57 protein-coding genes and 1 riboswitch (1 of these 58 running past the window's edge) are annotated in these 57,671 nt (G+C 37.5%); of the genes, 5 read left to right on the plus strand and 52 right to left on the minus strand.

What is annotated here, in order from left to right; genetic code table 11:
* Positions 1 to 258: 258 nt before the first annotated feature.
* The 19 genes from SBH76_RS02325 to selD form a co-directional block, all read right to left on the minus strand.
* Positions 259 to 1,110 (minus strand): MurR/RpiR family transcriptional regulator, encoded by an 852-nt coding sequence (locus SBH76_RS02325; protein ID WP_007593408.1) that lies wholly within the window; start codon positions 1,108 to 1,110, stop codon positions 259 to 261.
* A 22-nt stretch (positions 1,111 to 1,132) separates the two neighbouring features.
* Complete coding sequence (locus tag SBH76_RS02330) at positions 1,133 to 2,017, minus strand: carbohydrate ABC transporter permease (RefSeq protein ID WP_007593410.1); 885 nt, start codon at positions 2,015 to 2,017, stop codon at positions 1,133 to 1,135.
* Position 2,018: 1 nt separating this feature from the next.
* Positions 2,019 to 2,927 carry a carbohydrate ABC transporter permease gene (locus tag SBH76_RS02335; protein ID WP_007593412.1) on the minus strand — a complete coding sequence of 303 codons (909 nt, stop codon included), beginning with the start codon at positions 2,925 to 2,927 and terminating at the stop codon, positions 2,019 to 2,021.
* Between the two features lie 105 nt (positions 2,928 to 3,032).
* On the minus strand, positions 3,033 to 4,394 hold the full coding sequence (locus tag SBH76_RS02340; protein WP_317976648.1) for an extracellular solute-binding protein: 1,362 nt from the start codon (positions 4,392 to 4,394) through the stop codon (positions 3,033 to 3,035).
* A gap of 39 nt (positions 4,395 to 4,433) precedes the next feature.
* Complete coding sequence (locus SBH76_RS02345) at positions 4,434 to 5,129, minus strand: N-acetylmannosamine-6-phosphate 2-epimerase (protein WP_317976649.1); 696 nt, start codon at positions 5,127 to 5,129, stop codon at positions 4,434 to 4,436.
* A 282-nt stretch (positions 5,130 to 5,411) separates the two neighbouring features.
* Entirely contained in the window at positions 5,412 to 6,797 is a 1,386-nt protein-coding gene (locus SBH76_RS02350) for an NCS2 family permease (RefSeq protein ID WP_317976650.1), read from the minus strand.
* Positions 6,798 to 6,925: 128 nt separating this feature from the next.
* Positions 6,926 to 8,659, minus strand: coding sequence for an adenine deaminase (ade, locus tag SBH76_RS02355; protein WP_317976651.1), 1,734 nt, complete (start codon positions 8,657 to 8,659; stop codon positions 6,926 to 6,928).
* Between the two features lie 29 nt (positions 8,660 to 8,688).
* Positions 8,689 to 9,180: a xanthine dehydrogenase subunit XdhC gene (gene xdhC / locus SBH76_RS02360; protein ID WP_317976652.1), complete on the minus strand. Its 492-nt coding sequence runs from the start codon at positions 9,178 to 9,180 to the stop codon at positions 8,689 to 8,691.
* Positions 9,161 to 10,060, minus strand: a complete 900-nt coding sequence (xdhB, locus tag SBH76_RS02365; RefSeq protein ID WP_317976653.1) for a xanthine dehydrogenase subunit XdhB — start codon at positions 10,058 to 10,060, stop codon at positions 9,161 to 9,163. Before xdhB ends, xdhC begins: the two co-directional genes overlap by 20 nt.
* Positions 10,061 to 10,069: 9 nt before the next feature.
* Positions 10,070 to 12,361, minus strand: coding sequence for a xanthine dehydrogenase subunit XdhA (xdhA, locus tag SBH76_RS02370; protein ID WP_317976654.1), 2,292 nt, complete (start codon positions 12,359 to 12,361; stop codon positions 10,070 to 10,072).
* 82 nt (positions 12,362 to 12,443) lie between these two features.
* Complete coding sequence (locus SBH76_RS02375) at positions 12,444 to 13,712, minus strand: amidohydrolase family protein (protein ID WP_317976655.1); 1,269 nt, start codon at positions 13,710 to 13,712, stop codon at positions 12,444 to 12,446.
* A 60-nt stretch (positions 13,713 to 13,772) separates the two neighbouring features.
* A riboswitch (purine riboswitch) is annotated at positions 13,773 to 13,869 on the minus strand.
* A 174-nt stretch (positions 13,870 to 14,043) separates the two neighbouring features.
* Positions 14,044 to 14,631 carry a nucleotidyltransferase family protein gene (locus SBH76_RS02380; protein WP_317976656.1) on the minus strand — a complete coding sequence of 196 codons (588 nt, stop codon included), beginning with the start codon at positions 14,629 to 14,631 and terminating at the stop codon, positions 14,044 to 14,046.
* Positions 14,631 to 15,431, minus strand: a complete 801-nt coding sequence (gene yqeB, locus SBH76_RS02385; protein WP_317976657.1) for a selenium-dependent molybdenum cofactor biosynthesis protein YqeB — start codon at positions 15,429 to 15,431, stop codon at positions 14,631 to 14,633. Before yqeB ends, SBH76_RS02380 begins: the two co-directional genes overlap by 1 nt.
* Before the next feature lie 14 nt (positions 15,432 to 15,445).
* The gene (gene yqeC / locus SBH76_RS02390; RefSeq protein ID WP_317976658.1) at positions 15,446 to 16,147 is read right to left on the minus strand and encodes a selenium cofactor biosynthesis protein YqeC; all 702 of its coding nucleotides are present in this window, start codon (positions 16,145 to 16,147) and stop codon (positions 15,446 to 15,448) included.
* On the minus strand, positions 16,148 to 17,527 hold the full coding sequence (locus tag SBH76_RS02395; protein WP_317976659.1) for a uracil-xanthine permease family protein: 1,380 nt from the start codon (positions 17,525 to 17,527) through the stop codon (positions 16,148 to 16,150).
* 349 nt (positions 17,528 to 17,876) lie between these two features.
* Positions 17,877 to 18,113 carry a putative Se/S carrier protein gene (locus SBH76_RS02400; RefSeq protein ID WP_007593434.1) on the minus strand — a complete coding sequence of 79 codons (237 nt, stop codon included), beginning with the start codon at positions 18,111 to 18,113 and terminating at the stop codon, positions 17,877 to 17,879.
* A complete protein-coding gene (locus SBH76_RS02405) occupies positions 18,113 to 19,273 on the minus strand; it encodes an aminotransferase class V-fold PLP-dependent enzyme (RefSeq protein WP_317976660.1) in 1,161 nt (386 codons plus the stop codon). Before SBH76_RS02405 ends, SBH76_RS02400 begins: the two co-directional genes overlap by 1 nt.
* Positions 19,273 to 19,890 (minus strand): sulfurtransferase-like selenium metabolism protein YedF, encoded by a 618-nt coding sequence (gene yedF, locus SBH76_RS02410; RefSeq protein ID WP_317976661.1) that lies wholly within the window; start codon positions 19,888 to 19,890, stop codon positions 19,273 to 19,275. Before yedF ends, SBH76_RS02405 begins: the two co-directional genes overlap by 1 nt.
* Before the next feature lie 9 nt (positions 19,891 to 19,899).
* The gene (selD, locus tag SBH76_RS02415; RefSeq protein ID WP_317976662.1) at positions 19,900 to 20,925 is read right to left on the minus strand and encodes a selenide, water dikinase SelD; all 1,026 of its coding nucleotides are present in this window, start codon (positions 20,923 to 20,925) and stop codon (positions 19,900 to 19,902) included.
* Positions 20,926 to 21,162: 237 nt separating this feature from the next.
* Here selD and SBH76_RS02420 point away from each other — a divergent pair, with 237 nt between their 5' ends.
* Positions 21,163 to 22,638 (plus strand): L,D-transpeptidase family protein, encoded by a 1,476-nt coding sequence (locus SBH76_RS02420; RefSeq protein ID WP_317976663.1) that lies wholly within the window; start codon positions 21,163 to 21,165, stop codon positions 22,636 to 22,638.
* A gap of 234 nt (positions 22,639 to 22,872) precedes the next feature.
* Positions 22,873 to 24,330: a sodium:solute symporter family protein gene (locus SBH76_RS02425; protein ID WP_317976664.1), complete on the plus strand. Its 1,458-nt coding sequence runs from the start codon at positions 22,873 to 22,875 to the stop codon at positions 24,328 to 24,330.
* 56 nt (positions 24,331 to 24,386) lie between these two features.
* Here SBH76_RS02425 and SBH76_RS02430 read toward each other — a convergent pair whose 3' ends face one another.
* The 4 genes from SBH76_RS02430 to SBH76_RS02445 are packed head-to-tail and all read right to left on the minus strand — an operon-like array spanning position 24,387 to position 28,081.
* Positions 24,387 to 25,487, minus strand: coding sequence for a polyamine ABC transporter substrate-binding protein (locus SBH76_RS02430; RefSeq protein ID WP_317976665.1), 1,101 nt, complete (start codon positions 25,485 to 25,487; stop codon positions 24,387 to 24,389).
* Between the two features lie 17 nt (positions 25,488 to 25,504).
* Positions 25,505 to 26,272: an ABC transporter permease gene (locus tag SBH76_RS02435; protein ID WP_317976666.1), complete on the minus strand. Its 768-nt coding sequence runs from the start codon at positions 26,270 to 26,272 to the stop codon at positions 25,505 to 25,507.
* Entirely contained in the window at positions 26,269 to 27,123 is an 855-nt protein-coding gene (locus SBH76_RS02440; protein ID WP_317976667.1) for an ABC transporter permease, read from the minus strand. The genes SBH76_RS02435 and SBH76_RS02440 overlap by 4 nt, the downstream gene beginning before the upstream one ends.
* The gene (locus tag SBH76_RS02445; RefSeq protein WP_317976668.1) at positions 27,113 to 28,081 is read right to left on the minus strand and encodes an ABC transporter ATP-binding protein; all 969 of its coding nucleotides are present in this window, start codon (positions 28,079 to 28,081) and stop codon (positions 27,113 to 27,115) included. Before SBH76_RS02445 ends, SBH76_RS02440 begins: the two co-directional genes overlap by 11 nt.
* Positions 28,082 to 28,233: 152 nt before the next feature.
* On the opposite strand from SBH76_RS02445, the gene SBH76_RS02450 reads away from it, so the two are divergent.
* A complete protein-coding gene (locus SBH76_RS02450; protein WP_007593458.1) occupies positions 28,234 to 28,542 on the plus strand; it encodes a YerC/YecD family TrpR-related protein in 309 nt (102 codons plus the stop codon).
* Between the two features lie 28 nt (positions 28,543 to 28,570).
* Here SBH76_RS02450 and SBH76_RS02455 read toward each other — a convergent pair whose 3' ends face one another.
* The 3 genes from SBH76_RS02455 to SBH76_RS02465 are packed head-to-tail and all read right to left on the minus strand — an operon-like array spanning position 28,571 to position 31,152.
* Complete coding sequence (locus SBH76_RS02455; protein ID WP_317976670.1) at positions 28,571 to 29,179, minus strand: ribonuclease H1 domain-containing protein; 609 nt, start codon at positions 29,177 to 29,179, stop codon at positions 28,571 to 28,573.
* Positions 29,180 to 29,181: 2 nt separating this feature from the next.
* A complete protein-coding gene (locus SBH76_RS02460; RefSeq protein ID WP_317976671.1) occupies positions 29,182 to 30,180 on the minus strand; it encodes an aromatic acid exporter family protein in 999 nt (332 codons plus the stop codon).
* A 9-nt stretch (positions 30,181 to 30,189) separates the two neighbouring features.
* Complete coding sequence (locus SBH76_RS02465) at positions 30,190 to 31,152, minus strand: glycosyltransferase (RefSeq protein WP_315084812.1); 963 nt, start codon at positions 31,150 to 31,152, stop codon at positions 30,190 to 30,192.
* 181 nt (positions 31,153 to 31,333) lie between these two features.
* Here SBH76_RS02465 and SBH76_RS02470 point away from each other — a divergent pair, with 181 nt between their 5' ends.
* Entirely contained in the window at positions 31,334 to 32,281 is a 948-nt protein-coding gene (locus SBH76_RS02470; protein WP_315084814.1) for a putative ABC transporter permease, read from the plus strand.
* A 49-nt stretch (positions 32,282 to 32,330) separates the two neighbouring features.
* Here the strand turns inward: SBH76_RS02470 and SBH76_RS02475 are convergent, their stop codons facing one another.
* From SBH76_RS02475 to pyrF, 26 genes are all read right to left on the minus strand, one after another.
* Positions 32,331 to 33,536 (minus strand): CCA tRNA nucleotidyltransferase, encoded by a 1,206-nt coding sequence (locus SBH76_RS02475; protein WP_315084894.1) that lies wholly within the window; start codon positions 33,534 to 33,536, stop codon positions 32,331 to 32,333.
* 103 nt (positions 33,537 to 33,639) lie between these two features.
* Positions 33,640 to 35,079, minus strand: coding sequence for a proline--tRNA ligase (gene proS / locus SBH76_RS02480; protein WP_314758437.1), 1,440 nt, complete (start codon positions 35,077 to 35,079; stop codon positions 33,640 to 33,642).
* A gap of 6 nt (positions 35,080 to 35,085) precedes the next feature.
* Entirely contained in the window at positions 35,086 to 35,241 is a 156-nt protein-coding gene (locus SBH76_RS02485; RefSeq protein ID WP_009662988.1) for a hypothetical protein, read from the minus strand.
* Positions 35,219 to 36,247: a hypothetical protein gene (locus SBH76_RS02490; protein ID WP_317976672.1), complete on the minus strand. Its 1,029-nt coding sequence runs from the start codon at positions 36,245 to 36,247 to the stop codon at positions 35,219 to 35,221. The genes SBH76_RS02485 and SBH76_RS02490 overlap by 23 nt, the downstream gene beginning before the upstream one ends.
* A gap of 4 nt (positions 36,248 to 36,251) precedes the next feature.
* On the minus strand, positions 36,252 to 36,965 hold the full coding sequence (locus tag SBH76_RS02495; RefSeq protein WP_315084819.1) for a LytR/AlgR family response regulator transcription factor: 714 nt from the start codon (positions 36,963 to 36,965) through the stop codon (positions 36,252 to 36,254).
* A gap of 17 nt (positions 36,966 to 36,982) precedes the next feature.
* Positions 36,983 to 38,158, minus strand: coding sequence for a ribose-phosphate pyrophosphokinase (locus SBH76_RS02500; RefSeq protein ID WP_009663059.1), 1,176 nt, complete (start codon positions 38,156 to 38,158; stop codon positions 36,983 to 36,985).
* A 10-nt stretch (positions 38,159 to 38,168) separates the two neighbouring features.
* On the minus strand, positions 38,169 to 39,191 hold the full coding sequence (locus SBH76_RS02505; RefSeq protein WP_315084821.1) for an ATP-binding protein: 1,023 nt from the start codon (positions 39,189 to 39,191) through the stop codon (positions 38,169 to 38,171).
* A gap of 19 nt (positions 39,192 to 39,210) precedes the next feature.
* Positions 39,211 to 40,458, minus strand: a complete 1,248-nt coding sequence (locus SBH76_RS02510; protein ID WP_315084823.1) for a DnaD domain protein — start codon at positions 40,456 to 40,458, stop codon at positions 39,211 to 39,213.
* 36 nt (positions 40,459 to 40,494) lie between these two features.
* Positions 40,495 to 41,871, minus strand: a complete 1,377-nt coding sequence (murC, locus tag SBH76_RS02515; protein ID WP_315084825.1) for a UDP-N-acetylmuramate--L-alanine ligase — start codon at positions 41,869 to 41,871, stop codon at positions 40,495 to 40,497.
* 21 nt (positions 41,872 to 41,892) lie between these two features.
* The gene (locus SBH76_RS02520; RefSeq protein WP_317976673.1) at positions 41,893 to 42,465 is read right to left on the minus strand and encodes a flavin reductase family protein; all 573 of its coding nucleotides are present in this window, start codon (positions 42,463 to 42,465) and stop codon (positions 41,893 to 41,895) included.
* Positions 42,455 to 43,249 carry a shikimate kinase gene (locus SBH76_RS02525; RefSeq protein WP_315084827.1) on the minus strand — a complete coding sequence of 265 codons (795 nt, stop codon included), beginning with the start codon at positions 43,247 to 43,249 and terminating at the stop codon, positions 42,455 to 42,457. The genes SBH76_RS02520 and SBH76_RS02525 overlap by 11 nt, the downstream gene beginning before the upstream one ends.
* A gap of 7 nt (positions 43,250 to 43,256) precedes the next feature.
* A complete protein-coding gene (locus SBH76_RS02530) occupies positions 43,257 to 44,918 on the minus strand; it encodes a putative manganese-dependent inorganic diphosphatase (protein WP_315084829.1) in 1,662 nt (553 codons plus the stop codon).
* 9 nt (positions 44,919 to 44,927) lie between these two features.
* Entirely contained in the window at positions 44,928 to 45,845 is a 918-nt protein-coding gene (locus SBH76_RS02535; protein WP_315084831.1) for a nucleotidyltransferase family protein, read from the minus strand.
* 25 nt (positions 45,846 to 45,870) lie between these two features.
* Positions 45,871 to 47,328, minus strand: a complete 1,458-nt coding sequence (gene guaB / locus SBH76_RS02540; protein ID WP_317976674.1) for an IMP dehydrogenase — start codon at positions 47,326 to 47,328, stop codon at positions 45,871 to 45,873.
* A gap of 102 nt (positions 47,329 to 47,430) precedes the next feature.
* The gene (gene purD / locus SBH76_RS02545; RefSeq protein ID WP_317976675.1) at positions 47,431 to 48,705 is read right to left on the minus strand and encodes a phosphoribosylamine--glycine ligase; all 1,275 of its coding nucleotides are present in this window, start codon (positions 48,703 to 48,705) and stop codon (positions 47,431 to 47,433) included.
* The gene (purN, locus tag SBH76_RS02550) at positions 48,702 to 49,298 is read right to left on the minus strand and encodes a phosphoribosylglycinamide formyltransferase (protein WP_317976676.1); all 597 of its coding nucleotides are present in this window, start codon (positions 49,296 to 49,298) and stop codon (positions 48,702 to 48,704) included. The genes purD and purN overlap by 4 nt, the downstream gene beginning before the upstream one ends.
* 10 nt (positions 49,299 to 49,308) lie before the next feature.
* On the minus strand, positions 49,309 to 50,334 hold the full coding sequence (gene purM / locus SBH76_RS02555) for a phosphoribosylformylglycinamidine cyclo-ligase (RefSeq protein WP_317976677.1): 1,026 nt from the start codon (positions 50,332 to 50,334) through the stop codon (positions 49,309 to 49,311).
* A 63-nt stretch (positions 50,335 to 50,397) separates the two neighbouring features.
* Entirely contained in the window at positions 50,398 to 50,907 is a 510-nt protein-coding gene (purE, locus tag SBH76_RS02560) for a 5-(carboxyamino)imidazole ribonucleotide mutase (RefSeq protein ID WP_317976678.1), read from the minus strand.
* Between the two features lie 93 nt (positions 50,908 to 51,000).
* Entirely contained in the window at positions 51,001 to 53,058 is a 2,058-nt protein-coding gene (locus tag SBH76_RS02565; protein WP_317976679.1) for an aminopeptidase, read from the minus strand.
* Entirely contained in the window at positions 53,022 to 53,447 is a 426-nt protein-coding gene (locus SBH76_RS02570) for a hypothetical protein (protein ID WP_317976680.1), read from the minus strand. The genes SBH76_RS02565 and SBH76_RS02570 overlap by 37 nt, the downstream gene beginning before the upstream one ends.
* The gene (locus SBH76_RS02575; RefSeq protein ID WP_034213243.1) at positions 53,444 to 53,896 is read right to left on the minus strand and encodes a VanZ family protein; all 453 of its coding nucleotides are present in this window, start codon (positions 53,894 to 53,896) and stop codon (positions 53,444 to 53,446) included. Before SBH76_RS02575 ends, SBH76_RS02570 begins: the two co-directional genes overlap by 4 nt.
* Position 53,897: 1 nt before the next feature.
* Positions 53,898 to 54,047, minus strand: coding sequence for a hypothetical protein (locus SBH76_RS02580; RefSeq protein ID WP_007593505.1), 150 nt, complete (start codon positions 54,045 to 54,047; stop codon positions 53,898 to 53,900).
* Positions 54,048 to 54,064: 17 nt separating this feature from the next.
* Complete coding sequence (gene pyrE / locus SBH76_RS02585) at positions 54,065 to 54,736, minus strand: orotate phosphoribosyltransferase (protein ID WP_317976681.1); 672 nt, start codon at positions 54,734 to 54,736, stop codon at positions 54,065 to 54,067.
* A gap of 19 nt (positions 54,737 to 54,755) precedes the next feature.
* Positions 54,756 to 55,661: a dihydroorotate dehydrogenase gene (locus tag SBH76_RS02590; protein WP_317976682.1), complete on the minus strand. Its 906-nt coding sequence runs from the start codon at positions 55,659 to 55,661 to the stop codon at positions 54,756 to 54,758.
* Positions 55,658 to 56,422 carry a dihydroorotate dehydrogenase electron transfer subunit gene (locus tag SBH76_RS02595; protein WP_317976683.1) on the minus strand — a complete coding sequence of 255 codons (765 nt, stop codon included), beginning with the start codon at positions 56,420 to 56,422 and terminating at the stop codon, positions 55,658 to 55,660. Before SBH76_RS02595 ends, SBH76_RS02590 begins: the two co-directional genes overlap by 4 nt.
* A gap of 11 nt (positions 56,423 to 56,433) precedes the next feature.
* Positions 56,434 to 57,342 (minus strand): orotidine-5'-phosphate decarboxylase, encoded by a 909-nt coding sequence (gene pyrF, locus SBH76_RS02600; protein ID WP_317976684.1) that lies wholly within the window; start codon positions 57,340 to 57,342, stop codon positions 56,434 to 56,436.
* A gap of 95 nt (positions 57,343 to 57,437) precedes the next feature.
* On the opposite strand from pyrF, the gene SBH76_RS02605 reads away from it, so the two are divergent.
* On the plus strand, positions 57,438 to 57,671 hold the beginning of the coding sequence (locus SBH76_RS02605) for a GNAT family N-acetyltransferase (protein WP_317976685.1). Its footprint extends 510 nt past the window's final position; only the first 234 of its 744 coding nucleotides appear in the window; its start codon is at positions 57,438 to 57,440; its stop codon lies off the right edge, out of view.

Consider the following 57,671-nt stretch of genomic DNA (forward strand, 5'->3'; position numbering starts at 1 on the left):
AAAAAACTGGTTGGTTTTAGTAACCTTGATGCCCTCTATTTAACCAAAGCTGAAGTCGACAATTTCTTTCAAAACTGCATGCTCTTGGATACCTAGAGTACTAGGTTTTGAGAGAAACGACGGAAGTCAGGTATAATGCTTTTAATATTTTTTTTCAAGCGGATATTTATACAGTAAAATTGAAAATAATATCAAAAGAGCCTGTAAATTACTTTGTCGAGTATAATACAAGCTCTTTACCGAATTTTCATATAATAATTATCTGGTCGGTCTTGACAGATAAAATCTTCTGTCATCTTCTTTCTTATTTAAAGTAGTAACGGTATCCTCCAAGATTGCACTCTTAAAAACAGGATCGATATTTATGTACTCACTGTATATAAGGTCAAGTACAAGTAACATCGGAAACTGTGGAGAAATAAGATTTCCGTTCTCCAAATATTCAAGTGAAGCCACCAATACAACCTCATCACAGAATTCATGTAAATGAGGGTTGTCCGCCGCTGTGAAAAATACGGTCTTCTTGCCTCTGTCATGTGCATGCTTTAAAAGGAAAATAATATCCTCAGTCTTACCGCTTATACTGAATGCGACCACTGTATCTCCGTCTTTTAAAAATACCGACTGCATTCTTATTCTGTCTGAATCCGTAAGAGAGTCTATATCAAGTCCCACTCTCACAAAACGGCTCTCCATTTCACTTGCCGCATATCCTGAACTTCCCTTGCCTACAGCTATGACCTTCTTTGAATTTACAAGCATCTTAACTATTCTTTGTACCTGATCGTTATCAAGCAGTGAATATGCCTTATTCAAAAGATCCTGATATGTATTAAATACATTTTGTGTAGTGCTGTTACCGTTCGGCTTTTTCACTCTTGCACTGTCCAGGTAGGCAAATATAAATTCTCTGAAACCTACAAAGCCGCACTTTTTTGCAAATCTTGAAATAGACGCCTGTGATACATAGAGCTGTTCGGCCACATTCTGGATATTTATATCCATATTTGCATCACATTGTAAAAAATAATCCGCTATCTTTTTTTCAGTATTTGTAAAAAGCGTATATTTTGATTCTATTATCGGAATCACTGATTTTTCGTATATCATTTTCCCCTCTTTCCGCTACTTACTAACCCTTTACAGCACCCAGAGTAATACCTTTTGTAAAGTATTTTTGAAGTGCAATAAACACTATCAGTATAGGTGCTGCGGCCAGTGTAGCTCCCGCCATTATAAGTCCGAAATCTGTCGAGTTTTCTGCTTGTAGTTTAGCAATTCCGAGAGAAATTGTCAAATTAGAAGTAGAACTTAGCATAATAAGTTGCATGAAATAATCATTCCAGCTGTTAATAAATGTGAATATTGCCAAAGCACCCACTCCCGGCTTTACCATCTGGAAAACTATATCAGTAAATGTTTTAAATTCACTTGCACCGTCAATTCTTGCAGCTTCAAGCATTTCTGTAGGTATACCCTCGGAGAACTGCTTCATAAGGAATACACCGAAAGGCCATCCTACGGTAGGAAGTATAACCGCCCATATAGTGTTATAAAGCTTAAGTGCGGACATCTCTCTGATAAGAGGTATAAGAATAACCTGCTTAGGCAATGCCATGGCACATACTATAAGTGTAAAAAGTATAATTCTTCCGTGAAATCTCTTTTTTGCAAGTGCATATCCCGCCATAGATGCTGTAAGGCATGTAAGTACCATGGCCATAACCGCCATAAATACCGTATTTATCATCCATCTTACTGCTGCAGGCGCCATAGGCCCCTTTATGAATCCCAATTCAAATATAGGTGCCGTCTGTCTTGAGAACAGCTTTTTAAAGTTATCAAGTACAAGCTCCTTAGGTATCCAATCAGGTACCGGTGAATTTATTGAAACAGGTGTTTTAAATGCACCTGTAACTATCCAATACAGTGGAAAAACAAAGCAAAACGCCAAAGCTATCAGTACAATTATCGATACAACAGTATACAGTTTTTTTAGTGTATTTGAAGTTTTCATATTATCTCTCCTTTGCCACTCTAAACTGAATTGCAGACAATACCGCTATAAATATTGCAAGTACCACGCCCATTGCATTTCCGTATCCGTATCTGAACATCTTAAATGCCATATAATAGATATAATACATTACAGTATCTGTTGAATGATTCGGTCCGCCTGATGTTAAAAGCTGTATAAGAGCGAAACACTGGAAACTGTTAATAGTTGTTATAACAAGAATATACAATGTTGTAGGCATAATCTGCGGCCATTTGATTTTCCAGAATAATTGCAACTCATTTGCTCCGTCCACCTGTGCGGCCTCAACCAATGAATTATCCACATTTCCAAGTGCGGATACATATAATACTATAGGCTGACCTACAGATGTGGTAAGCAGGATAAGTATGATACATGCCAGAGCAAATCTCTCGTCTCCAAGCCAGTTGATATTTGTTTTTAAAACGCCTGTACCTTTTCCGATATAATTGAAGATACCGTAATAATTATTGTACATCCACTTCCAAACCACTGTAACGGCTACAGAACCGGTAACTACAGGGAGATAAAAGATACATCTGAAAACTGAAAGCACTTTATCATTTAGATTGTATATTACAGATGAAACCCACAATGAAAATATACAAACCACAGGAACTGAAACGATAACAATAACAAAGGTATTTTTAAGTGCCTTTAGAAAAATTCCGTCTTGAAACAGTTCTATATAATTTCCAAATCCGATAAATACATCCTTAGCATCCTTGCCCATTGTAGAATCAAAGAAGCTGGTATATATACATATAATCATCGGTATTATTACAAAACCGATAAAGAATACAAGGCTTGGTAATAAAAACATATAAGCTGAAGCGGTTTCTCTTCTTACCAATTCCTTTGACCTGGTTGTATAAACACCCTTTGCCATGTTTCCCCTTTCTAAAAAATGTTGCTAAAGAAAATCCTTAGCAACATTTTATAACATGTTAGATCACCTAACTATTTTTTAAAGATCAGTATTTTACTACTGTTATTATTGAGCTGCTGCCGCGTTTGCGTTAGTTGTAAATGTTGCGACCTCTGTTGCCACATCGCCGCCTGCACCTATTCTCTGAAGCATGTTCCACCACTCTGTACGAGCTGTAGTCCATCCCTTTGTTACCTGATAGTAGTCACCCATTGAAGGCATGAACTTCTCTTCGAAAAGCTTCATTGCATCAGCTGTCTCTGTTCCCTCATATACACCTGTTACAGAAGGTCTTACAGGGAAGAATCCTGAAGCCTTAACGCTTTCCTTAACCTGTGCCTCATCATTACATACGAAGTCGATAAATGTCTTTGCAGCTTCAATCTTACCTGCATCTCCGTTGTCAAAGATTCCATATCCCCAGATACCGCCGCAAAGCTCTGTAACGCCGTCATCACTTGGGAATAACATAGGTATAATCTCATCACCTGCATTTGTCTTTCCTGCAGGACCGTTATCTGAATTTGTCTGCTGTGATGCATTCCAGCAAAGTGACATTGCCAAAGTACCGTTTCTGAAAAGTGTAATCTCATCACCACCTGCTATAGACGGATCGAAGTTTAAACCTGCCTGATCGACAATTGCCTGTAAAGCTTTCTTGTTCTCTTCAGAATCAACTGTATACTTTGTATGATCCTTATCTGTAAATGTACCTGAGTAAAGATTGTTTACCAAAGCTCTTGTTCCCTGATCTCCACCCTGTGAAACACAGTAGATAGCACCTACATTTTGCTGTCCTGAATCATATACCGCCTGAACAGCCTTAAGGAAGTTGTCTGTTGTCCATGTATGTGTATCCAAATCAAGATACTGTAATGCATCAGCCTTTTCAAACATTGTCTTGTTTACAGCCATACAATGTGCAACCATGAATGCAGGATACTCATAAAACTCACCTGTAGGACTCTTACATGCAGCCTTTACAGGATCATAGATATCTGATGCCGCATCCTTCTCAAACATATCCTTTAAATCAACCATGAGTCCCTTTGCACCCCAGTTTGCTACAAGTCTCTCAGGTCCTTCAAGTACGATATCCGGTGCCTGCTTTCCTTCTATAGCTGTGTTGATCTGGTCATCACCGTTTTGATAGTCAAGATACTCTACAGTTACCTTAATGTTTGGATACTTCTCATTGAACTTTTTGATAATTCCGTCAACTGTTGCAGAGTCTCCCCACTTTCCTACAGGATATGTCCAAAGTGATACCTCAGCAGCATCTCCTGCCGCTTCACTTGCTCCCTCCTGCTTTGTATCCGCCTTTGAATCTGCTGCTGCACTTGTTTGATCTGCCGCTTTTCCTCCTCCACATGCCGCGAGCATACCCGCCGCTGTAAGTGTCAAACCTGTTAACAATAATTTCTTCATATTTCCTCCTTAATGAGTCTTACACTCAAGATTATTCCTTTACACAACCTGTTCAAGCGCCTTTGAAAATTCTTTTGTTATAAGTTGCGGTCTGGTAATAATTGAACCTACAACCACACTGAACGCTCCAAGTTCTATTACTCTCCTACATTTCTCAGGTGTATTGATATTACCCTCAGCTATCACTTTATGCTTTACTTTAGCGAGGATATTTCTCAATATCTCAAAATCGTTCTCCTCAATCCTTAGCCCTTCACTCTCCTTTGTATATCCGACCATAGTAGTACCGATGAAGTCAAAACCTAATTCATCCGCAAAGATTGCTTCCTCTTCTGTAGAACAATCCGCCATAAACAGCTTATCAGGATACTTTGCTCTAACTTCTCCAAAGAACTCCTTTAAGCTTTTCTTATTCGGTCTGAGTCTGTTTGTCGCATCCAGTGCTATTATATCAACCCCCGCTTCTACCAAAGCATCTACCTCGTCCATTGTAGGTGTGATATAAATCTCACTGTCATCATAATCTTTTTTAATAATTCCGATTATCGGCAAATCCACCTGTTTTTGTATCTCCTTAATGTCTACAATAGTGTTTGCTCTGATGCCGCAAGCTCCGCCCATCTTTGCCGCGAGAGCCATTCTCCCCATAATGAAGTCTGAATGTAACGGTTCATTTTCCAGCGCCTGGCATGAAACGATCAGTTTCCCTTTTAGGTTTTTGATTCTGTCATTCATTTTTACTACCTCCATCTGAAAGTATCTTACCATTTCTGAAAATAAATTTCAATACTCCTGTCGTATTCTGTTTCTACTTTCCTGCACTTGCCAAGCTGTTATTAAAAGTAAACATTTTAAATTGTATTTATTTGTGCACAAAGTACTAATATACATATTTATCCCACACTTTCAGATGTTGAAAAATTAAACTTCAACTTTTTGCAAAAAAAGAGATACGAGTCTCCCCATATCTCTTCATTTATTAAAAACTATTCAAGGCAGTGAAAATATCGGTAAAACCTAGAGTAATATATACTTTAATATAAACAATAATGAAAGTATATACATAAGCGGTGTAACCTTCTTAGTTCTTCCTGTTAAGGCATTGATAATTACATATGATATAATTCCCATTGAAATACCCTCTGAAATACTGTAGAAGAGAGGCATTGCAACTATACAGATATAGCAAGGGATAGCCTCTGTCATATCTGAGAAATCAATATGTACAACATTTGAGAACATATAAAATCCTACAACTATAAGTGCCGGTGCAGTTGCAAAAGAAGGTATTGCAAGGAATATAGGTGATAATAACAATGAAGCCGCAAAAAGAACTGCTGTTGTCATTGCTGTAAGACCTGTTCTTCCACCTTCTGAAACGCCTGAAGCGGACTCAACGAATGTTGTAACTGTTGTTGTACCAAGCATTGCACCTGCTGTGGTAGCTACGGCATCCGCAAGTAATGCACCCCTGATATTTGGAAGCTTACCGTCTTTATCAAGCATTCCGGCCTTTGTAGATACACCTATCAATGTACCGATAGTATCAAACATATCTACAAATAAGAATGCGAACATAACTACAACAAACTCCAATGTTGCAATCTTGTGGAACTCAAGCTTGAATAAAACCGGTCCTATACTCGGTATACTGAGTCCGTTTGAAAAATCAGGTAATACACTGTAAAAACCCAGTGCAGGGTTTGGAACATACAAACCTGTAATCTGAGCGATTATACCTAGAACCCATGTTGCCAATATACCGAGTAAGATATTTCCCTTTACTTCTTTTACAACCAGGAATGCTGTAATAAGCACACCGATTATAGCAATAACAACTGTAATACCTGCATCATTTCCTGTAGCAATTACACCTTCAACGCCATGTACCTTGTTGTATCCTCCAAGTGAGAATAATTGTACAAGTGTTTTACCAGCGCCTATAACGATCTTAGCATTTTGAAGTCCGATAAATGCGATAAAAAGTCCGATACCCACACTTACAGCTGATTTTAAGTTTCTTGGAACCGCATTAAAGATAGCCTCACGCACATTTGTAACTGAGAGTGCTATAAATATAATACCTTCTACAAATACCGCTGTAAGAGCTGTCTGCCAGCTATATCCCTTACCTAAAACTACACTATAAGTAAAATATGCATTAAGTCCCATACCCGGTGCAAGTGCAAAAGGATAGTTTGCAAACAATGCCATAAGTGCAGTACCTAAAAATGAAGCTATTGCAGTTGCGGTAAACACGGCACCTCTGTCCATATCTGCATAACTTAAGATATCCGGATTAACTGCTAAAATATATGCCATTGTCATAAATGTTGTAATACCGGCAATAATCTCGGTTTTTACATCGGTTCCGTTTTCTTTCAGTTTAAAAAACTTTTCCATATATAGTCTCCTTTTTTTTATTATACTCCGGTGATACTCGGCCCGGAGTTTTTAGTTTTCTTGTAAGTCAAATTTAATTAAAGATATTTAAGTCTATATATCACTGCCATTCAATATATTTTAAAAATCTAATTTGCCTCAATGTCTATGAACTTATTTTCAAAAATATCAAACACCCCCCTGGCAGTGAGTTTCAACTCGGGAATAACCATAAGTGACATAAATGTGAGTGACATAACAGGTTCAAGACTTTCGTTAACCCCTAATTCAACTACAGCCTTTTTGTGAAGACTTAAAAGTTTCTTTGAAACCTCTTCACCGCTTAAATCACTCATAAGTCCGGCTACAGGTAAAGACAGGCTTTCAATCACCTTTCCATCCTTTACCAGTGCAAAACCTCCACCGTTTTGTTTTACATTTTCTATAGCAAGATACATTTCATCATCATTTACGCCTACGCAGATAATATTATGTGAATCATGTGCTACGGATGCCGCTATGGCACCGCTTTGTATGCCATAACCTTTTATTATTCCCAGTCCGATCTTACCTGTATTGTGATGCCTCTCTATGACCGCACATTTGCAGGCATCTGTGTTCTTATCAAAGACAAAAAGACCGTTTTCATCTCTTTTTATCTTTATCCTTGTTTTCTTTGAAAGCACTCCTCCCGCAATCATTTCAATTGCATAAACCTCATCTGATTTCAGCCACATTTGTAGCATTTCTTTTTTGAAGTTATCCAGATGTACTGTGTTTGATACATCCGTAATATCATGCTTCTTTAATTCTTTCAGATATTCTCCGTCCTCTGCCACCTTTTCACCAAGAATATATACCGACGATACTTTGAAATCTTTCAAATCATCAAATATAACAAGATCAGCTCTCTTTCCGGGAACTATCATTCCTCTATCCTTCAGCCCATAGCAATCACTTACGTTTACAGTAGCCATTGCTATTGCCATAACGGGTGAGATTCCTGCATTTACCAATGTTTTCAGATGGTATTCAAGATGTCCGTCCTCAAAAATAGTCTTCGGTTGTCTGTCATCCGAACATAATAAACATCTCCTGAAATTAAACTCGTTTATTCCCGGTATAAGTGCCTCAAGATTGTGACAGGCCGAGCCCTGTCTTAACTGTACATAAATGCCTCTGCTCAGTCTGTCTTCCATCTCTTCAAGTGTGGAACACTCATGATCTGTATCAATTCCGGCGCAGGCATATGCATTTAATGCTTTACCGAACAGATTCGGGCTGTGTCCGTCTACAATTTTCCCGTGATTCTTTGCTAAAATAAGTTTATCAAGGGCAATGTCGTCATTTTCAATAACGGCATTGTAGTCCATAAACTCACCGAGTCCAGGAACATCTTTTGATACTATATCGTCTGCCATATCTTCAGCCAATATCACACATCCCGCATCCTCCATCTTTGTTGCGGGAACACAGGACGGCATCATATATTTAACTGAAAGGCAGGTGTTTTTTGCGGCCTGCTGCATATAGTGAAAGCCCTTTATTCCGCATACATTCACTATCTCATGAGGATCCGCAATGACAGTGGTAGTACCGTGAGGTACCACCATCCTGCCGAATTCTTCAGGAGTACAGTATGATGATTCTATATGAATATGTGCATCCATCAGTCCCGGTGAAATATATTTCCCTTCTATATTCACCTCTATTTCACCATCATACTCTCCAAATCCTGCAATATATCCTTCAGCTATAGCAAGGTCCGCTTTAAATATTTTTCCGCTGCATACATCCACTATAGAGCCGTTTTTTAATACAAGATCAGCTTTTTTATTCCCATTTGCCACATCAATCAGTCGCTTTAAACTATCTTTGTTCATACTCCCTCCAAAAGCCAAGCTCCTATCGATCAGTCAACGCCAAGTCTCTTCTTCATTGTTTTTTCAACCGCTACAAGTATATTCTCATATCCTGTACATCTGCAAAGATGTCCTGAGAGCAACTTTCTAAGCTCTTCTTTTGAATAGAGTTTTCCGCTGTTAAGAATCTCTGTAGCCGACATTACAAATCCCGGTGTACAGAAACCGCACTGGATAGCAGTCTCATCTATAAATGCCTGCTGCAAATCCGATATCTCACCGTTTGGTCCCATAAGACCTTCAAGTGTAAGGATATCCTTGCCCTCGGCCCATACTGCCAGGTAAATACATGAGTTAAATGTTTCACCGTTTATAAGAACATTACATGCTCCGCACTCTCCTACCTCACAGCCTTTTTTTACGGAAGTAAGTCTATAGTCATTTCTAAGCATGTCTGTAAGTGAGCTTCTTACATCTACCATTTTTTCACATTTCTTGCCGTTGATGGTACAACTGACTAATTTATAACTCTGTCCTGTCATCGACCTTACCTCCTGCCTGCTTTACAGCCTTTTCACAAGCTTTTCTTGCCATAACAACACCGATATGACATCTGAAAGCTTTACTTGCTCTCCATGAATCACGAGGATTGATATCTTCCAAAACTTTTTCTGCAAAAGCCTCTATATTCTCCTCATTAACTTCTTTTCCTCTGATAAATTTTTCCGCTGAAGGAACTCTCATAGGAATAGGACCTGCTACACCGTAAGCTATTCTTACATCCTCAAAGCTCTTTTTATCTTCTGAGAGCTTTACATTTACCGAACAACCGGTAGTAGCAATATCCATTGCCTCTCTCATTGCATACTTTATATAATGACCTTTATAACCTTCATATGCCTTCTTTGGGATAATAATAGCTGTCTGTATCTCTCCCTCTTTTAAATCCACTGTTCCGGCCTTTATATAAAATTCATTTATAGGTACTAATCTTCTGTAGCCCTCTCCGGCTATCTCAACCTGTGCATCCCATGCAAAAAGTGTGGAAGCGGAGTCTGCCGATGTAACACCGTTACATGTATTTCCACCGATAGTTCCTATATTTCTGATCTGCGGTCCACCTATCTGATCCACGGCTTCACCAAGTACATTTATGTATTTTTGTATAATAGGATTCTTTGTAATATGTGAGAAGCTTGTTAAAGATCCTATTCTTATATTTTCATCGGCATCAAGGCAGATACCTCTAAGCTCATCAAGCATATAGATACTTACAAGCTCCTTACCCGCTCTCTTTCCTTCTCTTATCTGTACCAAAACATCACTTCCTCCGGCAATAACCTGTGAGCCCGGATGTTCTTTTAAAAGTCTGCAAGCATCATCTACGCTTGTCGCCTCATATAAAGCTTTTATATCGTACATTTCTTCCTCCTACTTAAGTAAACCTGCTTTGTCAAAATATTCATACAGTTTTTCCGGACGTAAAGGTAATTCATTAACACCTACACCTGTAGCATTCATAATAGCATTTCTTATAGCCGGTGCCACAGGACAAACCGGTGGCTCACCCAATGATTTTGTACCGAATGGTGATGTAGGCTCAGGATTTTCAATGAACGCCGTCTCAAGATGTGGATGATCCATACATGTAGAAAGCTTATAATCAAGCAGGTTATCATTTAAGACTTTTCCTGTCTTCTTATCTACAAGCTGTACCTCCGAAAGTGCATATCCTATACCCATACTCATACCGCCCTCAACCTGTGCCTTAGCAAGTGCAGGGTTTATAAGCTTACCGCAGTCATGTACATTTATTATCTTTGTGAGCTTTGCTTTACACATATCTATATCAACTTCAACCTCTGCAAAACAGCATCCGAATGAATATGCATTTGACTTAATCTGTGCTGTAGACTCCGCTGTAATATGTCTGCTGTCACTTAGAGAATAAAGTGCTTCTGTAGCCAGCTCTCTTAATGAAATAAGCTCTCTGTTATCTGTAGTTCTTATTATCATAGAATTCTTTATATCTGTAATTGCCGGTGGCATATTTGTCAAAATATAAGCATAGTCAAGAATCTTCTGCTTCAAAAGTCCTGCTGTCTTTGCAATAGAGAAACCACCTACATAGGTCTGTCTTGAAGCATATGAACCTGTACCGAAAGGTGTAATATCTGTATCCTGGTTTGAAACAACATGCACTTCATCCGTGCTGATTCCAAGAACTTCTGCAGCCATCTGTGAGAATGCCGTATCAGCTCCCTGTCCTATCTCAGTCTCACCAAGCTGTAATGTTACAGAACCGTCCTGATTGAGTACCATTCTTGATGATGACGACTCAAGTGATATAGGCCAAACCGCAGTATTATACCAGAATGCAGCCATTCCTATACCTGTTCTTACTCTGCCTGTCTGTTTTGAAAGCTCTTTGACTCTGTTATCATAGTCCATATAAGCTTTACCTTTTTCGATACATTGTCTGAATGTATCATAGTAGTTTTCATTCTTTGAAAAAGCGTCCTTATATCCCTGCGGCATAAGATTCTTAAGTCTGAAGTCGATAGGTGGAATACCCATTATCTTCGCTACATCTTCCGTATGAGACTCTACCGCAAACATAGCCTGTGGAATTCCGTATCCTCTCATAGCTCCCGCTACAGGTCTGTTTGTAAATACCGTATATGCATCACCTTCAACATTATCACATGGATAAAGCTGTGGGAAAGCTCCGAGTCCCTTTGCCGCGATAGAATGTCCGTGTGAAGCATATGCACCCTGATTTGAGAATGCTTCTATCTTTCTTGCGGCATACGTACCGTCTTTTCTTACATGTGAAATTATATGAAACTTTATACCATGTCTTGTTCTGTTTGCGAAGAAAGTTTCCTCTCTGCTGCAATCAAGCTTTACAAGATGTCCTCCCACCTGTAATGAAAGGAATGCACAAAGCGGCTCATACAGTATATCCTGCTTATTTCCGAATCCACCACCGATATAAGGCTTAATAACTCTTACATCTCCCCAAGGAATACCGAGAGCCTGACCTACAACTCTTCTTGCAATATGAGGAATCTGTGTAGAAGCTACTATCGTAATTCTTTTGCCTTCTGCATATGCGTAGCAGATAAAGTTCTCTATATGGCAATGCTGTACAGGTTCGGTATTATACCATCTGTCAACTACCGTAAGGCCCTCTTCTTTGATTGCCTCAGCATAATTGCCTCTGCTAAGACTTGTGTGCTTTAAAATATTGTTAGGGTAATCCTTATGAATCTGTGGTGCACCGTCCTTCATAGCTTCCAAAACATCTGTAACCACAGGGTACTCTTCATATTCCACCTTTATAGCTCTGAGCGCCTGATTTGCAGCCACCTCATTTTCAGCTATAACAGCCGCAACATCATCACCGTAAAACTTAACTTCATCAGTGAGAAGTAATCTGTCTGCAACGTCCTGATGGCTTACGTCTGTAGACCATGGATGTCCTGCTGTAGGGAAGTAATTTCTATACTGTCCGAGATCAAAACAAGTGACAATCTTAACAACTCCCTCAATCTTCTCCGCCTCACTTGTGTCAACAGAAAGAACTTTTCCGTGAGCTATTGTGGAATGCACTATTTTTGCCACATATGCTCCCGCATCACATAAATCGTCAGTATATTTTGTTCTACCTGTGACCTTGTCAAACGCATCCACTCTGTTGATGCTTTTTCCAACCTCCATATTATTTCCTCTCTAATTTAGTATTTTATATTATTTAATTTATATACCTTTCTCGTCCTTATAAGTTGATAAAAATATAAAATTAAAAAGTAACTGTTTTTTGTCCGGATACATATTTTGCTCTCAATGAGCATTCATCCGACAGATATAAGAATCTTTCAAATCTCTTTCTTATATCATCAATATCCTTATTCAATTCCTCATCATTTATTACAAGCATATCCGCTTCAAACCCTTCTTCAAAGGCTCCCACCTTTCCAAAGTAACTTCCGGGGATTCTTGTTGCCACAGCAAATGCCTCGGCAAGCTCCAAAGGTTTTGAATTTTTATCTATATATCTCCAATAAAGCTTTGAAAGCCCTATTGCTTCTACCGCCTGGTTTAATATATTCAGCGAGTATCCCGCCGCTATATCACTTCCAAGCCCTACTTTTATACCATTATCAAGAAATTTCCTTATAGGTGCTATTCCCGATGACAGACATATATTTGACTGTGGACAATGAGCTACATACACATTCTTCTCCTTTAAAAGTTCAATCTCCTTATCATCAGAGTATACACAATGTGCCATAACCGTGTCTACCTTACTTTTATTCAGATTACCTCTTTTATTGTAAGCATCAAGGTATCCGTCCGAGTCCGGACAAAGCTCCCTTACCCATTCGACTTCTTTCAGATTTTCCGATAGATGTGACTGTAAGCCGTAAGTATCTCCCCTAATCTTTCCAAGTTCTTTCATCAGTTCATCACTGCAACTGGGAATAAATCTTGGAGTAATTATCGGTTTTATATTCTTATATCTGTCTTTACAGATATCAAGCCATTTAACTGTGGAATCTATAGATGACTCTGTAGTTTCAATAAGTTCATCTGTAGAATTTCTGTCCATGTTTACCTTACCTACAAAACATTTCAATCCGCTCTCTTCCAGCATATCCATCAACAGTATTGTAGCATCCGTATGCAAGGTCGCAAATACTACCGCTCTTGTGGAATAACTTTTAGACAATGTATCCACGAATTTTTTATAGGCTTTTTTTGCATATTCTATATCCTTGTATTTGGCTTCTTCGGGAAATGTATATGTATTGAGCCAATCTAAAAGTTCCATATCCATTCCAAGCCCTCTGAAGGCAAATTGAGGTGCATGAAGATGCATATCTATAAGTCCCGGTAATATCAAAGAATCTCCGTAATCTTCTATCTCCTCATTCTTTAAAGCATCAGGAAGCTCGTCTTGCAAATATATTTTTGATATAACGCCGTTTTCAACTACTAAAAAACTATTTTCTCTTATCCTGATCGTACCTTTTTTTGTACAATCCACCAAATTTCCTTTAACTATCATATTCTCCCCTAATAAAAATATGAGGTGTCTTCCATTGTGCATGGAAACACCTCACTCCACCCACAATTTCTGTGGGCCTATAGTCAATTATTACGGTAATTGGTAGAGACGCTCAACCGATTATGAGCTTATATTAGGCCTCTAAATCAATATTTTTATGTATTTCTTCTAAAAGAACACATTCAAATATAACTCAAGTATCAATTTATATATAAAGGATATCACCTAATTAATTTTTAGTCAAACTTTTTTAGAGTTTTTTATATGAATTATGCCCTATATTTATTTGAATTATCAATATATATATAAGAATTGTACTATTCTATTTTTATCAATGTATTTTATCAAGTACATAATAATAAGTTTCTTTCGTATCAATATCCAAAAGTTCGTCTTCATTTTCTATATCTACAAATAAAACCTCACAAATATGCGCTTTTATAAGCTTTTTGCCGCCTTCTTCTTCTCCAAGTAAAAGCAGTTCATCAAAATACTCACTGGAAAATATACATGGGTTTCCAAGCCTGTTTTTACATCTTACACTACTTATAGTTTTATTCGATTGTTGAAATTCATCTATTATCTTTGTTATTGTCTGTGATCTTAATAAGGGCTGATCACAGACACCGAATAATACACTTCCTGAATTCTCAATATTTTTAAGTTTACTAACCGCAAGCTTAATTGACCTTGATTTTCCAAGCTCGGGCTTATCATTATATATGGTTATAAATCCGTTCTTTTTATAATAATCTAAAATCTCGGTATCCTTACTTACTATTATCTTATTATCAAAGTCATATGCTCTCTTATATATTTTTTCCATATATTTATAGAGCTTAACACCTTTGATATCTGCCAGAAGCTTGTCACCGCCGAATCTTTTACCTTCTCCGGCAGCCAGAATTACCAAATCCATCAAGCTCTCCTGCCGCTTATTTTACTAAGTATTGCTTCCAGTACCCCGCCTCCTATGGCACTTGCCTTATCAGATACGGTGAAGCAATATTCCTTTTCTGCTCTCGGATCCACATCACCGGATTTCATTCCTGTCTTTACTTTTACACCGTCTTGTAAAAGTCCTCTGACAATACCGTCAATGTTCGCATATACAGGTGTTTCATCACAGTATGCCAACAAGTCTCCTGCCTTTACATAGTCTCCGATATTTACCTTTGCCCTAAACACTCCGTCTGCAGTTGCTCTTATTATTCTTTCCACAGTGTATCCGCCTATATTTCCGGGAACTCCTGTATTCGGATAAGCACTTCCGCTCCAAAGTACTCTGCCGAGATTATGTCCTCTTTTGGTTTCAACTACGGCATGACAGTCAACTCCGGCCTCAAATCCCGGTCCTACACCTATTACAATATCCGCATCGGTTATTTTGGTACCTATATTTGTCTTTGCGATAATTGCATCCACTATAATATCGGGCTTATATTCCTTCATGATTTCACCGCTTGGATCCACTATCACAGGTATACATCCCGACTCAATTACAGTATCAATCATTGAGATATTTTCACAGAGCTTGCCTGTTATACCTTCAACACTTGTCTCACCTGTATAAACGGCAGGTGAGAATGCAACCGTTCTTCTTACCGTAGTAGGTACGGCAATATCAGACATTACTATATCAAACCCCGACCTGTACAATCTTAAAGCAATTCCTGTTGCCAGATCTCCGGCACCCCTTATCCAAATTTTTTTATCCATCATAAACCTTCTCTCTAGGCTAAAAATTCAAAATCACAAAACTCTCTGTTATTATTATATGATGTTATTGAAACCTTAAAATTTTTAAAACCGTTTGCTTCACAGAAAATCTTTATATATTTTTCAACTTCTAAAGCCTTCCTCACATCTTCTTCAGTGTCGGCCTTATTTATAATAAATAAAGTTTTTCTGTTGTTTACACCTTTAAACTCCGCCCTCTCATCTGTAAGAATCCTTGCGGCATCTTCCGTACTGAGAACATGATTCTCATCCCATCCGAAAAGCTTAACAGCTCTTTCATACCTGAAGCATTTTTCACTTATCTTTTTTCCGACAGCGTCAATACCCATACATACTATGCAAATATCGGTATTTTCAGGTATTACAGGTTCCCCTTCTCTTGGAATTTTTATCGGTAAACGCTTTGCTCCGTCAGCCTCAACCAATACTATATCGGCATATTTATTAAAATCCCTCACCTCTATTATATCAAGAGATGATAATTTTTCACCTACATCTTTTCCTATAACCACAGGTTCATCCTTAAACTCAACTTTTTCAAGCTCTTTTGCAGAATCTATTTCAATATATTCTTCCGGCTTTATTATATGAGTTGTTGTTGTTATAACCACTTTTTTGCCTCTTTTAGCAAAATATCTCCCTATATAAAACATGGTGGTGGTTTTTCCACCACCACCGACTAATGAAATTATCATTTATTGCATACCTACCAATTTCTTTACATCCATATCCTTAGGCAATACGAAATTTAATAACATTGAAAGTACAAACACGCCTGCCACCGAGTTACCTGCAAAAATATCTCCTATAACCTTTGGGAAATAATCAAATATACCCGGTGTCTGAGTAAAACCTATCCCTATACTTATAGCCAATGCTACAATTACAGTATTTCTTTGGTTAAATCCGCATTTTCCGATCATGTTCATACCGCTTACTACGATAGTACCGAACATCATTATCGTACATCCGCCAAGTACAGGTTGCGGCAATGTTGAGAAAAATGCTCCTATAGGTGGGAACAAACCTGCAAGAATAAGTGTAAGTGCACCGAACATGATAGTAAATCTGTTTACCACCTTTGTCATTGCTATAAGCCCTACATTCTGTGAGAATGATGTTATAGGAGTACAACCGAACAATCCCGATACGGCACTTAGAAATCCGTCACATGCAAGCGATCCCGATACTTCCTTCTCTGTAATATCTCTGTCAAGTCCTCCTGCAACTACTGCAGTTGTATCACCGATAGTCTCTGCCGCGGATACAAGGAAAACCACCACTATAGATAAAATTGCACTTATATTGAATATAGGCTTATATGGTAATATTCTCGGTAATGCTATGAAGCCTACTTCATTTATTGTTTCCGCAAAATGTGAAAAATCTACGATTCCAAATATAAAAGAAGCTATATATCCAACTATAAGACCGAACATTACGTTTAGCTGCTTCCAAAATCCCTTTGCAAGTGAACTGAATATTATACATGATATAAGTGTTATAAGTCCTACAAGCATATATTTCGGAGCACCGAAATCATCAACATATCCGCCTCCGAAACTTTTTGCTCCTACTCCAAGCAACGAAAATCCGATTGTAGTAACAACACTTGCCGAAACTATAGGTGAGATTATCTTCTTCCAATATTTGTAGGTCAAACCCAGAGTACCCTCTACACATCCTCCGACTATTACCGCACCTATCATCGTCTGGTAATTAAAGTTCGAGGCAATGTAGGTCAAAGTTGCAACAAATGTAAAGCTTACACCCATTACTACCGGCAGTCTTGCACCTATTCTCCATACCGGATACAGCTGAATCAATGTACCCAGACCTGCTATAAACATAGCACTTTGTAAAAGTCTTGCAAGGTCAACTCCGCTGATACCGGGTACATCGCTTCCAAGCAACTTTGCAACGCCGCATACCATAGCTATCGGAGCCAGGTTTGAAACGAACATGGCCATAACATGTTGCAGTCCGAAAGGTATAGCTTTTGCCACAGGAACTCTTCCGTCCAATTTGTAAATATTGTCAATACTTACATTTGAAACTTTTGTCTTTTCACTCATTTTAATCCTCCTTAAAAAAGACATTTATTTTTACATCTCTTAGAGATGAAATGTACTAAGGATCAATATTTAGATTCCTCATTGTTAAAAATATATCAAGAAAAAGGGTTTAAATACGCATCAGATATTCTCTGATGCGTCAAATATCTACATATTCATTGTTTAATTGTAAACTTTCCTTTGGTATATTTAATAAAAAATATCGTTACAGCTTTTATTTTTTATATACTATCATTTTTTCTTGCAAAAATCAATCTAAATATTATTTTTTATGAGCAAATCATACTATTTTTTAGACTAAACATGTTAATAATTTACATATTTGTTTAACACTGTTTATTATATAGTTTTAATGCCAAACCTTACTTGCCTTATCATACAGAGGATTTTCTTTCTTAATCAAGTTATCTATCAAATCCGCCGACTCAAAAGGAACACACCATGCCAAACCGCAACCTGAGGAAAGTTCTTTCGGAACGGGTATCAGCCTTCCCGGTACATTTTCTTTTGCACACAGACTTTCAAATGCCATTGCGGCTGTGGTGGTTTGAAAGGTCACTATATATTTCCAACTTTTTTCTCTCATTATTCTTCCACTATTTCTTTTATCGCTTTTATAACGGCATCTATTTCTTCCTCGGTATTAAAATATGAGAACGAAAATCTTGCTATTCCCTCGTCCACTGTTCCAAATGCCTTATGCATCAAGGGCGCACAGTGAGCACCTGCCCTTATCGCTATATCATAGTCCTCACCAAGATAATCGGCCAGATCTCCCGAATGGATTCCGTCTATGTTTAACGGCAAAATACTCCCATGCCTTATAAACTCCGGTTCTTTTTCAAATTCAGAACAGTCAGTGTAGAACTTTATTCCCTTTATATCCTTTATACCCTTATAAAGCCTTTTTAGCAGATACATCTCTTTTTTATGTATATTTGTTATTCCGACTTCATTTATAAAATCAATTCCGGCACCAAGTCCCGCAATACCCATAATATTTAATGTACCTGCTTCAAGCCTTGTAGGATACTCATCAGGCTGCTCCTTATTAAAGGATTGCACACCGCTTCCTCCTACCTTAAAGGTATCTATCAAAATATCGGAATTTATAACTATACCGCCTGTACCTCCCGGTCCGAACAGCCCCTTATGACCTGTAAAGCAGAGGATATCTATCCCCGTTTTATTCATATCTATCTTGATATTTCCGGCACTTTGAGATACATCCACTATAAAATACAGGTTATTTTTTTTTGCTATTTTTCCGATATACTCTATATCCGCTATTTCACCGGACACATTTGATACATGGTTTACAATTATAGCCTTTGTATTTTCTTTTATATGCTTTTCAAATTCATCATATTTTAATTTGCCGCTTTCATCTGTTCCGATAAAATCAATGCCTATATTCCCGGTTTTTTCAAGCTTATAGAGCGGTCTGAGCACGCTGTTATGCTCCGTTACCGTACTTATTACATGATCTCCACTGCCGAACAGTCCGAACAATACGATATTTAAACTCTCTGTAGCATTGGATGTAAAAATCACTTTTGAAGGGTCGCCGCTTCCGAAAAATCTTGAAATTTTTTCTCTTGTTTCATAGACCATTCTACCTGAATCAAGCGCGGCCCTGTATGCACCTCTTCCGCTGTTTCCATAGGATGTAAGCGCATGGTTTATAGCTTCTATTACATTTATCGGTTTTTTGAATGTAGTGGCGGCATTATCCAGATAAATCATTATGGTCTGATTACAAGATCGGCTTCCATGAGATAACTTACAATATCATACATATTTGTCACCTCACCTACTAAAAGCTTCTCACTAAGTCCGTAATTGTTAAGGCATGCACCACATGAATAGATTTTTGCACCTGCTTTCTCCAAAACCTTCAAATCTTCAATACTTGCAGAACCCTCTGTAGTAATTCTTACACCTGTATTGTAGAACAGGATTTTTGCAGGCGGTATATCCTGTGAACTGAGAGCATAGATAAAGCCCTTTAAAAGAGTCTTACTGAACTCTTCATCACCGTCACCCATCTTATCGGAATCTATTACAACAATTGTTTCTTTTAATTTTATTTCATCAGACTTTACTGCTGTCTTTGTAACAGGTTTAGCCTCGGAAGCTTCTCCACCGTTTACATTGACGGTAACGATATACTCCGTATTTGACTTTTTCTCAAAAGATGCCTCATACTCTTTTTGCTTTGCCATCTTTAAAAGATTCTGTACCGCAATCTCATTATCAACACTTACCTCTACCACTCCGCTTCCGCCAAGTTCTCTTATCGCATTCTTTGTCTTAACCACCGGTATCGGACATGCATCACCTATCGCATTTACTTTAATCATATTTTCCTCCTATTTATAAGCTACTTTTATAGCTGTATTTTCTTTTTCTTTTATTTCTCCTACTATTGCAGCAGGCATACCTGCTTCTTTTAATTCATTTAAAAGTGCATCTGCCTCCTCTTCTCCAACAGCAAGCAAAAGTCCGCCTGAAGTTTGAGGATCAAACAGTATCTCTTCCATAGCAAAAGGAACATCCTCAAAAATCACATTTTCACCGACATGATTTCTGTTTCTCTGTCCTCCGGCAGTGATGAGGAATTCATCCGCCAAAGCTTTTGCGGCTTCAAATACCGGAATCTGTTTTGCATAAATTTGACAGGACTTATCATCACCCATCATTTCCATAAGATGCCCCAAAAATCCGAAACCTGTTACATCGGTGCATGCATGAATATCATACTTTTTTGATATTTCACAGGCATATTTATTTAAAGTCCTCATAGAATCAACAGCTTCATTTAAGGTATTCTCATCCGCCTCACCTATTCTTGCGGCAGTACATATAATTCCCACTCCAAGTCTTTTTGTAAGTATCAGTCTGTCTCCGGGTTTTCCGGTATTATTTGAATAAATCTTCTTAGGATTTACTATCCCTGTAACACTGAGACCGTATTTTACATCTGTATCATCTATTGAATGTCCGCCTGCAAGTACACCGCCTGCTTCTTTTACCTTTTCAAGTCCGCCTCGCATTATCTCTCCAAGGATATTTAAATCACTGCTTTGCGGAAAACATACTATATTGAGTGCTGTCTTTACCTCACCGCCCATGGCATATATATCACTTAAGGCATTTGCTGCCGCTATCTGACCGAAAGTGTAAGGATCTTCCACCATCGGCGGAAAAAAATCAAGTGTTTGAACAAATGCAATGTCGTCAGTAAGCTTATAAACCGCCGCATCATCCTTTGCATCAAAACCCACCATTAAATTTTTGTCAAAATTTTGCTTTGGCAATCTCTCAAGTATATGGCTGAGTATTCCCGCTCCCAGTTTTGCGGTACAACCTCCGCCTTTGCAGTAAAGTTTTTCCATATTGCCTCCTAATATATAACTTATCTATATCGTCAATATATAAACTAATGACTATTATAACCCCTTTATATTGATTTTCGCAATCAAATCGGACAAACATTTTATATAATGTAACATTCGTTAACAAATGAAAGATTTATGTAATATTTAAATCAATTGAACAAAATTTATTTATATGTTATAATTTTAAACCATAGTGACTTTAGTTTACTAATGTATTCTTTTTTAGGAGGAAATATGCATTTAAAAAGAATTTCAGCTGTATTTGCGTCAGCATTGATGATTTCTTCAGTATTATCATCCAACGTATTTGCAGCAACAATAAGAAGAAATGTCACAGCCGGCTCGGTGGCTGTAGAAACATCAGCTCAGACTGAGACAGCTGAAAGCACAGAGGCTGCAACTTCTGCAGCTACAGGTGAGGTGGTATCTACAAATGATTATATACCTTCCACTATTAATAATGTAAATATGCCGGAAAACCTTGACCTTGACAGCGTAGTTGCCAATGCAGGTCTTGGTAATGTAGGTAACGGAAATACAAATCCCGAGCCTGTACTTGGTGAAACTCAGATGGTTCACTTCGGACTTTGGAATACTGCAGATCAGGAGATCTCAGGTGCCGAGACAAACACAAGTGCTTATGCTTATGCAAAAGACGGTTTTAACAAGCTTTACCTCAATCATTCAGGTATAGGAAGATATTACTACAGAACTTACAACATGAACTCAGGTTGGTCTACATGGATGAACTCTAAAGAGACTGCACCTATAACAGATCCTGCAAACAAGGTTCAGGCTGTTCAGATAAGAGTAAAGGGATATACAGGTGTAAGAAGCGACCTTTATTACAAGGCCGTTTTAAATGACGGAACTGTACTTGACTGGGCAAAGAACGGTCAGACTCTCGGTACTATCGGTACAGACAGATATATAGTAGCTCTTAAGCTTACACTTTGGGACAAGCAAACAGCGTTTACAGAGCCTACAAAGGTACTTATGGAAGCTCCTGTTTATGAGGGAACTTATGTAGATGCCAACGGTCAGGTTCAGTACTCATCAAAAGATGCCTATACCGGATGGGGATTTTATAATAATGATCAGTACTATTTTAAAGACGGTGCAACTCAAAAGGGATGGCAGTATATAGACGGATACAAGTATTATCTTGATGAGAATACAGGTGCCGTTGTAAGAGATCTTGAGCCTGTTATGGGATTACAGGATTCTTACGAGATTAAGTACAATAAAGCTACAATGACCATGTACATCATGGCTAAAGACGGTGCAAACGGATATATAATTCCTTACAAGACTTTCATGTCAACTGACGGACCTGCTACACCTGTGGGTACATTCAAGACATATGTTAAGTACAGATGGAAAATAATGCATGACAATATCTATTGTCAGTTCCTTTCAAGATTTAAGGACGGATATATCATTCACTCTCTTATCTACTATGATAAGGCTGATTCAAACAGACTTGATGCATCTACATACAACTATATTGATGATGCAAGATCTGACGGATGTTTAAGACTCCGTGCAGGTGATGCGGCTTGGGTATATTACAACACCAAGATGAACACACCTGTTATAATTTACAACGATCCTACAAATAAGGGTCCTGTTGAGAAGGATGCTATAGAGCAGCCAATTCCTGCAAACCAAACATACGATCCTACAGATCCTATAATGCAGGGAAGATAATTTAATATATTAATTTTAGCGGTGTGAAAGTATTTTTCACATCGCTTTTTTATTTATCTGTTTTTTGGACAATTTTTACTTGTTTAACATTATTTTTTCTATTAAAATAATAAGTACAGAAGGTTTTATTCAACTTTGACGGATGGATTTTCGGCAGAATAAAACTATGTTCGTGAATACTTTGTCGAAAATTCTTTCCAAGGCATCTATGTTTTGTACAGAAAGGAGTTTTTTATGGGTGCAAATTGGATCGTAACAGCTGTCGTAATAGTTTATTTGATTGCCATGCTTTTTATAGGCTGGTACTCCTCAACTAAAATCAACAGTAACACCGACTTTATGGTTGCCGGAAGGCGACTTGGTCCGTTTTTAATGGCAGGTACTTTAGCCGCAACGGAGATAGGAGGCGGAAGTTCTCTGGGAGTTGTTCAAAACGGTATGTCTGGATACGGCTTAAGTGCCGCCTGGTATATTATTACAATGGGAATTGCCTTTGCCATTCTTTCTTTTATAGCACCTAAGTTTCGTGCCGCTACAGTAAAAACCGTTCCGGAATATTTCCGCAGACGATATAGCAAGGAATCCGGATTCGTTACGGCAATTATTATGCTGCTTCCTCTTATAGGACTTACAGCAGGACAATTTATAGCTTCTTCCGTAATCTTATCAACTATGCTTGGAATCAGCTATAAAGTTTCGGTTATTATAGTAGCCGTTGTTGTGACAATTTATTCCATTATGGGTGGACTTTGGAGTGTAACATTAACCGATTTCGTTCAGGTATTTTTAATTATTTTAGGTATGCTTGCCGCAGTTCCTTTTGCACTGAACTATGCGGGTGGATGGAGTGCCGTTGTTACCAATGTTCCGCCTAAAACAATGAATCTTTTCTCAGGATATGATTTATTCGGTATTATTTCACTTGTAATCATGTATGTAGGAACATTCTCCGTAGGACAGGAAGCGGTTTCCCGTTTCTACGCCGCAAAGAACGAGACCGCGGCTAAACAGGGAGCATGGCTTGCAGCATTGCTTAATTTCATTTATGCTTTTGTTCCTACAATACTTGGAATTATTGTTTTAGCTTTAATTAATATGGGAAAATTCTCGGATAAGGACTTCGCATCGGTTGGCGCAAGATATGCTCTGCCTATTCTTGCTATCCGTACCATGCCTGCCATAGTCTGCGGACTGCTCTTCTCAGGAGTAATTTCAGCTACAATGTCAAGTTCGGACTCCGACCTTTTGGGAGCAGGTTCTATATTTGCCAATGATATTTACAAAATTTATATTCGTCCGGATGCAAAGAGCTCTGAAGTTATGAATGTAACTAAGATAACTATGGTTATAGTCGGATTCTTATCTCTTTTGATTGCATTATTTAATACAAAGAGTATTGTATCAATATTGATGTTCTGCTTTACTTTACGTGCCGCCGGCTCTTTCTTCCCCTATGTAATGGGTCATTACTGGGCAAAGGCATCAAAAGCCGGTACTATTGCTTCTCTGATTTTCGGAACAATTGTGGTGGTTTATCTTGAGCAATTTTCCAAGGGATACCTTTTCGGAATCCACTTCTCTCAGGCAATCATACCGGGACTTGTGTTTGCATTTATCGGTTTCGTAATCTTCTCTATCGCTTTCCCGCCGAAAAATCCGGGAACAGAACTTGCCGAAGAAGAAGAAGATTAATATATGTAAACTTAAAAGAGGGATGCCGAAAAATACGGCATCCCCTTATCTATTTCCTAATTTGTTTCCTGTCTGAACTCTTCCCAGAGCTTATTGTGAAGCTCATTTGCCTCATCACTGATATTCTCAATCAGTTCTCCGCCCTCAATAAGTGAAATCTTATCCTCAGGGAATACTATAAGGTCCTTCCAATCATCTGATACATAGCTTTCAGCAGCCTTGTTTGTAACAAAGTATCCAATATACTCAAAGCACTTTGCAGCCACTTCAGGCTCATTGATATACTCAAGGAATTTATAAGCCGCTTCGGCATTCGGTGCATTTGACGGAATAAAGCTTCCCATTACCCCGAATCCAAGTCCTTCTTTAGGATATACAACTTTTAAATCAGGGTTTGCTTTGATTGCCTGAGTTACCTGTGATGTATACATAAATGCCGCTCCGACTTCACCGCTTAAGAGATAATCCTGAAGATTATTGTCATTTATAAGGCGGATATTTGGCGCCAAAGTCTTTAACTTATCTCCTGCTTCCTGTATCTGAGTAAGATCATTTGTATTAAATGAATATCCGAGAGATTTCAAAGTAATACCGTCTATTACTCTGTAGTTTCCTATAATACCTACATTACCTGCAAGCTCAGGATTCCAAAGATCGTTATAACCTTGAATATCCACTTTCACAGTCTCAGGATTATATACTATCAAAGGTATACCTGCACCGTAAGGCATTGTATACTTATTGTCAGGATCATAGAACTTACTTTGGAACAAAGGATTTATATTGCCGTATGTAGATATCTTTGACTTATCAAGTTCTTTAACAAGTCCTTCCTTTATTGCAAGCTGAATAATATAATCATCTGCAACAACAATATCATAATCTCCACCCTTAGTCTCTTCAAGCTTTGCAAGCATTGTCTCATCAAGGTCAAAATTTGAATAATTTACCTTAACTCCGGTCTTCTCCGTAAAGCCGTCCAAAACCTCTTGTGGGAACATTCCGTCCCATGTGTACAGATTTAAAGTAGTCCCCTTAAGAGCGCTGTCTGTGGCAGCTCCTGTACTTTGCTGTGCGGCATCTTTAGAACCGCCTCCACATGCTGTAAGAGCAAGCGCCGCTCCCAAACCAAGTAAACCTAATACTTTAGATTTCATTTAATTTACCTCCAAAATCAATCTTTCCTTGTTCTTTCCGAAATAAATATCACAAGCACCGTAATCACCAGTATAACAGTTGCGAGTGCATTTATTTCAGGAGTAATACCTGTCTTCATCTTTGTATATATCTTTATTGCAAGAGTATTTACTGAAGGACCGGTCGTAAATATAGATATTACCACATCATCAAAGGACATTGCAAATGATAATAATAATCCGGATGCAATTCCCGGCAAAATATATGGTAATGTTACATCTCTGAATGTTTCAAACTCACTTGCCCCCAGGTCTCTTGCCGCCTCCTCAAGCGAAAGATCCATTCCCATAAGCCTTGCCCTTACAATTAAAAATATATAAGGTACACAGAATGAACTGTGTGCAATCGTCATGGTTACAAAGCCGAAAGGCAAATTCATATATGAAAATATAGCCATAAAAACCATTCCGAGAATTATCTCGGGAATCATTATAGGCAGAGATGCAAAACCGCTGATGAAATCATCAAAAATAAGCTTTTTCCCTCTCATGGCAAGAGCCGCACTGACACCTATTACAAGTGAAAGCATACATGTCAGTACCGCCAGTATTATACTGTTTAATAACGCTTTCTTTATATCACCGTCATTAAAAAGCATCCTATACCAGTCGAGAGAAAATCCTTCCCATACACTTGTCAGCTTGGATTTATTAAAGGAATAAACTACAGTGAGTATAATGGGAAGATAGTTTAAAACAGTTACCAGCCCCAAAAATATAACGGCCGCTTTTGATACCTTTTTCAAAATAATCCCTCCAATTCTCCTGTACCTGAAACCTTCTTATAAAGTCTTAAGAACACTATGGTAAGTAACATTAAAATCACACTCAATGCCGCCGCAAAAGGTATATTTCTCAGCTTTGTAAGCTGCTCCACTATAACACTTCCGATAAGAACTATTTTATTTCCACCAAGTATATCTGAGATATAGAAAAGTCCCATACTCGGCACAAATGTAAGTACCACACCGCTTAGAAGTCCCGGCATTGTAAGTCTGAGAGTAATAGTAAGGAAGGATTCGAGTCTGCTTGCCCCCAAATCTCTGGAAGCTTCTATTAAGCTCCAATCCATTTTTTCCACACTTGAATACACTGAAAGTATCATAAACGGCAGTAAAAAATATACCATACCTACAAGTACCGCAGGATATGTATACAGCAGTTTAAGCGGAGTCTTTGTTATACTCAAAAACATTAAAAGTTTATCAAGCACTCCGTTACTTCTAAATATTATTATCCAACCGTTCAGTCTGATAAGACCGCTGGTCCAAAAGGGAATCATAAGAAGCATCATCATTCTTCTCTTCCATCTCTCACTGAGCCTTCCCATAAAATATCCGAAAGGATATCCTATCAGAGTAACCAAAACAGTTGATGCAAGCGCCAGTTTAACGGATTCCAAAAATATATTCAAATAAAAAGGATCAAATACTTTTTTATAATTTTCCAAAGTAAATGTAAAATCAAATCCCCAGGTCTTTGCCTTTGTCAAAAAGCTGATAATTACCATATAGGCCAGAGGCAATATTACAAAAAGTGTTGTAAAAATATATATCGGTATTCTTAGCAGATATTTGTTAAGTTTCTTATTTTTCACCTTGAACCTCCACCATATCTTTTTTATCCCAGCCTATACTTATTGCATCACCCGGATTCAAATTGATGTTCATTCCCATATGTGAAGAAGTAATCTCCTGATTATCTTTCAATCTCACCTTTACTTTTGAAAGGCCGGCAGTAAAACTGTTTTCAATTACTATACCGTCATAATCACCTGCTCCAAGCCTTACATGTTCCGAACGTATTGCATATGTCTTACCTTCGTTTTTATAGAGATTTGCACCTCCCACAAACTCGGCAACAAAAGCGGTTGCAGGAGTGTCATACACCTCACTTGGAGTACCTATCTGTTCTATATTCCCGTCTCTCATAACAACTATTCTTGAGGACATATTTAAAGCCTCTTCCTGGTCATGAGTTATATATATAAATGTAATGCCAAGTGCTTTTTGAAGCTTTTTTAACTCCATCTGCATCTGTCTTCTAAGCATCAGATCAAGTGCTCCAAGAGGCTCATCAAGCAATAATACACTTGGCTTATTTACAATAGCCCTTGCTATTGCGACTCTCTGTCTTTGACCACCTGAAAGCTGTGTAGGATTTCTTTTTTCAAAGCCCTCCAGCTGTACCAAAGACAGCGCTTTCTCCACCTCTTTTTTTATTTCATCGGCAGGCTTCTTTTTCAGTCTTAATCCATAGCCTATATTTTTTTCAACATTCATATGTGGAAAGAGAGCATAATTTTGGAATACCGTATTTACATCCCTTTTTTCCGGTGCCAGTCCTGTGATATCCTTTCCGTTAAGTATCACCTTGCCGCTGTCCGGACTCTCAAGCCCTGCAATTATTCTTATCGTAGTGGTTTTTCCGCAACCACTTGAACCCAAAAGAGTGATAAACTCTCCTCTGCCTATATCAAGGGAGATGTTCTTTAAAACATTCTCGCCGTCAAAACTCTTCTTTATATTTTCCAGACTTAGTATAGTATCTGTCATCTAAATTCCCTCCTAGGGTTATTTGGCTTTATACAATAGAATATAATACCATCTTTTTTAATATAATTCACTAAAAATATTATTTTATCTCGTCTTTACTTTTACAAGTTAAAATGCTAAAATGTAATTACTATTTGAATGGAGCAATTTGTATGAATAATAAGATCAGGACTGACGCGGTAGACCATCTATTTGACGCCATCCTTACACTAAAAGATAAAGAGGAATTTTATATTTTCTTTGAGGATGTTTGCACCGTAAATGAGTTGCTCTCCATCTCTCAAAGATATGAAGTAGCTAAAATGCTGCGTGAAAAGAAAACATATTTGGAGATTGCCGAGGAAACCGGCGCTTCTACAGCTACCATCTCCAGAGTAAACCGTTCATTAAACTATGGAAATGACGGCTATGACCTTGTTTTTAACAGACTCGGTTTATTTGAAAATAATAAGGAAAAATAATTTTGCCGGAGTTTATACTCCGGCATTTTTATATAAGTCCAAGTGCTTTTTTTGCAAGCTCATCAGCCATATCATTGTACTTATCTCCCGAATGTCCCTTAACCTTTATAAAATCTACGTCTACATGCTTTGAAGCATTTTTATAAAATTCAACATAATGCATGGTACCGGGCTTTTTTGCCTTCCAATCTCCGTTGCACCACTTCTCTATACCCTCATAGTCATAAAAAATACTGATACTCTTTATATCATGATCCAGACAATATTGCATGGCCGCCATAGATCCCTGTATCTCACCTGCAACATTTCTCATATCACTCATATCATCCTTATCAAACTTTTTTGAAAAATAAAGTTCTTCATCTTTATGCATCATAACCATGCCGTATGAATATGACTTTGTAGTGTCGTCATAACTTCCGTCAACATAAGCAAAAGCTTCAGACTGCTTATCGTCCGGTTCTTCTTTATCATTGTTACTCTTTGTACCGTTTACAAAAGCCGAAGCCTCTTCTCTGGTTGTAAAACTTTTGTATGCGGCTCCCGAAAAGCCGCTTACAGACTGCTTACATTCATCCCATGTCTCAAAGACTCCTGTCTTTCTTCCTTTTTTTACCGCGTAATATTTCTTTGCCATAATTACCTGTTCCAAAATATATTTTTCTCTTCTTCACTCAAATTTGCAGCAAATTCCCTTTTTATTTCAAGGAACTGCTCAAAATTCACTACAATTGAATGAAGTATTGCTCTGTCTTCAAATTCCTCTCGGCTCTTTGGAAGCTCCGAATTTTTCATCTTTTCTTTTACAAAATATAAGTCCATCAAGGCATTTACCGCATTATATGACTCATGCAGTTTGGGCACAAGATTAAAAATAAGTTCAGCCAAATCTCTTGCCTGACTCGGTCTTGTTTTCATTCCCTTTCCCTGATCAAAAATATATCTAAGCGTCATGATTTGAGACTTTCTCATTTCCATATAGTTTATAAAGTACTCCAAATCATAGCTTAGTATATTGTCTTTATCAATATATGATTTTGAAATGGCACTGTCTATCAACTTATCAAGTGCATCAAAATCATAGTCAAGTTTTACCCTGTTATTCTCATCTCTTAGAAAGCCTACCAAAGTATCCAGCATGTACTTTATTTCATTTTCTATTTTTGCCTGATATTCCCTTATATGTTTCAAGTTTCTCGGCATATACATATTTAAAAATATTCCGACGGATGTTCCTATAAGCATCAAAGCCGCTTCATTTTTTACAACATCAAAACTCATATACTTCGTTGCCAAAATATGTGTTACCAAGACGGTACATGGTGAAAGTCCTTCATTCAAATCAAAGACCATACATACCGCTACAAATATAAGCAAGTAGCAAACCAGCGCCCATATATCATATCCGAATACACTAAATACGACAAGGGAAATCAACATAGCCAGAACAAATGCCGCAATTCTTTTTAATGCAATCTTTATTGTGGACTTTTTTGTATCCTGTATACTCAGTAAGGTAATAATACCTGCCGATGCACTGTAGTTTAACCCGAAAATTCCGGCAATAAATATTGCAAGTCCTGTTCCGACAGCAATTTTTATTACTTTTATCAGATTTATATTTTTAAAATATGTCATAGTCCTCCGTTATCTTTTAAAATATAATGCTGTATTCCTCACAAACTTATATAATGCAGGTAAGAAATATTCAAACTTTATAAAAAATCTTTCTCTAAAATCCAGCTCATTATATTCTTTTTTAAAGTTCTTTGACAATATGTTTTTAAAATCTCTTGTATTTACATATGTAAGGAAACGAAGTCTCTTTGCAGCACTTACAACTTCTTCATGAAATCTGTATCCGGAGTCTTCATCATATGCCTTATACATGGCCTCCATATTTTGATAGTACTCTTCCTGTTTTCTTTTGTAATCACCGCTAAACTGTGAGGCTGTCCATGAAGTCGGTACTCCCATTCTGTACACACTCATAACCCTGTCGATATAATAGGCATCGCCGTATTTTACAGATATTATCTGCATGGGTATATCTCCCACCTTACAGTCAAAATAATACTTTGGCAAACTTTTCATATACTCTGTTCGTAGTAAAAGTGAGGCCGTTGGATAATGTGCTCTTTTATTTATAACTTCTTTTGCACCTACTACACAGTTTCCGGTATAAGGTCTTATAAGATTTGGAGAAAATGTGGCATCCAGATTTTCAACCTTCGCAGCATGAAAGCAAAAGCTTATTTCCGGATGTACATCCATATAATCCACCTGCATTTGAAGTTTATTATCATCACACCAGTAGTCATCTCCCTCACACATAGCTATATATTCTCCGCTTGCTCTTGGAAAGTTGTATTTTCCGCTTGGATTTGTAACCCCTTGCGAGTACATATTTTCCTCATGAAATAAAGGTTTTATAATATCCGGATATCGTTTTTCATATTCTCTTATAATATCTGCCGTATCATCTGTTGATGCATCATCATTTATCAGAATTTCTATATCAAAGTTTCTTTTCTGCGCCAAAAAGGAATCTATTGCCTTTCTTATATATTTACCGTGATTATAGGTAATGCAGCATATACTTACTTTCATATTTATACTCTCTTTTTATATTATTTGCAGGTAAAACCGCATAGGGTTTTAAATACGCTTACTTCAATATCATACTATAACATAAAAGTTGATATAAAGTGAGTTTTTATTATCTTTATAAAACTTCAAAACTTGTAGATAATCTACTACTGTGGTATTATTGTTCTCATTGGAGGTAATTATGACCAAGTACACCCTATTGCAATGGATTGCATTTTTTTATATATATTGTTTTTTCGGATGGTGTTTTGAATCCGGATATGCAACTATCAAGGAGAGAAAACTTACAAACAGAGGCTTCCTTCGAGGCCCTTATATTCCTATATATGCCTTCGGCGCTTTGTTTGTTCTTATTATTACAGACAACTTTCATGGGAATAATTTGGAAGTTTACTTTTCAGGAATGATTGCTGCTACAATACTTGAATATATCACAGGTTATGTGATGGAAAGACTTTTTAAAGTCAAATACTGGGACTATAGCGATCACAAGTTCAATTTGAGCGGATATATATCGCTCTCCACCTCTATAGCATGGGGATTTTTATCACTACTGCTTACCGATTTTTTACAGGTAAATGTCTATAGATTTGTATCTAAGATAAATGAGCCAAATTTGAAGACTTCTGTAATAGTTGTGAGTATTATCTTTTTCTCGGATTTGATTCTTTCAATAAAGGCCGCATTCAATCTTGCCAAAGCATATACGGCACTTGAAAGGGCTAAGGTTGAATTCCTTGAAGTCAAAGAAAAACTTTCATTGATAGCAGACGACCTTGTAAGTGAGACTCAAAGTAAGCTTGTAGGTATCAAAGACAGCGTGGCAGGACGTGTGAGCCAGGCAAATGAATATATCTCAAACGGAAGAGTGAGTTTCTCATCTTTAAAATCCGATATAGAAAATGCTCTTTCGTCACTTTCAAATACGGTTGCTTCAAAGAGTCCGGCTTATCTTGAGCTTAAAATAAAATATGAAGTTGCTAGAGAAAAGGTATCCTTAAGCTTACCGAAAACCGGAAAAATCATGTCATTCTTTATTAGAAATATGATAAAAGGAAATCCGGGACTTAATAAAAAGTACATCTCTCAGATGAAGGAACTTAGCGAAATAAGAAAAAGAAATAAATAAAGTTAAAAGCTACAGGTTTGTACCTACTGTACCGACCCGTAGCTTTTTATTACTCATTTTTTGCTATATCAAGAAGCAGTTCTTTATTATTCAGTTTGGGATCTTCAATTACTCTTTTTAATAACTCTTCCAGAATTTCACCGATTTTAGGTCCTTTCGGTATTCCAAGTTCCATCAGATCTTTCCCGGTAATATCAAGCATGGAGATATCAAAAGCATGATTTTCTTCTTTAATCTTCTCATATCTCTTTTCAATATCATTTATTTCTTCCAAGATATTCACATTTTTTCTGTCCGACTTACAGATTTTTATATAGTCCTCAAAGAGTTTTGTACCGAGTCTGTGCAATGACAGTCTTATATCCGAATCCTTCTTCGGTAAAGGTAATTTAAGTTCCTCTATAAGCAGACAGGTATTTATTTTTGTTGCATTATCCGACTTCAATTCTGAGAGTATCTTCTTTACCGAATTTATATTTTCTACATTTTGCAAAAATACAGTCCAGTACATATGTTTTTCATCACCGAGATCTCTTTTGTAAAACTCATAAAAACTTTCATCAAGCTTTGCAAACTCTTTACCGATATATTTATAAAGCCTGCTGCTGTATATATACTTTACATTTTCTGCAAAATTTCCTGAAAGTGTCTTATTCAGCTCTACAAATATTCTCTCCTTGCTGACATTTGATAATAATGAAGCCTTGTCTTTTATTGCATCAAATGTGGCTTTTTCTATTTCAAACCCTAGTTGTGCAGAAAACCTGATTGCCCTAAGCATTCTCAGAGCATCCTCATCAAATCTCTTATTTGGATCTCCTACAGCTCTTATAATACCGCTGTTTAAATCCTCCTGACCTTTATAAAGATCCACTATACCCTTTTTATGTGAATAAGCCATTGCATTAATTGTAAAATCCCTTCTGCAAAGATCTTCAGAAAGACTTTTACTGAATGAAACACTGTCAGGATGTCTTCCGTCCGAGTAGTTTCCGTCTATTCTGTATGTAGTCAGCTCATAGCCTTCTCCGTCCATAAGTACTGTAATAGTTCCGTGTGCAATACCCGTATCAAAGGTCTTTTTAAATATCCTCTTCATTTCTTCAGGAAGAGCGTTTGTAGTGATATCCCAGTCCTTAGGTTTCCTGTAAAGCAGGGAATCCCTGACACAGCCACCTACTGCAAATCCTTCAAAACCGTTCTCCTCCAACTTTTCTATAATATTTTCAACGTTTTTTGGCAAATCTATTCTCATTCTTATCTCCTTAACAAAAGCTGATACCGGGGACATAAGTATATGAATGCTTGAAAACTTAATATTAAAACCGCAGCCTTCTGACTGCGGTCTCTTTATTATTTTAATATGCTTTTCCCCAGTAAACCATCTTTGTAGCCTTCTTACCGCAACAAACGCATACATCGCTAAGCTGCTCCTGTGCCTCAGGCATACATCTTGATGTGGCTCCTGCCTCTTCCTTTATCTTGTCCTCACAAGCTCTGTCACCACACCACATAGCCTTGATAAATCCCGGCTTGTTATCTGCAATATCCTTGAACTCTTCCATAGTTCTTGCCTCATAAGTATGAGCTTCTCTATGCGCAAGGGCTGTTTCATACATATTTGTCTGAATCTTTTCAAGGCATTCCTTAGCTTCACTTTCAACATTTTCAAGTGATACGAAGATCTTTTCACCTGTATCTCTTCTGACAAATACGCATTGATTATTTTCAATATCCTTCGGTCCGATTTCAATTCTAAGAGGTATACCTCTCATCTCAGACTCGGCAAACTTAAATCCCGGACTCTTCTCGCTGTCATCAAGCTTTACTCTTACACCTGCAGCATACAGTCTGTCTTTAAGCGCATTAGCCGCCTCAAGTACACCTTCCTTATGTGCGGCTACAGGTATGATATTTACTTGAACCGGTGCTATATGAGGTGGTAACTTAAGACCTGAGTCATCACCATGTACCATTATAACAGCGCCTATTATTCTTGTAGTCATACCGAATGAGGTCTCAAAAACAGGCTTGATTTGATTGTCCTTATCTGTAAACGTTACATCGAATGCCTTTGCAAAGCCGTCTCCGAAGTAGTGACTGGTACCTGACTGTAAAGCTTTACCGTCATGCATAAGTGCCTCTATGGTATAGGTTGCCTCAGCTCCGGCAAACTTTTCCTTATCGGTCTTTATACCTCTTATAACAGGGATAGCCAAGTCCTTTTCAAAGAAGTCCGCATATACTTCAAGCATCTGTACAGTTCTGTCATGAGCTTCCTTGGCTGTGGCATGAACCGTATGTCCCTCCTGCCATAAAAACTCTCTTGAACGAAGGAAAGGTCTGGTTGTCTTTTCCCATCTTACTACGGAACACCACTGATTTAAAAGCTGCGGAAGATCTCTATAACTCTTTACAACCTTTGAGTAGTAGTCACAGAATAATGTTTCCGATGTAGGTCTGACACAGAGTCTCTCCTCAAGCTCCTCCATTCCACCATGAGTTACCCATGCAACCTCAGGTGCAAAGCCTTCAACATGGTCCGCCTCTTTTTGTAAAAGGCTCTCAGGTATGAACATAGGCAGATAACAGTTTTGAATGCCTGTCTCTTTAAATCTTCTGTCTATCTCATTTTTCATGTTTTCCCATATCGCATAACCGGCAGGTCTTATTACAAGACAACCCTTTACACTTGTATAGTCAACAAGCTCCGCCTTAAGCACAATATCTGTATACCATTGCGCAAAGTCTTTCTCCATGGAAGTAATTTCTTCTACAAGCTTTTTTTCTTTAGCCATTTTTATTTAATCCTCTGTATCTTCTTTTATTTCTTTTTTCTTTCTGATTACCAAATCAGATTCGGCATCATTTATCCTTCTTTTTAAATACAAATATACCACGATGCCTACAATGAATAATATAATAATTAATGCAATCTCAATTATATTTCTTATTAACATTGCCCCTCGATTTTTCTCTTCTCTTTTTATTTATCCATTTAACCGCATTTATCATCGGTAATAATACAATTGCAATCCACCATGCATACGCACCTGCAGCCAAAAGTGTAGCACCGTCATATCTGTTAAAGCTTTTATCAGTTGAACTGTTTTCCTCTATACTTTCATCCGCATTTGTTGAAGCTTCAACAGTTTCATTAATAACTTCATTGTTGTTTATTTCAGTCAAAGTTTCAGTAATATCGGGAAGGCTTGTGAACGTATTGTTTTCAGTTGCATTATCTGTAATTGTACTGTCGGTATTTACCTCAGTCTTAACATTTTTGTCAACTTCAGATTTACTCACACTGTCATTATCATTTCTTTTATGTTTATGACCTGATTTATTTTCCGGCTGCTTTGCAGTTTCAACCTTTTGCGTGGAGCTTTCGGTCGGTTCTACATTATTTGCCGAGTTCTTGGAGTCCGAATTGTCATTGCCGCTCTGAGAGGCTTTTGTACCTTTTTTTGAACTTTCCGAACTTTCAATTCTTTTCTTTTTTCCCGATGAATGTCCAAAAGATTTATTTGCATTGGATTTTGTGGAAATATTTTTATCCGGTATTGAAGGCCTTGTTCCCTCTCCCGAATCTGAAGGCCTTGTAGGCTCCGGTCTCGGATCTGAGGGCACCGGCGGCACAGTCAGCTTTGGAATAGTCTCATACTGTACATAAAATGTACCGTCCGAAGCGACATATTCTCTTTTTCTTAACCCGTCCTGCTCATATGTAGGCTCTCTTTCAATTATCCACTCTCCATAGTTGCTTTCATCTATTCCGACTGAGGTTTCAACATACCCTGCGTTTGAGCCATGTAAACCTCCGTTATTTTGAATACCTGTCATGTCTACATATGCAGCTCCGACAGTTGTCGCATTGCCTTTTAGAACACCTACACCGTTTACCGATATAAAGGCGGTCGTCAGTGCCAATGACATAGCACACATTGCTTTATATTTTTTCTTCATTTAATCACCCTATTGCATTTTCTTTCATCGCTTCCTTAAGTCCACTGTAGTACTTTCTTCCCACCGGAATTTCCGTGTTGTCTATCAACGTGATTTCCTCATAAGTGAAATTCTTTATATGTTGCAATGAAACTAAAAATGATCTATGCACTCTTAAAAAACCTTTTGTAAACAGCAGGTTTTCAAGTTTTCCTATTGTTGAAATAAACTCAAAACTTTTACTGCCGTAGTACACGGTTATTATTTTTCCTCTAACTTCAAAATATTTTATATCATTTATCGCGATATTCCTATATTCACCGATGCCGGTAAAGAGCATATACTCTTTTGATTTTTCTGACGCCGTTTTAAAAACATCCTTTATTATCTTTACCGTCTTTGCACCGTCAGTCTCACCTTTCACAATATAGTTGAAGGCTCTGACGTCAAAAGCTCCCAACATATGATTCTTTGAAACTGTGGTGAATACTATCTCTCCGATATATCCGTTTGAACGAAGTTTTGATGCCGCCTCCATACCGTCAATTCCCGGCATATTTATATCCAGAAACATTACATCAATAAGCTCAAGTTTATCTTCCACTTCAAATAACATCTGCTTGGCGCTCTCAAACACCTCAAATTCCGTATCAAGGTCCTCCGACTTTGATATGTGTGTAGTGATTTCTAACAAATTCTTTCGTTCTATTGGATTATCATCACATATAACTACTCTCATAACCCAAACCTTATATCCTATTTGTTATTCTTTACCTTCTCAAGTAAATTGTTGATTCTGTTTGTAGGTGTCAAAAGACCGCTTATAGTAGAATCATGGTTCAAATTGTCGATAATAAGAGCCACATACTTACTCATCTCAACGTTGTAGTAATAAGGTTTGCTTAAAAGATTAGGTGACTGGTACACTAAGTTTGTTGTAAATATACCGTCGATAATACCGTTCTCATAATATTTATCAAATTTTGCAAAGCCGTTGGTGAACAGTCCGAAAGTGGCACATACAAAGACTCTTTTTGCCTTTCTCTTTTTAAGTTCCTTAGCAACTTCCTGAACGCTCTCACCTGAAGATATCATATCGTCAATAATTACAAGATCTTTACCTTCAACATCCGAACCCAAAAATTCATGTGCTATAATCGGATTTCTTCCGTCAACCACCTTTGTATAATCTCTTCTTTTGTAGAACATACCTACATCAAGCTTAAGCATATTTGCAAAATATATCGCTCTTCTCATTCCGCCTTCATCAGGAGAAATAATCATCATATGATCCGAATCAACCTGTAAATCCGGGAAATGTCTTAGAAGTCCCTTTGTATACTGATAAATCGGCTGCACAGTCTCAAATCCCTTTAAAGGAATGGCATTTTGTACTCTCGGATCATGCGCATCAAATGTAATGATGTTGTCGACACCCATATTTGTGAGTTCCTGTAATGCCAGTGCACAGTCCAAAGACTCTCTTCCGGTCTTTTTATGCTGACGGCTCTCATATAAGAAAGGCATTATAACAGTTATTCTTCTTGCCTTTCCCGCTATTGCCGCAATAATTCTTTTAAGATCCTGGAAATGATCATCCGGTGACATATGATTTATTTTTCCTGACAGTGAATAGGTCATGGAATAATTACATACATCCACAAGCAAATATAAATCATCACCTCTTACAGATTCCTCTATGGTTCCCTTAGCCTCACCCGAGCCGAATCTTGAGATGGTTGATTTTATAATATAATCTTCTTTCTCATACTCTGAGAATAAAAGTGTATCCTTATGCTCACTTTCTCTCTCTTTACGCCACTCTACAAGGTAATTATTTACTTTTTTTGTAAAATCCTCCATTCCTTTAAGAGGTATAAGTCCCAAAGGACCTACAGGAATAGAATCAATTTTTTTATCTTCGTACAGCATTTTCCCTCCATTACAGCTTTGCTCTAATATCATTTCCAAATAATCTGATATACATGAAACTTTTTCTTATTCTTGAAGTAACTCTCTCACTGTATATGTCTCTCATTTCATCCAGACTGAGATTAGTAGATATTATAGTAGATTTTTCGGTGTTAACCCTACGGTTTATTATATGGAAAAATTCGGTAGTTGTAAAGTGATTGGAAAGTTCCGTTCCGAGATCGTCAATTATAAGCATATCACTTTCATACACTTCTTCAATGAGGAGCAAATATTTTTGATCCTCACTTTTTTCCATCTTTACCTTTACCAGTGCTTCAAAAAGTTCTTTTGCACTGAGATATATTACAGAATAATATCTGTCAAGTAATACCTTGGCTATACAATTGCTTAAGTAGGTCTTGCCTACACCGGTATTACCGCTGAATATAATATTTCTTCTGTCATTTTCGTCGGAAGCCGTATCAACCGCATTTTTGCTTCCGTTTATTTTAAAATATTTGTCCGCAAATTTCTCACAAAACCTTTTTACACCCTCCATGTAGGCGGCATTTGTCATATTCTGCCCCGGAAGTATTGTTTTATTATCATAATAATCAAATGAGAAATTTTCAAAATTTTCTTTACTTAATATATTTTCAAGATTTGATTGAGCATACAGAAGTTTCCTTATCCTTAACTGAAGGCAATGACATTTTTTTTCCTCAACATATCCTGTGTCCTTACAGTCTTTACAATCATATGTTATTTCCATATAATCTTTCGGAAAGCCTGCGGAACACAAAAGTTCTTCCTTTTTATTTTTAATTCCGTCAATATCTTTTTTTAAATCATTTATTGACAATTTTCCCGTTTTCAAGCTTTCTTTATATCTGGAAACGGCCACACTTCCTGTGGAATCGTTTAATTCCTTCATTTCAGGTATCTTTTCATATACCTCTTCTATTCTTCTGACCTGTGCGGCTCTGTTATTTGCTCTTATATTTTCATATTCTCTCATTATTGCATTATATGAGGAATTATCTATAGCCATATATCTCCTTTAAGCCAAACTATAAATTGTTCAACTCATTTAAAAACTTGTCCTGCATATCGGAATCAATATTGTCATTCCTCTGTTCAAAATTATTGAACTTAGACCCGGAAGAGGTATTTGAAGTTTTCGGAGCCGCCTTTACCTTCTCATCATGTTTTTCATCCTGTGCCTTTATATCTGAAAGTGTACGCACATTCTCATTATGCCATCTTGTAAGTATACCGTCGGCATATGAAAAACTCTGTGATGATGTGTTAAGTACTGTTCTGCTGATGGCTTCTACCACTATTTCAGTGCTGAAACCGTACTCATCAAACCACTTTTTAACAAATCTTAATTCAACAGGTGCCAAAACTCTGTCATATATTCCGAATGCCTTTAACACGGCTTTATTTTCATTGAAATATTTTACATTGTCCTCTTTGGCTTCCTCCACAGTAGTAATACCTTTTTCATGGAATGAAAGTGCCACTCTTTCAATATAGTTTATACTCTTTTTACCTTTTTGCACTGAAACTTCCGCTATGTATTCAAGTAAGTCCTTTGACATACCCACAACATCATAAAGATATGCGAGCTTTTCAGTATCTGTAGGGGTAAATATCTTTTCAGTATATGTCTGCACGCAGAATACAAGTTCCTGAAAATCTTCATCGCCTTTCAGCTTGGTCAAATCCACCAGACTTCTGTCAGGAAGCTTTGGCGGCTCCGGTTTTTCTTCAGGTATCTCAGCCTTTACTTCGCTCTCGGAATTATTCTCTACATCAGTATTTTTGGTCAAATCAGGCGCTTCACAATCGCTTTCTTTTAATTTTTTTGCTTCATCAGAGCTTTCCGATTTGACATTATTCTCTTTTAATGTTTCCGCTCCCATACCGGCTTCAAGCATTTCTCTTCTTTTATATACTTCTTTTGCCGCCGTCAGAATACGTCTTGCTTCCTCAAGTTCTTCTTTTGAAGGCATTCCCTTTGTAATAAGAACTTCTTCAAAGTCGTCGCCGTTTCCAAGCTTACCTATATTCTCAGCCTTTTCTATCAGCACTCCGCTCTTGCACCAGTATGCTATAGCTCTTTCAACATCCTTTATAGTAAGTTCAAGGGCATCGGCTATGATTTCGGGATTTATCAGTCTGTCGGCATTTCTCAACATAAAAAGGTATACCTTTATATAATCACCGTTTGCCTTTAGCATGTATTTATCTATAAATTCTGACGGCAAACTTACAATGCTTGTTATATCTGCCTTTAAAAATTCGTACTTCATAGCTCTCCCTTTGTCTTAAATCTATATCTTTATAAATTATTTCCCAAGTAAAAACTCGCCCACTCTTAATATATCTCCGGCACCCATGGTAATCAGTAAATCACCCTTTCTCAAATCCTCCAACAGATAATTTTCTATCTCATCAAAAGTCTCAAAACTTGTAGAATTTCCACCCAGTTCATTTATTCTTTTTGATAGAAGATTTGAACTCATACCGAGATTGTCAGTCTCTCTTGCAGGATAAATTTTTGCAATTATAACTTCATCCACATTTTTTAATGCGTTGGCAAATTCATCAAAAAACGCCTTTGTTCTGGTATATGTATGTGGCTGGAATACCACTACAAGTCTGTCATGAGGATATCTCTTTGCAATATTTAATGTAGCCGATATCTCACTTGGGTGATGTGCATAGTCATCAACTATTGTGATGCCGTCAAGTTTTCCTTTGACCTCAAATCTTCTGTCCACACCCTTAAATTCCGAAAGTCCTTTTCTTATATCTTCGATACTTACTCCAAGTTCAAAGGCAACACAAATAGCCGCTAAGGCATTGTATATATTGTGATTTCCTCCTACACAAAGCTTTACATCCTCATATGTCTCTTCTTTATGTACAAGGTCAAATGTAGGATAACCCAAAGCGTCATATCTTATATTTGTAGCATAGCAGTCACTGTTTTCTGTTCCGTATCTTACTATATTACCTTCATACCCTTGTGTAATCTCTCTGTTATTTGTAATCTTATCGTTTATTATTATACAACCCTTAGGGCTTGTATTTTTTACAAAATTCTTAAAAGAGTCTCTGATCTCATTCAAATCCTTAAAAAAGTCCAGATGATCCTCTTCGATATTCAATATAACGCCTACTGTAGGATATAACTCAAGGAAACTGTTGGTATATTCGCAGGCTTCTGTAACGAATGTGTCTCCCTTGCCTATATAAATATTTCCTTTTATCTTCTTTACGATACCTCCTACAGATATTGTAGGGTCAAGCTTTGTATCCAGTAATATATATGACAACATGGAAGTTGTTGTAGTCTTTCCATGTGTACCGCTTATTGCTATACTCTCTTTAAATTTTGACATTACATAGCCGAGAAGCTCAGCTCTGGTCATCATTTTTATATTCTTTTCTTTAGCCGCAATAAACTCAGGATTGTCCTTATGTATGGCGGCAGTATATACAAACAAATCTATATCATCACTGATATTCTCTTTTTTTTGACCTACAAATATCTTTACACCTCTGTCTTCAAGATCCTTTGTTCTGTTATTCGCCTTTGTATCCGAGCCGCTCACTTCAAAGTTCTTTTCAAAGAGTACTCTTGCAAGTCCGCTCATACTTATACCGCCTATACCGCAAAAATATATGTGCTTTATATCGTTAAATTTAATATTATTCAAAAGATGCCTCCCAAGTTTACCTTATTTTCTTATTTTTTTCTTTCTTACACTATAACCAAAGGTACCAAGTACCTTTGAAAGTCCAATATACTCTCCATGATTATATACTACCATGTCAGCTTTTGTCAGGTCAAATTTGTTTTTTTCATCCATATATTTTGCATCTACGTTTACCGCAACCACCTTTGCTATAAACATATGATGTGAACCAAGCTCAATAATATCTTCAACTTTACATTCAATGCAAACCGGACTTTCTTTAATAGATGAAGCAGCTACCACCTTTGATGGCAACTGCTCTATCTTTAATACTTTCAATTTATCAATATCTCTGCCTGATTTTACTCCGCATTCATCCGCTATTTTTGCCAGTTTTTCATTTGTAAGATTTATAACAAATTCTCCGGACTTTTTTATTATATCATATGAATATCTGCTTGGTCTAAGAGAAATATAAACCATGGGAGGATTGGTACATATTGTACCTGTCCACGCCACAGTAACTATATCGCTTCTTCCTTCAGAGTCTGCACAACTTACCATTACCACCGGTACGGGGTATAGCATATTTCCGGGTTTAAAATCAATTCTCATTTTTCTTAAAGTGTTTCTTTATATTTTTTCTTTGAATATTGTTTGTTTTAGCTTTATTGTTATTCGCTATATCGGATTTTTCTCTACTGAATCTGTCTTTAAAGTTCTTATCTTTAAAGTTCTTGTCTTTAGAGTTCTTGTCTTTAGTATTCTTGTCTTTGATAATTTTATCTTTGATACTCTTAGCCGTACCGCTCTTATGTGACGGATTTTTTTCCTGCTTATCTTTTGGTGCGAAAGGAACTCTCTTACTCTTGAAATTTCTTCTCTTTTTCGGCTTTTCACCCAATCTCTCACAGATTTCATCAATAGTCTTTGCCAATGATTTTTTCATCTCATTGACTGTAATATCGGCATACTTTTCATAAAGCGGAACTCTTTCAAGATAAAGATCCTTTAAACTTTGTCCTTCTTTTAAGGTGATTCCTCTTTCTCTTAAGTCCCCAAGTCTTGACTTTATTGCGGTATATGAAAGTTCCAGATATATTATTACACTGATTTCTTTTAGATGCTGCATGGCTTTTTCACCATATACCACACTGCCTCCCGGCGATATGATACTATTGTCTAAATCCAATCCGGCATTTACCTCGTCCTCAATTTCTCTGAAACCTTCATCACCATGCTCTTCTATAAGTTCCTTTAAGAGCTTTCCATATTTTTCCTGAATAACGATATCGGTGTCTACAAACTTTTTACCAAGTCTTTTGGCCAAAACCACGCCAACTGAGGACTTACCTGATGCAGGCATACCGATTAATGTAATGTTAGTTTTTTTTCCCATATCTCTCCTACATCTGTATTCCTATTACAAGGCTTGGTACAAGCTGTTTTTTTCTTGAAACCACCGAAGCAAGCTCTATTACACCTGAATCATTTATCTCATAAACACCTTCTTCAATTCTGAATGACTTCATTACAAGAGCCATCGCGCCTGAACCGACACATATAAGTCTTGTTGACTGTTCCAATATATTGGTAAGCATAAAGAACATCATATCCTCGGCACTGTTTTCATGAAGCTTTACAAGGAATGGCAGGAGTCTGTTTTCAATATCGCTCAGCTCTTCCTCATTCAAGGAACTGATCTGTCCTATTCCTATATTAATTTTCCCAAGTGCAAATGTCTTATAATCCTGATGGAAAATCTGCTCATCGGTCTTACCTGTAAGATTGCTTGCCGAAGCAAACATCTGGTTTGCATACTTTTCTATATCAATACCTGCAATTCTTGCAAGGTCAAGGCCTGCAGCCTTATCCACTTCAGTACATGTAGGTGATCTGAAAAGTAAAGTATCCGATATAATAGCGGAACAAAGAAGACCTGCAATCTGCTTTGGAATCTCAACCCCTTTTTCATGGTACATTTGATAAATAATTGTAGATGTACATCCGAGGGGCTGATTTCTGAAATAAACAGGCCCTATAGTTTCCACGGTACCCAGTCTGTGATGGTCTATTATTTCAAGTACATTTGCATGTTCTATACCGTCCACCGCCTGACTCTTTTCATTATGATCCACCATAATTACTCTCTTACCCTTGGCACCGAGAAGGTTTCTTCTTGAAAACATTCCGAGATATTTCCCGTTTTTATCAAGTATAGGGAAGTCTCTATGTCTTACAGTCGCCATTACTTCCTTTATTTCGTCCAGATAATCCTCATTTTCAAATGTTATAAGATTCTCGGTTTTCATAAAGTAATTTATAGGCATTGACTGATTTATAAGTCTTGCTACGGTAAATGTATCATAGGCCGTAGTAATTATAGTGGTTCCATGATCCTTTGCAAGCTTCTTTATAGTCATGGATGCACCTGCACCCTCACAAACTATAATACAGGCCGCACCCATCTCAATGGCGCAAAGCTGCATCTCATATCTGTTTCCAAGTATTACAAGATCATCCTTTTCTATATAGTATTCCATCATATCCGGATTTGCTGCTGCAACAACTACTTTACCTGAATTAAAATAGGCCTTGTCATCACCCACTACCAAAGTTCCTTCAATTGTTTCTATAATATTTGAATATCTTGTATTTGCTTTTGCAAGAATTCTGCTGTCATATATATTCATATATGAATTTGCAATATCACTGACCGATATTATTCCTTCAAGATCACCCTCACTGTTTACAGCAGGTAAAGTCACTACATCAAGTTCCTGCATAAGTCCCCAGGCTTTTTTAAATGATATATTCTTATCAACACCCTTTGTATGCTTTATCTCAACATCTTTTACTTGAGTTTTTACACTTTCAGTAAGCTTAGGCGGTTTAACCTTGAAGTAATTAAGTACAAATTTGGTTTCCTCATTGATTTCGCCGGCACGCCTTGGTGAAAACTCCCCCTCTTCAGTTTTTGACTTTAGATCGGCATAACCTATAGCCGCACAGATTGAATCCGTATCCGGGTTCTTATGACCCATTATCAATGTTCTAAGCTTTGTCATAAATTCCTCTTAATTAAAAATTTTGTCAGGATACACTCCCTTATCTACTAAGGCTCTTATTGAATTAACAACAATCTCCTTATCTTCCTTATATGTTACTCCAAACCACTTGTCATGGCTCTTTAATACTTCCACACTTATTTTGCCGGCTTTGATAGCCTCATCTATTACCGATGGCAATAAGTACTCATTTTTCAACTCATTTGTCATGCTGCCGAGAAACTTCGGAAAACCTTCTTCCAAAATATCAAGAAATTCAGGTGTAAGTCCCCACATATTCATGGAAACGATATCATCAAGATTTACATCTCTTTTATTACCGTTTTCATCAACAGCATTTAAAACCCCGTCTTTTAGCTCAATCTCAAAAGTCTCGGTCACATCGGCGAGCTTATTGTTTGCATCGGCCTTACATACTCCTCTTGTAACTCCGCCATTGTCTGAAAGAGTATTCTTAAGTACAAAGCCTGCCATACAAAGATCAAGTTTTTTACTGTTTTTGTCCATCTTATTTGCCATATAGTCATATATTACTTTAAAGCCTTCTTTTCCGTAATAATCATCCGCATTTATTACTACAAACGGCTCATTTACAATGCCTTTTACAGAAAGCAAAGCCTGTCCGGTTCCCCACGGCTTGCTTCTTTCTTTCGGACATTCAAATCCTTCCGGCAAATCGTTAAGATCCTGAAAAGCATAATCCACATCTATATATTTCTTTACTCTGTCCCCGATGATTTCTTTAAAATCCTTCTCCAAATCGTGACGGATTATAAATACAACTCTATTAAATCCGGCTTCCTTTGCATCATATATGGAATAATCCATAATAATCTCACCGTTTGGTCCCACAGGTGCCAATTGCTTTATGCCTCCGCCAAATCTTGAGCCGATGCCGGCCGCCATAACTACTAATGTTGCATTCATCTTGTTTCCCCCTTATGTTTATTTTTTAGTTATCTTCCGATGAATAGTTCGGTGCTTCTTTTGTTATATGTATATCATGAGGATGACTCTCTTTTAAGGATGCGGCACTTATTTTTATAAATTCCGAAGTTTCCTGAAGAGTCTTTATATCCTTCGCCCCACAATATCCCATACCCGATCTGAGTCCTCCAAGCAGCTGGAATACGGTGTCTTCCACCAGTCCCTTATATGCCACTCTTCCTTCTACTCCCTCAGGTACAAGTTTTTTTGCATCTGTCTGGAAATATCTGTCCTTGCTGCCTTTTTCCATAGCCGCAAGAGAACCCATACCACGGTATACTTTATATTTTCTACCTTGATACAATTCAAAGTCTCCCGGTGATTCATCACATCCTGCAAAAAGTGAACCCATCATACATACATTTCCGCCTGCTGCCAATGCCTTTGTAATATCACCTGAAAATTTGATTCCTCCATCTGCAATTATAGGTATATTATACTCCTTTGCCACAGCATAGCAATTCATTATTGCACTGATTTGCGGTACACCTATACCTGCAACAACTCTCGTGGTACATATAGAACCCGGTCCTATGCCGACCTTTACACAGTCCGCTCCCGCTTCAATAAGCGTTTTTGTTGCCGCACCCGTTGCCACATTTCCGGCTATAACAGGTAGATCCGGATATTTTTCCTTAATTGCCTTTATACAGTCAATTACGTTTTTGGAATGTCCATGTGCTGAATCAAGTACCACAACATCCACCTTTGCATTTACAAGGGCTTCACATCTTTCAAGTACATTTCCTGTAATTCCGAGTGCCGCTCCGCAAAGCAGTCTCCCTTGAGAATCCTTTGCTGAATTAGGATACTTTATCTGCTTTTCTATATCTTTTATTGTAATAAGCCCTTTAAGATTGCCGTCCTTATCCACTATAGGAAGCTTCTCCACACGGGCATGTGCCAATATCTTCTTGGCCTCATCCAAAGTAGTACCTTCAAGTGCCGTAACCAGATTCTCTCTTGTCATGCACTCGGATATTTTCTTTGTATAATCTTCTTCAAATTTCAAATCTCGATTTGTAATAATACCTACAAGCTTTTTCCCTTCCGTTATCGGAACTCCTGAGATTCTATACTTTGCCATCAGCTCATTGGCATCTGAAAGTGTATGCTCAGGCGAAAGATAAAAAGGATCCGTAATAACTCCGTTTTCCGATCTCTTTACCTTGTCAACTTCCTGTGCCTGCTCTTCAATACTCATATTTTTATGAATAATTCCGATTCCGCCCTGTCTGGCCATAGCTATAGCCATTCTATGTTCTGTAACAGTATCCATTCCTGCACTCATCAAAGGAATATTTAATTTAATATTCTTTGTTAAATATGTAGAAATATCAATTTGATTTCCTATAACTTCTGAATATGCCGGTTGCAATAGTACATCATCAAATGTGATGCCTTCACCTATGATCCTTGCCATGGTTTTTCTCCTTTTTTGCCGGATACACATTGAACGTCTCTGCGATTCAATGCAGTTTCTATTACTTTTTTCTCATTAGTCTAACAAATACAAACTACTGTGTCAATCGTTGTCAAGTATACTTATACCGATATCATTTCTCATATACTTGTTTTCAAAATCCACAAGTTTTGTTGCTTCATAAGCCTTTTTTCTTGCATCTTTCAGCGTGGCTGCCTTGGCGGTAATTCCAAGGACTCTGCCTCCGTTTGTAACTATATCAGCTCCGTCCCTTTTTGTACCTGCATGGAAGCAGTATAAATCGTCTCTGTCCTTAAAATTTTCAAATCCGCTTATCTTTTTTCCCTTTTCATATTCAAGCGGATAGCCTTCACTTGCCAGTACAACGCAAACTGCGGCATTGTTCTCAAATTTAAGCTCGATTTTATCCAAAGTTCCGTCAATACAGGCTTCAAAAACATCTATGATATCATTTTCCATTCTCGGAAGTACTACCTGAGTTTCCGGGTCTCCGAATCTTGCATTGTACTCAAGTACCTTCACCCCTTTATCTGTAAGCATCAGTCCATAGAAAATTATACCTTTAAACTCTCTGCCCTCGGCTCTCATAGCATCCACAGTTTTTTGATAAATATGTTCCCTACAATACTTATCTATTTCTTCAGTATAAAAAGGACTTGGACTGAAAGTTCCCATACCTCCGGTATTAAGTCCCTCATCACCGTCCTTGGCTCTTTTATGATCCTGTGCCGAAGTCATAAGTGCATAGTGCTTTCCGTCAACAAAAGACAGTACGCTGACTTCTCTTCCCTCTAAGAATTCTTCTATAACGATGGTATTTCCGGCATCTCCAAAGGATTTTTTGGTCATCAGCTCCTCTATTCCCGATATTGCCTCACTCTTATCCTTACAAATCAACACACCCTTTCCAAGTGCCAAACCATCAGCCTTAAGTACTATAGGGTATTTGACATTTTCAAGATACTTCATGGCCTCTTTCGGGTCACTGAAGTTTTCATATCCGGCTGTAGGTATATCATACTTTTTCATAAGGTCTTTTGAGAAAGCCTTTGAACCTTCAAGTATGGCGGCATTTTTTCTCGGTCCGAATACTCTAAGTCCTTCGGCTTCAAAGCAATCCACTATACCTTTTACAAGCGGATCATCCATTCCGATAATCGTTAAATCTATTTTTTCTTTCTTTGCAAAGTCTGTCAGAGCTTTAAAATCCATAACCGATATTGCCACATTTGTTGCAATATCTTCCGTACCTGCATTACCCGGAGTCACATAAATTTCAGGTCTTTTTTTGCTCTCGGATAATTTCTTAACTATGGCATGCTCTCTGCCGCCTCCACCTACTACTAAAATCTTCATAAGCTCTCTCCATTTGCAATTTTTTCAATAGCCTCAGGTAAAATAATCCATTCAGCCTCTTCCATCACCCTCTTCTGTAATGACTTTGCATCATCTTTCGGGTGAACATCCACGGCCTTTTGAATTATTATCCTGCCGGTATCTATTCCGGCATCAACAAAATGTACTGTGGCTCCCGTTACCTTAACCCCTCTTTTTAATGCAGCCTCATGAACTTTCAGTCCATAGTAGCCTTTACCACAAAAACTGGGAATCAAGGAAGGATGAATATTTATTATCTTATTTTGAAAAGCTTTTACTATATCCTCCGATATATTTACCAAAAAGCCTGCCAGTACTATCAAATCCGGATTAAGCATTTTCAGTTCATCAAGTAATGCCTTATTAAACTCATCTCTGTTTGAAAAGTTTTTAGGTGAGATACATTTTGCATCTATTCCTGCATTTTTTGCTCTCTCCAAGGCATATGCATCACCGTTATTTGATATAACGGCTTTTATTCTTACATTTTTTATCCGTTTTTCTTCTATTGCTTTTATAATTGCGGCAAGATTGGTTCCGCCTCCCGAAACCAGACATACAATATCAAACATAGTTGCTCCTTTATATAAGCTCTATTCCCTTTGTTCCTTTTTCTATATATCCGATTTCATATGCCGACTCTCCTGAAGACTTCAGTGCTTCAAGCGTTTTTGATACATCAGACTTATCAACGGCTATCACCATTCCGAGTCCCATATTGAAGGTATTGTACATCATCTCTTCTTTGATATCACCTGTCTTTGCAATAAGTTTGAATATAGCCGGTATTTCATAGGAGTCTTTTCTTACCACAGCTTTAGTATCTTCAATAAGCATTCTCGGAATGTTTTCATAGAATCCTCCACCTGTAATATGTGAGCAGGCTTTTATCTTTATGTTTTTATCTCTTACAGCTTTAAGTGCCTTCACATATATTTTTGTAGGTGCCAAAAGTGCTTCTCCCAAAGTTTTCCCAAGTTCATCATAATAGGTATCCAAGGCTTCCTTTGTCATATCAAAAACTTTTCTTACCAAAGAAAATCCGTTTGAATGTACACCGCTTGAAGCAATACCTATCAAAGCATCTCCTGCCTTTAAATCTTTTCCGTCAATAAGATCGCATTTGTCGGCAACACCCACACAAAAGCCTGCCAAATCGTATTCATCTACAGGATAAAATCCCGGCATTTCTGCAGTTTCACCACCTATAAGTGCTGCTCCCGACTGTATACATCCGTCCGCCACACCTTTTACAATAGTTGCTATTTTTTCGGGATCGTTTTTTCCACAGGCTATATAATCAAGGAAAAACAGCGGTTCACCGCCTGCACAGGCCACATCATTCACACACATAGCTACACAGTCAATACCTATACTGTCATGTTTATCCGTTAAAAAAGCCAGTTTAAGCTTTGTTCCCACTCCGTCAGTTCCGGATAAAAGAACAGGCTCTTTCATATTCTTTATCTTACTTAAAGAAAACGCTCCTGAAAAACCTCCAAGTCCTCCAAGGACTTCCGGTCTCATAGTAGCCTTTACATGCTGCTTCATCAACTCAACCGCCTTATAACCTGCTTCAATATCCACGCCGGCACTCTTGTAATCCATATTACCTCCAATATACAAAACAAAAACAACTATACAAAGAAGAAAGAACTGAAATTATAGGAATCAGCCTTTCAAAAAAGTATCAACTCCCACATCTTTTAATCTTTTATCCTTGGCTTCCACCTCTTTAGCCATGCTGTCACTGAATTTTTCAAGTTTATCAAAAAGCTCTTCATTTCTTAAGGCAAGTATCTTCGTCGCAAGTATTCCCGCATTTTTTGCTCCGTTTATCGCTACGGTTGCTACAGGGATTCCTCCCGGCATTTGAACTATAGAGTATAGTGAATCCACACCGCCAAGATCCGAAGTCTTTATCGGTACTCCTATTACAGGAAGCGGTGTGAGTGCCGCACACATTCCCGGAAGATGAGCCGCCTTTCCAGCACCTGCTATTACCGTCTTGATTCCCCTTTTCTTTAAATCTCTTGCCCATGCAAAGAAAATGTCGGGCTCTCTGTGTGCTGAAATGATATTATATTCATATTCCACACCCATCTCTTTTAGGAAATCTCCGGCGGCTCTCATAACATTCAAATCCGAATCGCTTCCCATAACTATAGCAACCTCAACCATACTTACCTCCATTGTGAAAAATAATATTATTGTATAACCAACCATAGGCTTTGTTTTACAAAATAATTTGTAAAACAAAGCCTATGGATTTCTTTATTCGTTCAATATTTCACTGCCCTCAAGCACAAATCTGCCGTCTTTGATGATATAAGTATTTGTACCGTCAGGTTCATTTGTATAAATATCCCCAAGCTCAACCAAAGGGATAGTAATGTCCGTATGACAATTAAAATATGCGCTCTTGATATCTGTCTTTCTCTTTATAGAGCATTCATTATCTCTGGCAATAATAGCCTTGCCGTCAGGATTGTAAGAAACATTTTCTTCATCATGTGAATAGCATGTATCTCCGAACGCAAAATGAGGTCCCATTTTTTCAGCAATCAAAATAGGCATTTTTTCAAAAATGTCATACTTCTTTGCAACATTATAAGCCACCACATTTGTACCTATGGCAAACTCTCCCATAGGTAAAGACTTATGTCCCTTTAAGATGGAATCTTCAACCATTCTTCTGTTGTCATCTCTTGTCTCAAAGTTCTCACAGATATAATCCTCTATCATACCGTTTTTTACAGTTATGCAAAGATTCTTTAAATGATATCCTGCCAAAAAAACATCCTTAACAAAAAGTGTACCGTTTGTTCCTTCAAGTACAGGAGATGTAAAAACCTCACCTACCGGGATATTTACATCCGCTCCACAGTTTTCAAAATTTGTCTCCTTGGAAGGATCCTTTAACTCATGCAGCTTTATGGTAAGATCCGTCTTATTATTCTTACCTCCTATTATTCTTACGGTATCTGCCTTATCAAGGGCATCTATAATCTTTTGCTGCGCTTCTTTATATTTGCCGGCATCCAAAGTATTTATTCTTATAGTATCATCAAATATATTTGAATAAACCTCCGGCTCCTTTGCAATACTTGGAAGAGGCCATGCAATAATACAGAATGCGGTACCTGAAGTATCTATATACTCATCCTGTAAAAGCATCATATCATTTCTGTAATTGTTCATCAGATTATTCTGCTTTTCAACAAATGAATTCGCAGAAGTTTTCTTTACAGGCAAAAATTCAGTGTCACCGAATGCATCCATCAATGCAGGTCCACCGTAGAGTGCCATATTTTCCTTTATCTCTTCAAATGTCTGCTTGCTTATCTCATATTTTCTGTCAAGATATGCCTTCTTTGTAAAGATATTCATATCATACTTGTGGTCGTACTCAAACTGTCTGTTTACACCGCCACTGGAGATACCTCTATTTCTGATATGTGACATATCAGCAAGTCTGTATGGCTTTCTGTCAAGCACCACCTCAAAGCCCATATCTTCAAAGAGTATAACGGCTTCTTTTACGATTCTCTCAAATCCGATGCGATATATCAAAGATACAATACTTCTCTTTGATATATCCTTTTGCATTGCAATAAAACCGTCCCTATATCCGTCCACAAAAGTTTTTGCACACAGTCTGACAGTCTCCATATCAAGTGAATTAAGGTATTTTGCGGTTTTTATCTCGTTTTCACCGATGTATTCTCCGAATTTAAAAAGATATCTCAGATCTGACAGATCATCATTCATAATTATATTATAAAAAAATCTGTTGGAAGTAGTGAAGCTTTCTATTATTTTTTTTCTTGCTGTAATATCAAGATAGTCTGAAGCATACCAATAAATAGCCTCGGAGACTTCCTTGGCATCTCCTCCCTCAAGGCATATACCGTATACCTGTAAAAACAGTTCCAAAATATTGACAAATCCTTCAAGGTCTCCCTCAAATACTGTTATAAGTGCAGCCCTCACCTCAAAAGAAAGGCTTAAAAGCGGTGACACAAACTCCTTGTCACAAAGCTTCTCCAATACATCCGGATTGTATACGGATTTATCATAGTTTTCCTCTTTTAAATCATAAAAAAGTTCATTTTGAGATATATTAAGTTCTTCAAAGCTTTGCTTTTCAAACTCTCCCGTATCTCTTTTTATTCTTAAATCATTTACTTGTTCCAAAAAGCTTGAGAGTTTCAAGAAAAATTCACCAAATCTGATATCTTTCTCAGATTTTATCTGAGAAATTCTCTCCATTGCCAAATTTATTCTCTCTACTATCAGCCTGCTATCCCAAGAATAAATATCATAAACCATAGTAAAAATAAAACTCCTCCAATTATTGTAGTAATCACCGAAAGTGATTTCCTGGCCGTTCCCTGTTTAAAAGATTTCAGCGAATAATAAAATCCCGCCGCCGCAAACAGAAATGAACAAAGTGCAAAAGCCGATACCTGGGTACTTGGTGCACCCTGATTTTCTATCACTTTTCTTACTGCAAAAACAAGCAGTACCACGGCAATTATATCCATAAACAATGCAAATTTTGCATCCTTTGCAAAAGGTCGTCTCATATAGTCGACCATATCTTTTCTACTTGTAGCAAACTTGACCTTGTCCTCTGCCGATAAAAATATGTCGGAGTCCAAAATATTTTCTTCTCTTCTAAAAGGAATTCCTATTCTCTTTTTTTTAAAAAAACTCATTCCCGTCTCCATATGATAAGTTTAAACAGAATAAAAATAATATATCCCAGAAAGACTCCCAATGTATTAAGTATAATATCGTCCACATCAAAGCTTCCTACATTGGTCAAAAGCTGTATAACTTCCACCATAAGTGAAAACAGACAACCCTGAATCAAAGTCCTGAAAAATGCATTTTTTCTTCTGCCGATTATCGGTCTGAAAAATCCGAAGGGCATGAAAGCGAGTACATTGCCCCCCAGATTCATCACCGTTATCATACCAAGTTTATCAAAATTATCAATATATCTTCTTATCTCAAAGAAAGGTGTGGTATTGTAACCATGTGCTTCAAAAGATATTCCTCTTCCAAATGCCTCAGCAAAAAAGAGAAAATAGCATAATACCAAAAGATATATTATAAAAAAAATCATCCCTATGAATCTAAACTTAGTTCCAAGTTTATTCATATTAAAACTCTATATGTTTCTTTCCTGCCAGCAGTCTTGCTCCGTTTACAATGGACATAACACCTGTAGCAACACCTACAACTATCATTATCACACCGATAGCAATCCCTGCTCCACCACAGAATTTCATAAGTTTATATGTCTTTTCCATCTTTCCTCCGCCGGATTTTATTTTACTCCGTAAATCTTGTAGTAGTCATCTATGGCGGCCTTTAATTTATCATCTATGATAATTCTTCCGCCCACTTCTTTATTATAAAGATACTCTACAACTTCATTCATTGTAACGATGGCTGTAGTCTTTATACCGTATTTTTCACTTATCTCCACAAGTGCGGACTTCTCACTCTGTCCTCTTTCACATCTGTCCACACTTACTACAAGACCGAGTACATCTACATTTCCCTGTGCCTTTATAATAGGTAAAGTCTCCTCGATAGATGTTCCCGCTGTGGTCACATCCTCGATTATAACGATTTTATCCCCGTCTTTAATAGGTGAACCGAGTAAAATGCCTGTATCTCCATGATCTTTTACTTCTTTTCTGTTTGAACAGTATTTTACATCCACACCTTCTTCGCTAAGTGCCATCGATGTTGCAACACTGAGAGGAATACCCTTGTATGCAGGCCCGAAAAGGATGTCGAATTTATCACCGAAAGCACCTCTTATAGCCTTTGCGTAATACTTTCCGAGCTTACTAAGCTGTGCTCCGCTTCTGTAAAATCCCGTGTTAACAAAGAACGGAGTCTTTCTTCCGCTCTTTGTCACAAAATCACCGAACTTTAAAACTTCACATTCTATCATAAAATCAATAAATTCTTTTTTATAGTTTTCCATAAATTCTCCATTCAAAGGTTTATTTTACCAAACCTATAATCTCGTTTACATCTTTAAATCCGTTATTTTCAAGATATTTCTCAATACCTTCAGCTATCTCAATACTTGCATTGGGATTTATAAAATTTGCGGTTCCAACACTTACCATTGTAGCACCTGCAAGCATAAATTCTATGGCATCCTCAAAAGTAGATATACCTCCCATACCTATTATAGGTATCTTAACAGCATTTGCCACCTGATATACCATTCTGAGCGCAATCGGCTTAATGGCAGGTCCTGACATTCCGCCTGTCTTATTTGCTATTGCAAAACATCTCTTATTTATATCTATCTTCATACCGGTAATTGTATTTATAAGTGAAAGCGCATCGCTTCCTGCAGCCTCGGCGGCCCTTGCGATTTCTGTTATATCTGTAACATTCGGTGAAAGCTTCATGATAATAGGCTTCTTTGAATGAGCCTTCATCTGCTTTGTAATCTCACTGACGCTCTCAACATTTGTACCGAAAGCAATACCACCATGTGATACATTCGGACATGATATATTGATTTCAAACATATCCACATCCTCATCTGAGAGTCTTTCAACGGTTTCAATATAATCCTCAACACTTCTTCCGCAGACATTTACTATTATCTTTGTATCCTTTTCTTTAAGGAATTTCAAATCTCTTTCAATAAATGTATAAACTCCCGGGTTTTGAAGTCCGATAGCATTTAACATACCGCCATAGACTTCCGCAATTCTGGGTGTAGGATTTCCCTCCCATGGGATATTTGCAACACCCTTTGTAGTCACCGCACCGAGTCTGTTGATATCCACAAGGTCTGCAAACTCTTCACCATGTCCGAAGGTTCCGCTTGCAACCGTCACAGGATTTTTAAACTCCACTCCTGCAATCTTTACTTTTGTATTTATCATAGTTCCACCTCCGAAGCATTAAATACCGGCCCTTCGGTACAAACTCTTTTATTTTTCACCTTGGAGTGGCTGTCAATATCACTTGACTTACATGTGCAGGCAAGACATGCACCTATTCCGCATGCCATCTTCTCTTCCAATGAAAGGAAACATTCTATATTATTTTCAGCCGCATATCTTTTTACAGCTCTAAGCATCGGAGTAGGTCCGCAGGCAAGAATCCTTTTTGCACTCAGGTTATTTTCTCTTATTGCATCAAGTACATTACCCTTTGTGCCTATACTTCCGTCTTCACTGGCAATATATACTTTTCCATAGCTTTCAAGTTCATTTGCAAGGAAAGTATCACTGTCTCTAAATCCCAGTACAATTATCTTCTCACCCTCTGTCTGCTTTGCGGTTTCAAGCATAGGGGGTATTCCTATACCTCCTCCTATAAGGATAGTAGACTTTGAATCTGTAGGGAAACCGTTTCCAAGAGGCCCCAAAACTTTGATATCATCTCCGGTTTTTAAGTTTGAAAATTCCTTTGTTCCGGCATTTTCACCTGTAACTCTGTACACAAGCCTTATAGAGTCTTTACCTACCTCACAAATACTTATAGGCCTTGGTAAAAGCTTTGAAGGATCCTTTGTATATACATTTACAAATTGTCCCGGCTTTGTGGTCTTTGCTATATCTGTCTTTATCCAAATCGAATAAATATCTTTACTCAGTTCGTCCTGGGAAAGTACCTTCCCATTATCCATTATCTTTGTCATTTCACTTCTCTTTATAAAACTCTGTTTATATCTGTTATCATATCCTTTACAGCCGCTCTTGCCGCATCACCAAACTCAAGTGAAGCATATTTTTCCTGCTTATATGCGGCTATGATTCCTCTTGAAGAGTTTACTACCGCACCAAGCCCGTCTTTATTAAAGCATGGCTTTAAATCCTCGGCTGTTCCTCCCTGTGCACCGTATCCCGGAACAAGGAAGAAAGTATTCGGCATCTTTTCTCTAAGTATTGCACTCATCTTAGGATATGTAGCACCCACTACGGCGCCTACATTTGAATAATTTCCATCCATGCTCATAGCACCCCATTCACAGGTCTTTTTTGCTACAAGTTCATAAAGAGGTGTTCCGTCTATAAGCTGATCCTGGAATTCACCGCTTGAAGGATTTGAAGTCTTTACAAGTACAAATATACCCTTATCCTCACTGTTACATACATCTATAAAAGGCTTCACACCGTCTGTACCGAGATATGGATTTACCGTTACAAAATCCGTATCAAATCCTACTATTTTTTCGCCCAATACATCACTTACTCCGATATGTGCCTTTGCATAAGCAAGTGAAGTTGAACCTATATCTCCTCTTTTTGCATCACCGATAACAAGTAAACCCTTTTCCTTGGCATACTCGACACTTTTTTGGTAAGCAATCATTCCCTCTATACCGAACTCCTCATACATAGCTATCTGAGGTTTTACTGAAGGAATAAGATCATAGGTCTTGTCAATTATCTCTTTGTTGAACTCAAAGAAAGCTTCTCCTATAGCCTTTGTAGTTTTTCCATATTTCTTTATCTTCTCATCTAGTATATAATCCGGTATATGCGAAATAAGCGGATCTAAACCTACACATATAGGGGCATTTGTTTGCTTGATTTTTTCAATAAGTTTTGCAATCATATTTTCTCCTAAGAGCCCTTTGGGCATAATTATGTTTTTAAAAGTATAACACATATACCCGTATTATTTCAATAAATGCACGCTTGGAGATTGCCATGAATATAATAAAAACGAGAGATTTATCAGAAAATATGATAAATCAAATAAATTCCATAGTTGAGGCCCAGGATAAGGAGCATCATCTTCCGCTTTATTTTGATTTCAGTGATGAAAGATGTGTATATTATCTCTGTTATGAAAGTGAAATTCTTATGTCTGTTTTTGCTTTATTTGAAATAGATACTGATATTTATGAGATAATAGCTTTTACAGATGTAAATAACAGAAAA

This window comes from Lachnoanaerobaculum sanguinis (genome assembly GCF_033242365.1).
In the GTDB taxonomy this organism is placed as follows: domain Bacteria; phylum Bacillota; class Clostridia; order Lachnospirales; family Lachnospiraceae; genus Lachnoanaerobaculum; species Lachnoanaerobaculum sanguinis.

Excerpts from the sequence above, each read along its gene's own strand:
- SBH76_RS02325 (WP_007593408.1), bottom strand. The coding sequence starts at position 1,110 with ATGATATACGAAAAATCAGTGATTCCGATAATAGAATCAAAATATACG.
- SBH76_RS02330 (WP_007593410.1), bottom strand. The coding sequence starts at position 2,017 with ATGAAAACTTCAAATACACTAAAAAAACTGTATACTGTTGTATCGATA.
- SBH76_RS02335 (WP_007593412.1), bottom strand. The coding sequence starts at position 2,927 with ATGGCAAAGGGTGTTTATACAACCAGGTCAAAGGAATTGGTAAGAAGA.
- SBH76_RS02340 (WP_317976648.1), bottom strand. The coding sequence starts at position 4,394 with ATGAAGAAATTATTGTTAACAGGTTTGACACTTACAGCGGCGGGTATG.
- SBH76_RS02345 (WP_317976649.1), bottom strand. The coding sequence starts at position 5,129 with ATGAATGACAGAATCAAAAACCTAAAAGGGAAACTGATCGTTTCATGC.
- SBH76_RS02350 (WP_317976650.1), bottom strand. The coding sequence starts at position 6,797 with ATGGAAAAGTTTTTTAAACTGAAAGAAAACGGAACCGATGTAAAAACC.
- ade (WP_317976651.1), bottom strand. The coding sequence starts at position 8,659 with ATGAACAAAGATAGTTTAAAGCGACTGATTGATGTGGCAAATGGGAAT.
- xdhC (WP_317976652.1), bottom strand. The coding sequence starts at position 9,180 with ATGACAGGACAGAGTTATAAATTAGTCAGTTGTACCATCAACGGCAAG.
- xdhB (WP_317976653.1), bottom strand. The coding sequence starts at position 10,060 with ATGTACGATATAAAAGCTTTATATGAGGCGACAAGCGTAGATGATGCT.
- xdhA (WP_317976654.1), bottom strand. The coding sequence starts at position 12,361 with ATGGAGGTTGGAAAAAGCATCAACAGAGTGGATGCGTTTGACAAGGTC.
- SBH76_RS02375 (WP_317976655.1), bottom strand. The coding sequence starts at position 13,712 with ATGATAGTTAAAGGAAATTTGGTGGATTGTACAAAAAAAGGTACGATC.
- SBH76_RS02380 (WP_317976656.1), bottom strand. The coding sequence starts at position 14,631 with ATGGATTTGGTAATTCTGGCTGCCGGAGAAGGTAAAAGATTCGGCGGT.
- yqeB (WP_317976657.1), bottom strand. The coding sequence starts at position 15,431 with ATGGATAAAAAAATTTGGATAAGGGGTGCCGGAGATCTGGCAACAGGA.
- yqeC (WP_317976658.1), bottom strand. The coding sequence starts at position 16,147 with ATGATAATTTCATTAGTCGGTGGTGGTGGAAAAACCACCACCATGTTT.
- SBH76_RS02395 (WP_317976659.1), bottom strand. The coding sequence starts at position 17,527 with ATGAGTGAAAAGACAAAAGTTTCAAATGTAAGTATTGACAATATTTAC.
- SBH76_RS02400 (WP_007593434.1), bottom strand. The coding sequence starts at position 18,113 with ATGAGAGAAAAAAGTTGGAAATATATAGTGACCTTTCAAACCACCACA.
- SBH76_RS02405 (WP_317976660.1), bottom strand. The coding sequence starts at position 19,273 with ATGATTTATCTGGATAATGCCGCCACTACATTCAAAAAACCGATAAAT.
- yedF (WP_317976661.1), bottom strand. The coding sequence starts at position 19,890 with ATGATTAAAGTAAATGCGATAGGTGATGCATGTCCGATACCGGTGGTT.
- selD (WP_317976662.1), bottom strand. The coding sequence starts at position 20,925 with ATGGAAAAACTTTACTGCAAAGGCGGAGGTTGTACCGCAAAACTGGGA.
- SBH76_RS02420 (WP_317976663.1), top strand. The coding sequence starts at position 21,163 with ATGCATTTAAAAAGAATTTCAGCTGTATTTGCGTCAGCATTGATGATT.
- SBH76_RS02425 (WP_317976664.1), top strand. The coding sequence starts at position 22,873 with ATGGGTGCAAATTGGATCGTAACAGCTGTCGTAATAGTTTATTTGATT.
- SBH76_RS02430 (WP_317976665.1), bottom strand. The coding sequence starts at position 25,487 with ATGAAATCTAAAGTATTAGGTTTACTTGGTTTGGGAGCGGCGCTTGCT.
- SBH76_RS02445 (WP_317976668.1), bottom strand. The coding sequence starts at position 28,081 with ATGACAGATACTATACTAAGTCTGGAAAATATAAAGAAGAGTTTTGAC.
- SBH76_RS02450 (WP_007593458.1), top strand. The coding sequence starts at position 28,234 with ATGAATAATAAGATCAGGACTGACGCGGTAGACCATCTATTTGACGCC.
- SBH76_RS02455 (WP_317976670.1), bottom strand. The coding sequence starts at position 29,179 with ATGGCAAAGAAATATTACGCGGTAAAAAAAGGAAGAAAGACAGGAGTC.
- SBH76_RS02460 (WP_317976671.1), bottom strand. The coding sequence starts at position 30,180 with ATGACATATTTTAAAAATATAAATCTGATAAAAGTAATAAAAATTGCT.
- SBH76_RS02465 (WP_315084812.1), bottom strand. The coding sequence starts at position 31,152 with ATGAAAGTAAGTATATGCTGCATTACCTATAATCACGGTAAATATATA.
- SBH76_RS02470 (WP_315084814.1), top strand. The coding sequence starts at position 31,334 with ATGACCAAGTACACCCTATTGCAATGGATTGCATTTTTTTATATATAT.
- SBH76_RS02475 (WP_315084894.1), bottom strand. The coding sequence starts at position 33,536 with ATGAGAATAGATTTGCCAAAAAACGTTGAAAATATTATAGAAAAGTTG.
- proS (WP_314758437.1), bottom strand. The coding sequence starts at position 35,079 with ATGGCTAAAGAAAAAAAGCTTGTAGAAGAAATTACTTCCATGGAGAAA.
- SBH76_RS02485 (WP_009662988.1), bottom strand. The coding sequence starts at position 35,241 with ATGTTAATAAGAAATATAATTGAGATTGCATTAATTATTATATTATTC.
- SBH76_RS02490 (WP_317976672.1), bottom strand. The coding sequence starts at position 36,247 with ATGAAGAAAAAATATAAAGCAATGTGTGCTATGTCATTGGCACTGACG.
- SBH76_RS02495 (WP_315084819.1), bottom strand. The coding sequence starts at position 36,965 with ATGAGAGTAGTTATATGTGATGATAATCCAATAGAACGAAAGAATTTG.
- SBH76_RS02500 (WP_009663059.1), bottom strand. The coding sequence starts at position 38,158 with ATGCTGTACGAAGATAAAAAAATTGATTCTATTCCTGTAGGTCCTTTG.
- SBH76_RS02505 (WP_315084821.1), bottom strand. The coding sequence starts at position 39,191 with ATGGCTATAGATAATTCCTCATATAATGCAATAATGAGAGAATATGAA.
- SBH76_RS02510 (WP_315084823.1), bottom strand. The coding sequence starts at position 40,458 with ATGAAGTACGAATTTTTAAAGGCAGATATAACAAGCATTGTAAGTTTG.
- SBH76_RS02520 (WP_317976673.1), bottom strand. The coding sequence starts at position 42,465 with ATGAGAATTGATTTTAAACCCGGAAATATGCTATACCCCGTACCGGTG.
- SBH76_RS02525 (WP_315084827.1), bottom strand. The coding sequence starts at position 43,249 with ATGGGAAAAAAAACTAACATTACATTAATCGGTATGCCTGCATCAGGT.
- SBH76_RS02530 (WP_315084829.1), bottom strand. The coding sequence starts at position 44,918 with ATGACAAAGCTTAGAACATTGATAATGGGTCATAAGAACCCGGATACG.
- SBH76_RS02535 (WP_315084831.1), bottom strand. The coding sequence starts at position 45,845 with ATGAATGCAACATTAGTAGTTATGGCGGCCGGCATCGGCTCAAGATTT.
- guaB (WP_317976674.1), bottom strand. The coding sequence starts at position 47,328 with ATGGCAAGGATCATAGGTGAAGGCATCACATTTGATGATGTACTATTG.
- purD (WP_317976675.1), bottom strand. The coding sequence starts at position 48,705 with ATGAAGATTTTAGTAGTAGGTGGAGGCGGCAGAGAGCATGCCATAGTT.
- purN (WP_317976676.1), bottom strand. The coding sequence starts at position 49,298 with ATGTTTGATATTGTATGTCTGGTTTCGGGAGGCGGAACCAATCTTGCC.
- purM (WP_317976677.1), bottom strand. The coding sequence starts at position 50,334 with ATGGATTACAAGAGTGCCGGCGTGGATATTGAAGCAGGTTATAAGGCG.
- purE (WP_317976678.1), bottom strand. The coding sequence starts at position 50,907 with ATGGTTGAGGTTGCTATAGTTATGGGAAGCGATTCGGATTTGAATGTT.
- SBH76_RS02565 (WP_317976679.1), bottom strand. The coding sequence starts at position 53,058 with ATGGTTTATGATATTTATTCTTGGGATAGCAGGCTGATAGTAGAGAGA.
- SBH76_RS02570 (WP_317976680.1), bottom strand. The coding sequence starts at position 53,447 with ATGAGTTTTTTTAAAAAAAAGAGAATAGGAATTCCTTTTAGAAGAGAA.
- SBH76_RS02575 (WP_034213243.1), bottom strand. The coding sequence starts at position 53,896 with ATGAATAAACTTGGAACTAAGTTTAGATTCATAGGGATGATTTTTTTT.
- SBH76_RS02580 (WP_007593505.1), bottom strand. The coding sequence starts at position 54,047 with ATGGAAAAGACATATAAACTTATGAAATTCTGTGGTGGAGCAGGGATT.
- pyrE (WP_317976681.1), bottom strand. The coding sequence starts at position 54,736 with ATGGAAAACTATAAAAAAGAATTTATTGATTTTATGATAGAATGTGAA.
- SBH76_RS02590 (WP_317976682.1), bottom strand. The coding sequence starts at position 55,661 with ATGATAAATACAAAAGTAAAGATTGCAGGAGTGGAGTTTAAAAATCCT.
- SBH76_RS02595 (WP_317976683.1), bottom strand. The coding sequence starts at position 56,422 with ATGACAAAGATAATGGATAATGGGAAGGTACTTTCCCAGGACGAACTG.
- pyrF (WP_317976684.1), bottom strand. The coding sequence starts at position 57,342 with ATGATTGCAAAACTTATTGAAAAAATCAAGCAAACAAATGCCCCTATA.